Source organism: Neisseria sp. CCUG17229 (assembly GCF_047839235.1).
GTDB classification, from domain to species: domain Bacteria; phylum Pseudomonadota; class Gammaproteobacteria; order Burkholderiales; family Neisseriaceae; genus Neisseria; species Neisseria brasiliensis.
Genome location: NZ_CP181247.1, coordinates 689,701 through 747,371 on the forward strand (window position 1 = coordinate 689,701; position 57,671 = coordinate 747,371).

Consider the following 57,671-nt stretch of genomic DNA (forward strand, 5'->3'; position numbering starts at 1 on the left):
GTGAAACGGCGTTTGCAGGTTATTTTCGGTGTCTTTTTTAATATTGCCGCTTTGTAAGATGTTGTTCATGTCGATGCCGTGCCATGCGCCGTCTGAAACATCCAGGCTGAGTGTGCCGTCTAAAAGCTGTAATAAACTGCGGCGGTCTTGGCCTTTGGAGGTCAGGTCAATCACCGCATCGCCTATGCCGCTGAAGCTGTGAAAGCCGAATAAATCTTGCAGTAATGGGCGGATTTGCACGCCTTGCGCGTTTTGCTGTAAGTGGTAAGAAATCGGCGTGGTGTTGGCCATGCTGATGCCGCCTTCGGTTTTGCCGCCATATAAACCGGCTTTGAAATTGGTGAAGGCGATGTGCTGGCGATTGGCCGAAATCAATGTTTCAACATTTTCCAACTGCAAACCGGGAAAATTCATGCTGTCGATTTTAACCTGCGCTTCGATGTCGGGCAGGCTGTCGTCATTGAGAAATTCAGGGTAAATATTGCCCGATTGGGCTTCTAAATCTTCCCAGTAGGGTGCAAGAGAGAGTTTTTGCAAGGCGAGACCGGCTTCAAGCAGCGGCACTTCGCCGGCTTCATTGCTGTATTTTAAGCTGAGGGCAGCCGGTTGGCGGTCGAAATAGCCATTGAATTTACCTTGCCAATGCCTGAAATCAGTCAGGCTGAAGCTGCCGTCGAGTAAGCTGATGTAGCGTGGTCGAGGTGCGCGGTTAACCGTATCCTGCATGGTGGTAATGTGGATGGCATCGGATTTTAAACCGTCGGTTTTTTGCCAAACCAAAGGCCCGGAAACGGAAAGATTGGTTTGCCATTGTGCGGTGCGGTGATTGGCATTGAGCTTAAAGCCTTCCAGTGAAGCCTTGCCGTTGATCAGGTTGCCTTTATCCAATTTCAATGAGCCGCTCCATTGGTCAGCTTCGCTGCCAGCGGTGAATGCGCTGTTGAATGTGCTCACAAAGACATGATCAGTATCGAAAACTAGCTGAGGTACTTGCGCAGTCAGGTGGAAGTCACGGTAGGAGCTGTCGGCACGCAGGGAAAGATTACTTGCCTGCAATGAGCTTTGTTTCGGCAGCCAGGTAAGCGCGCTGTCAGCGGTGACTTTGATGATTTCATCATTCAGACGGCCTTCAGCATTTAAATGGAATTTAGGGATATTCCAACCGTTGGTGGCGGTTGCCAGCAAACCAGAACCTTTCCACGAAACCGGTATTTTGCTGTGATTGAAATTGCCGCTGATGCCGAATTCACGCGTGCCTGCATCGGGGGCTTTGGCATTTAAACCGAATTGTTCGATCAGGTATTCACTGTTAATCAGGCGCAAGCGTAAGGTGCTGTTTTCAATAATCAGCCGGTTAAGATTGGCGTTGCGGCTTTGTTGTTGCCAAATGTCTTGTAGGCTCCATTTGCCGTCTTGCGTGCGTTGCAAGGTGGCATCCGCACCGGAAACTATCCATTTTTCAATAACAGGGCTATCTGCCCACAAACTTTGCCAAGCCAAACCAATCTTCATTTCTTTGATGTGAATGGCAGCCTCTGTACTTCCTGGCCGGCTGATGATCAGATTGTTTAAGGTGATGGTTGGGCGGGGTAACAGTTTGCGTGTAATGTTTTTGTCGAAACGGATGCTGCGTTCGGTTTGTCCCAAGCTTTCTTGGGCAAACTGCTGAATACGCTCGGCGTTGAGAAAATGGTAAACCGATGCATACAGGCTGACAAACATCAAAAATGAGATCAGTAAACTGAAAAAGACGGCTTTCAGCCAGAATTTTCCTGAATTCAGCAAACGGTTTAACATAAAAAAAGAAAGGGGCATACAATCAGAAATGTAGTATAACACATGGGCTATGCAGGAAATGTAAAGTGGGAAGGTGAACGATATAAGGCATATTCAAGTAAACCTAGGCTTTGCAAAGTTATGTCCCGTATAGGCAGCCTGTTTATTTAAATGATATGTCTGTATTTTTGTGCGGATATGGGTTGAAGCCATGGTTAAATCTCGCTTTTACAAAGCCTGCGGACGATCTGTAAAATATGTTAATATCAGATTTCGATATCAGGGAGCGCAAAATGATTATTGTGATGCAAAAACAGGCTTCGGCCGAAGCGGTAACGCGTGTGATTGAGTGCATCCGCAGCCGCGGTTTGCAGGAGCATGTTTCCCAAGGTGAAGAGCGCACCATTATCGGTGCGGTTGGCGATGAGCGCGTATTTCATCCGAATGAATTGGAGCGTCTGCCGGAAGTAGAACGGGCGATTCGGGTGTTGAATGATTGGAAAATCATTAGCCGTGAAGCGCAGCCGCAAGATAGCCGGATTACCGTTCGCGGCGTGGTGTTTGGCGGTGAAAAAATGCTCGATATTGCTGTCGGCTTTAAATCAGATGCCGATGCGGTGTTTATCGACCCGTTTTTTATGTCGGCCAGACCATATGCCGATGTGGACAACAGCAGCGAAAAAGCGCAAATCATTGCCATGCAGCAGGAAATTGAGCATATTCACGAAGCGGGCAAGCCGGTGTTGGTGCGCATTCGTGATGTGCGCCAAATCGAATCGGCTTTGGCGGCGCAAGCGGATATTTTGTATTTGGGTGGCGAATTGATGAGCAACCGTGCCTTGCAGGATGAAGTAGGCCGTCTGAATACGCCGGTGGTATTGTGCAAAGACAAGCACCATCGTGTCGATGATTGGCTGGTGGCAGCCGAACACATCGCTTTGCGTGGTAATCATCATATTATCTTGGGTGAAGCCGGTACGTTGAGCTTCGAGCCGGAGCACACTTACCGCTTGGATGTCGACGCGATTGTGCGCGTGCGTAAAGTCACCCATCTTCCTGTGATTGCCAATATTACCGGCTTGTGGCACAGCGATATGCCGCAAGAAGTGTTGTACCGATTATCGGTAGCCTCGGGAGCAAATGGTGTGGTGAGCAGCTTAGACTAATTTTCTATATGATAAATCAAGGCCGTCTGAAATTATGTTTTCAGACGGCCTGAGACCTTTGTAAACTCCTCCCCATCTTTGGCACATTTCTTCGTTATGCGCTGTTCGAAAGCTTGCCTATCTTTTTGATATGTTTACGTTTTCTGTGTTTGTTTGCTTCGAACTGTACTCAAATTGTGATGTTTAAAATAGAATTTTTTGATTGGAATGAATTGAAATGTTGCAATAAAAAAATGCACCGCGTTAACGGTGCATTTTTTCATATTTAAATCGCAGCAGGATTATTTAATCATGTAATCTACAGCAGCTTTGATTTCTTCGTCGGTCAATGAAGGGTTGCCGCCTTTAGCAGGCATCATGCCTTTCTTACCGGTAAAGCCTTCGATTGAGTGTTTGTACAAAGTGTCTTTACCTTGTGCCAAGCGTTCTTTCCAGTCAGCAGCATCGCCGACTTTAGGGGCGCCGGCTACGCCTGAAGCGTGACAGGCCATGCACAAACCGTCGTAAACTGCTTTGCCGTCAACACCGGCTGTGGCTGGTGCAGCAGCTTCGGCAGCAGGGGCTGCTTCTGCAGGTGCTGCAGTGGCTTCGCCTTCGGCCGTAGAGGCATCTGAAGCAGCAGCTTCAGCAGGGGCAGCGGCTTCGTCAGGATTAGGGAAAGAGCCGCCTGATTTGTTGGCCATAAATACGATGACGCGTTTCAATTCTTGGTCGGTCAAGTCAGCCGCGCCACCTTTGGCAGGCATGGCGTTGAAACCGTTAAGCGCGTGGTTGAACAGGGTATCGAAACCTTGAGCAATGCGTGGCGCCCAGTCGGCGTTGTTTTCCAATTTTGGCGAATTTGGTACGTTGCTGTCAGACGCGTGACATTGGATACAGATTTTATTGAAGATAGCTTCGCCTTGGCGTTCGCCTACCGGAATACCGTCGCCCAACACAATTTGGCCGGTCGGCTGAATACGGGTTTGGGTGGCTGATTCGGTGGTTTGGTCGACATCGCTGAATGATGCACTGCCGGCCAGTTTGATCAGGAAGAATACGGTCGCGAGCAAAATAACGATACCGCTCACAAGGGTGAACAATGCTGAGCCTTGGGCTTTGCTGTTACTGAGTTGTTTCATTTGGTAGGCCTCGCCGTTAGGTTAGGTTGTGCTATAAGGTTATATTTGGTTTGTTAAACGGAATTAACAATATTTTGCTGGATTATACTGAATTAACAGGTGCTTTCCAATCTATCTGCTCGAAATTCTGCAAAAAACTTTAAAAATAAAAATTTTATATGAGTTAAGAGTTTGTAATATATAAATATTCTGCAGATTGATTTTTGTTGCTGTGTGTAGCCTTTCATTCACTTGGTACATTAATTTTGCCAAATACCCGAATTTAAGCTAATCTTACGTTTTTCTGTACCCGTAGCTCAGTTGGAAGAGCATCAGTTTCCGAAGCTGAAGGTCGCTGGTTCGATCCCAGTCGGGTGCGCCAAAAAGCTTATTATGTAAGAGGCCGTCTGAAAAGAGAAGTATTTTCAGACGGCCTTTTGATTTACTTCAAATTATCGCCTTATTTTAAGACTTCGGCAAAGGCATCGGCCACATATTCGACGTTGCTCGGATTCAATCCCGCCACGCACATGCGACCAGAAACCAAGAGATACACGCCGAATTCTTCGCGCAAACGGATAACTTGCGCTTCGGTCAAACCGGTGTAGCTGAACATGCCGCGCTGCTTGATGAAGTAGCTGAAATCTTTATCCGGAATTTTTGCGCTCAACACCTCATACAAACGCTGACGCATAGCACGGATGCGGTCGCGCATGCCATACACTTCGCTTTGCCACAGCGCAAACCATTCCGGCGTGTTCATCACATCGGCGGCGATATAGGCACCGTGGGCGGCAGGGCTGGAATAAATGCGGCGCACGGTGAATTTCAATTGGCCAAATACCAGTTCTGCTTCTTCCTGCGTCGGGCAAACCACGCTCAGGCCGCCGACGCGTTCGCCGTAAAGCGATAAGTTTTTCGAAAACGAGTTGCTCACAAACAGTGGCAAGCCCATGTCGGCGGCTTTGCGGATGGCGTAGGCATCGCTGTCCAAATCTTCCCCGAAGCCTTGATAGGCAATGTCCATAAACGCAATCAAACCACGCGCCTGAATCACGTCCAACACTTTATCCCATTGCGCTTCGGTCATGTCCACGCCAGTCGGGTTTTGGCAGCACGGATGCAGAATCAGCACGCTGTTTGGCGGCAGTGTTTCAAAAAACGCTACCATTTCATCGAATTTCACGCCGATGGTGGCCGGGTCGTAATACGGGTAAGTGCCAACTTCAAAGCCTGCGCCTTCAAAAATGCTTTTGTGGTTTTCCCAAGTCGGGTCGCTGACATAGGCTTTTGCCTCGGGAAACCAACGGTGGATAAAATCGGCACCAATTTTCAATGCGCCCGAGCCGCCTAAAGTTTGAATGGTGGCGATGCGTTTTTCTTTCACGGCAGCATGGTCTTTGCCGAACAACAAATGCTGCACCGCCTCACGATACGCGGCCAAGCCTTCCATCGGCAGGTAAGGGCTGGTGCGCGGTTCAGCCGCACGTTTCACTTCCGCCTGACGCACCGATTGCAACACCGGCATTTTGCCTTCATCGTCAAAATAAATGCCGATGCCTAAATTGACTTTTCCCGGACGGGCATCGTTGTTATACACTTCGACCAAACTTAGAATCGGGTCGCCGGGGTAGAATTCGACATGCTGGTACATGATGTTTCCTTTGAATTGCTCAAGAAAATAAGGGGGATGGTTTTGATGAATCGGATTTTGGCATAAACCAAGATTGTTGACAATTCTATTATCAGGCCATCTGAATATTTAACGCTTTCAAACGGCCTGTTATAATGTCGCGTTTATGTGTAGCCGTTTGAGAGAAGGAAAGATTTATGACGCAAACCATCTGGCAGGCAGGGCGTTTTAAGATTGATTTGGTCGCGCCGAAAATCATGGGGATTGTGAATCTCACGCCGGATTCGTTTTCAGACGGCGGCACTTATTCGCAAAATGTTCAGACGGCCTTACGACACGCCGAGCAGTTGTTGAAAGATGGGGCGGATATTCTTGATATCGGCGGCGAATCCACGCGCCCGGGCTCGGATTTTGTTTCCCCCGAAGAAGAATGGCAACGTGTGCAGCCGGTGTTGGCGGAAATCGGTAAATGGAATGTACCGGTGAGCTTGGATACGCGCCGCGCTGTGGTGATGCAGCAGGCATTAGCGCAAGGTGGTGTGGACATTATCAATGACGTGGCTGCGTTGACGGACGAAGGTGCGGTGGACGTATTGGCGCGTTATCCCGACATCGGGATTTGCCTGATGCACATGCAGGGTTTGCCGGAAAATATGCAGGATAATCCGCAGTATCAAGATGTGGTCGGCGAAGTGGCGCGTTATTTAAATGAACGCGTGGCGGTGTGTGCCCAAGCCGGTATTGCTGCCGAACGCATCACGCTTGATCCGGGTTTTGGCTTCGGCAAAACGCTGCAACACAATATCGCTTTGATGCGCCATTTGCCCGAATTGATGCAGGCCACCGGTTTGCCGATGTTGATTGGCGTGTCGCGAAAACGCATGATTGGCGAATTAACCGGTGAAAACACGCCGTCTGAACGCGTTCACGGCAGCGTGGCGGCGGCATTGGCATCCGTGGCGCGTGGTGCGCAGATTATCCGTGTGCATGATGTAAAGGCCACTTCGGATGCGTTGAAAGTGTGGCAGGTGTTGGGCGTTTAAGCGATGGGTAAATAGCTTAAAGCCGTCTGAAATACAAGTGTAATGAAACCATACCTTTCAGACGGCATCTAATCGCGTTAGGCAGATTTCGTCTGTTGGGTTATCTATCTCTTTTATAATTTTTCTTATATATTCTTATATAATTTTTCTTACTTTTGAATAACGGAGCAATCTCCATGGCAAAAAAATATTTTGGTACCGACGGTGTGCGTGGTGAAGTGGGTCAATTTCCGATTACCCCTGAATTTGTGTTGAAACTGGGCTATGCCGCCGGTCAGGTGCTGGTGCAACATGATGCCGAGCAAAAGCCGACCGTGTTAATCGGTAAAGACACACGTATTTCCGGCTATATGCTGGAAGCGGCGCTGATTGCCGGTTTCACCGCAGCCGGTGTCAACGTGATTCAAACCGGCCCGCTGCCGACTCCGGGCGTGGCTTATCTGACCCGCGCGTTGCGTTTGTCGGCCGGTGTGATGATTTCCGCGTCACACAATGTTTATTCCGACAACGGTATCAAATTCTTTGCCGAAGGCGGCGTGAAGCTTTCTGATGAAATTGAGTTGGAAATTGAAGCCAAAATCGATCAGGAAATGCAAACCCTGCCGTCTGACAAACTGGGGCGCGCACGTCGAATCAGCGGGGCTGATGACCGTTATATCGAATTCTGTAAATCGACCTTCCCAGCTAGTTTGGATTTGCGGGGCTTGAAATTGGTGGTCGATACCGCCAACGGTGCGGGTTATGATGTTGCGCCAAAAGTCTTCCACGAATTGGGGGCGCAAGTCATTTCCATCGGGAATCAGCCAAACGGTTACAACATCAATGAAAAATGTGGCGCTACCCATACCAAAACCCTGCAAGCGGCTGTATTACAAAATGAAGCCGACTACGGCATTGCCTTGGATGGCGACGGCGACCGCCTGATGATGGTCGATAAAAACGGCAAAGTGTACGATGGTGACAGTCTGATTTACGTTATCGCCAAAGCCCGTGCGCGCGAAGGCATCGAAATCGGCGGCGTGGTTGGCACCGTGATGACCAACATGGCGATGGAAATTGCTCTGAACGAGCAGGGCGTAAACTTCTGCCGCGCCAAAGTCGGCGACCGTTATGTGTTGGAACAATTACACCAACGTGGCTGGTTGATTGGCGGCGAAGCCAGCGGCCATATTTTGTGCATGGACAAACACAATACCGGCGACGGCCTGATTTCAGCTTTACAGGTGTTGGCGGCATTGCGCATTTTGGGGAAGGATTTGGCCACCGTGTGCGCCGATTGGCAGCCGTTCCCACAAACCATGATTAACGTGCGCATCCAAAAAGGCCAAAACTGGCAGGAAGCGTCAAAAGACGTATTGGCTGAAGTGGAAAAAGAGCTGGAAGGCAAAGGCCGCGTGGTGTTGCGCGCTTCCGGTACCGAGCCTGTGGTGCGCGTGATGGTGGAAGCCAAACAAGCCGACTGGGCGCAAAAAGGTGCTGAGCGCATCGCTGAAGCGATTCAGGGTGCGAAAAAATAATTCCATTGTAATCAATGGCGAAAGGCGGCTGAATCGAGCTGCCTTTTTTGTTGTGTTTGGTTAATTTGATGAATATTTGATGAAATTGGCTTGTTATGCTTTCAGACGGCCTTATCTATTGATAGAATAGCGATACTCAACCGGCGGTTATACCGCATTCAAATATCAGGCCGTCTGAAACGGTCTGCCAGAATAACTACTTCACTGTGAGAACCTCCTGCCGATGTTTGCGTTTTTGGAAGCCTTTTTCGTTGAATACGGTTATGCCGCAGTCTTTTTAGTGCTGCTGGCATGCGGTTTCGGTGTACCGATTCCGGAAGATATTACACTGGTAACCGGCGGTGTAATTTCTGGTTTGGGCTATACCAATGTGCATATTATGGTGTTGGTCGGCATGTTGGGTGTATTGGCTGGTGATGGCTGTATGTTTGCTGCCGGCCGCATTTGGGGACACAAAATTCTTCAATTTAAACCGATCGCCCGCGTAATGACGCCGAAGCGGTATGCTCAGGTGCAGGAAAAATTTGATAAATATGGCAACTGGGTGTTGTTTGTTGCCCGTTTCCTGCCGGGTTTGCGCACGCCGATTTACATCACCGCCGGCATCAGCCGAAAAGTTTCCTACATGCGCTTTTTGATGATGGATGGTTTGGCTGCCTTGATTTCCGTACCGGTGTGGGTGTATTTGGGTGATTATGGTGCCAATAATATCGATTGGCTGATGGCAAAAGTGCACAGTTTCCAATCCGGTTTGTTTGTAGTAATCGGTATCGGCGCTGCCGTATTGCTGTGGTTTTGGTGGCGCAAACGCCAGCGTAGTCGTTTCTACCACGAGAAGTTGGCGGAATTGCGCCGTAAGCGCAGAGCAAATGCTGCAGCAAAAGCAAAGGCCGAGGCTAAAGCCGATATTTAAATTTTTCGGAAACTTTATTTATTAAAAGCATCTGACGTTCAGATGCTTTTTTTATGGCCATATCTCGGTATAGTTTGCCATTTAAGGACATTGGCTCATCGGAAAAGGTGGCTGTATTCATGATGATAGAGCACGAATAAAGAGAACAATGGGAATGGGACAATTAAATGGAGATTAACGGCTTTGCTGTTGAGTGCCGCACTCCCTGCGCAAGCATACGAACCTGATTGGGTGACGACATGTTGAGGCTAACGAATGGATAAATGTCGATACGACCGGTCTAATCTTGGATTTTGAAGCAGGTGATGCCGGCGCATTCAAACAACTCGAGCGTAACCGCAACGGTAAAATCGAAGAAAATCGAAGTCGGCGAATTGATTCGCGCCATATGCTTGAAAACCAGTTCGTGTGAAGGCCGGTCTTAGCAAAATAGGCCGGATTTGAACCACAATCACAAATATCGTTACAATAGGCCGTCTGAAGGCAGAGTAACTGCTTTCAGACGGCCTCATTTCAAAGGTAAACCCCCATGATGCAAAAAATTTTTGTTCTCTACACCGGCGGCACCATCGGTATGCGCAGCAGCAGCGACGGTTTGCGCCCCGATACCGATTTGGTCGGCAAAGCCCTGCAACCGTTTTCAGACGGCCTTCAGTTTGACTGGCATGTGTGCAATCCATTGATTGACTCATCGGCGGTGAATCTAACCCATTGGTGCGACTGGCTGGCATTGCTGGCTGAAAAAATTCCGCAATACGACGGCATACTGATTTTGCACGGCACCGACACCATGGCCTACACCGCCAACCTGCTCGCGCTTGCCTTGCAAGGCTTGGATAAACCGGTGATATTGACAGGCTCGCAATGGCCGTATGACGCACCCGACAGCGATGCGCCGCTGAACTTGGCCACCGCCGTTGCCGCATTTGAACTGGCCTTGCCGCAAGTGCTGATTGCGTTTAACGGCAAAGTGTTTCCTGCTGTCGGCAGCAGCAAAGTTAGCACGGAAACCGCTGCCGGATTCGACAATCCACATTTCGGCGCACTTGCACAATGGCAGCAATCAAGCGGCTGGCAATGGCTGGCAAGACCGTCTGAATGTACTCAATCCGTTTCAGACGGCCTCAATATCCTATTGCTCGATACGCAAGCGAAAGTCGTTTGCCAAACACTGATTCCCGGTTTCAGCGCGCAATATTCTTCAGACGGCCTGTTGCACACCGATGCGCAAGCCGTGGTGTTGCAAAGCTACGGCCACGGCAATGCACCAAGCGATGCCGCGTTTATCCAAGCAGTGCAACGCTTTACCGAACGTGGCGGCTTGTTGCTCAATATCAGCCAAGTGCCGCAAGGTTGCGCCGCTGCGGTGTATGCACAGGGTAGTGCGTTGCGGCAAGCCGGTGTAATAAACGGCGGTAAGTGCAATTTGGAAACCGCCACCGCGCTGTTAACCTTGGCGGTATCGAATCAATGGAACGCCGCAATCCTGCAAAACACCTTACACACACTCGGTTTGCTTGAGGCCGTCTGAAACGGTTTCCCAACGCAGATATTCTTTCAGACGGCCTAACCATGCATTTTACCGACAGCCATTGCCACCTTGCCGATCCCGCCTTGCGTGACCGTTTGCCCGACGTTTTGGTGCAAGCGGCCGAGCAGGGCGTGACGCGCTTTATCGTGCCTGCCACGCAGCGCAGCGATTGGGCAGATGTGGTGCAATTATTGGCGATGAACACGCCGTCTGAACAGCGTGTGCACATTGCCTTGGGCATTCATCCGTGGCTTGCCGAAAATGCCACGCTGCAGGATTTTGCCGAACTCGAGCGCTTATTACGGCAATATCCGCAAGCATGGGTGGGTGAAACCGGCTTGGATTTTCTGGTGAACAGGCCATCTGAAACGCAAAAGCAGCAGCAAATCGACGTATTTAGCCGCCAGCTTGAATTGGCGCAAAGATGGCAAAGGCCGGTGATTGTGCACAATATCAGAGCCACCGCCGCGATTGCCGAGGCGGTGAAGCAGACCGGCTTTACCCAAGGCGGCATTGCGCACGCGTTTTCCGGCAGCGTGGAAGAGGCGCAGATTTTGCTGCGTTGCGGCTTTAAAATCGGCATCGGCTCGCTTTTGCTCAATCGCAACGCGAAAAAAGTGCGCCAAGTGGTGGCGAAACTGGCTTGGCAGGATATGGTATTGGAGACCGACAGCCCGTTTATGTTGCACAACCAAACCAATACGCCTGCCAATTTGCGGCGAATTGCGGAAATTTCAGCGGAATTAAGTGGAGTTGATTTAGCGGAAATCGCGCGGCAGACGGAAAGTAATATCGACAGTTTGTTAAATACTGTTGCTGCCCGACAGTAATCTTTTGAATTTACGCGAAAACACTTTATAATAACGCCCATTCATGCCGTCTGAACCCATGTTTCAGACGGCCTTTGTCTTGGAAAAAATATGAAACCGTCTATTTTAGAAAAATTACAACAACTTAGCGAACGTTTGGAAGAAGTTACCCATCTGCTTGGCCAGCCCGAAGCCACCGACGATATGGACAATTACCGCAAGCTCACGCGCGAACACGCCGAGCTGACGCCGGTGGTAGAAGTGTTCCAAAAATATCAGCAGGCGCAAAGCGATGTGGTGGAGGCGCAGGAAATGTTGGCCGATCCGGATATGAAAGAGTTTGCCGCCGAAGAAATCGAAGCGGCCAATGCGCTGATTGAAGAATTGGATGTCGAGCTGCAAAAACTGCTGCTGCCTAAAGATGCCGATGACGACAAAAACATTTTCATCGAAGTGCGCGCCGGCACCGGTGGCGATGAAGCGGCTTTGTTTGCCGGCGATTTATTGCGTATGTACAGCCGCTATGCCGAACGCAACCGCTGGCAGGTGGAAATCGTGTCGGCCAACGAAAGCGAGTTGGGCGGCTATAAAGAAGTGATTGCCCGTATTGTCGGCTTGGGTGCATATAGCCGTCTGAAATTTGAATCCGGCGGCCACCGCGTGCAGCGTGTTCCTGCTACCGAAAGCCAAGGCCGCATCCACACATCGGCGTGTACCGTGGCCGTGATGCCTGAAGCCGATGAGTTGGAAGACATTGAATTAAACGCCGCTGATTTGCGCATCGATACGTTCCGCGCATCAGGCGCAGGCGGTCAGCACATCAACAAAACCGATTCCGCCGTGCGCATTACCCACTTGCCGACCGGCATGGTGGTTGAATGCCAAGACGGCCGTAGCCAACACGCCAATAAAGCGCAGGCGATGAAAGTGTTGGCGGCGCGTTTGAACGATGCCCAAAAGCGCGAAGCCCAAGCCAAAGAAGCTGCCGAGCGCAAGAGCTTAATCGGCAGCGGCGACCGTAGCGAACGCATCCGCACCTACAACTACCCGCAAGGCCGCGTCACCGACCACCGCATCAACCTGACCTTGCACAAGCTTGATTTCATCATGGATGGCGATTTGGAAGAATTGACCAATGCACTGATTGCCGAGCATCAAGCCGAGTTGCTCGCGGCGATGGGCGATTGATGGTGATGGAAGAAACGAAATAAGCATCAAGGCCGTCTGAAAGTATTATCCTTTCAGACGGCCTTACTTCGTTTATGTAGATATGAATCGTCAATTTTATCTGATTTCAAACAAAGTTAAGTCGATTTAACCTGAAATTCCGTTGTAATCGGTGTAAACCGCTGCGCTGAAGTGCTAAAATGGGCGCGAATTTATCTTTTTTATCCCCACGAAAAGGAACAAACATGTCAAACGTATTGGTTGTACCCGTTTCCGCCCGCATCGACAGCTGGGCGACCACTCAGGCTTTGGCGGATGCATTGCCGAATGCCCAAGCCCTGCGCGCATTAGATGAAAACGGCTTTGGCGAAAAGCTGTTGGCGCAAGGTAAAAGCGACGACTGGTTGGACGCGCTGGTGGGCAAAATCAGCGAAATGAACGCGGAAAACGTGGTCATTAAAGGCATTCGTCCAAATGCGGATAAAGTATTCTTGGCCACCAAAAACTTTGAATTGGCCTTGTCGTTGGATGCAGCGGTGGTGTTTGCCGTGGGCGCGTGCGACGAAGAAAACGAATTGTGCGAAACCGACGTTGACGACATCGTGCAAAAATTGAATCTGGCTAAGCAATCTTACATCACCGCGCCGGGCGTATTGGCCGGTTTCGTGTTGGACAATGCCGCACCGGGCGTGGGTAAAGCCGCTGCCGAGCAAACCGGTTTGACCTTCTTTGGTTCAACCGAGCAATTGGGCGATGTGAACGAATTGGCCAACCGCGGTAGAAACCGCTTATCACCATCGCAATTCCGCGTAAACATGATGGACACCGCCCACAAAGCCAACAAACGCATCGTGTTGCCGGAAGGTGCTGAACCGCGCACCGTGCAAGCGGCGGCGATTTGTCATGAAAAAGGCATTGCCCGCTGCGTATTGCTGGCGCCGCGTGCTGAAGTGGAAGCCGTGGCCAAAGAGCGCCACATCAACTTGCCGGATTCTTTGGAAATCATCGATCCTGCCGATTTGATCGAGCAATACGTTGCGCCGATGTGCGAATTGCGTAAGAGCAAAGGTCTGACCGAAGAGCAGGCGCGTGAGCAGCTGCAAGATACCGTAGTTTTGGGTACCATGATGATGGCGCAAAACGATGTGGACGGCTTGGTTTCCGGCGCAGTACACACCACCGCCAACACCATCCGCCCTGCATTGCAATTGATTAAAACCGCACCGGGCGCAAGCTTGGTATCGAGCATTTTCTTCATGTTGCTGCCAAACCAAGTTTTGGTTTATGGCGACTGCGCGGTGAATCCGAACCCAACGCCTGAACAATTGGCCGACATCGCCATTCAGTCTGCCGATTCAGCCAAAGCCTTCGGTATCGAGCCGAAAGTCGCGATGATTTCTTACTCAACTGGCACTTCAGGCGCCGGCCCTGACGTAGAAGCCGTGGCACAAGCCACCCAAATCGCGCAACAAAAACGCCCTGATTTGGCGATTGACGGCCCATTGCAATACGATGCCGCTACCGTACCAAGCGTGGCCAAATCCAAAGCGCCAAACAGCGCGGTTGCTGGTCAGGCGACTGTGTTGGTGTTCCCGGATTTGAACACCGGCAACTGTACTTACAAAGCCGTTCAACGCAATGCCAACGTATTGAGCGTGGGCCCAATGCTGCAAGGTTTGCGCAAACCGGTAAACGACTTGTCGCGCGGTGCATTGGTTGACGACATCGTGTACACCATCGCGCTGACTGCCATCCAAGCAGCGCAAATGGAAGCCTAATCGCTTGAAATCGCGATAAACTTCATCAAGGCCGTCTGAAAAGTTTCAGACGGCTTTTTGTTTGGCATAATTGGTTTTAAACGACTATATCCACATATATGTGGTGCAATCTATCCCAATTCCCGGCCGAATTTTCTGTGTAATCCTTGTGGATAAATCAGATGATGGTTTGAAAACAAAAGAGAAAATTAAGCTGCTTAAATAATAAGCAATAAATTATCCCAAAAGCTGAAGCCATGTTTTCAGACGGCCTATTGGGTTATAATCCGAGCCTAATCCCTACACAGAGCCAAAAAAGAATGAGCGCTTACCAACAGCAGTTAAACGACAAAATCCGCTATTTGACAGAATTATTCCAAGGATTCGATTTTCCCGAAATCCAAGTATTTGAATCGCCGGAACAGCATTACCGTATGCGCGCCGAATTCCGCGTATGGCACGAAGGTGACGAGATTTTTTACGCCATGTTCGAGCGCGGGCAAAAGGCCAGCGGCGCGAGCTTGGTGCGTTGCGACCAATTTGATGCCGCCGATACCGCCATCAACGCTTTGATGCCGCACCTGATTGCCGCAGTCAACGAACAGCCGATTTTGAAAAACCGTTGGTACGCAGTTGAATTTTTGGCCACGCTTAGCGGCGAAATGTTGGTTACCATGATTTACCACAAAAAGCTCGATGCCGAATGGGAAGCTGCTGCACGTACCTTGCAAGAGCAATTGGGCGTGTGGATTATCGGCCGCAGCCGTGGGCAAAAGCTGGTGTTGACCCAAGATTTCGTCACAGAAACCTTGCGTGTCGGCAATCAGGATTTTCATTACCGCCAAATCGAAGGCAGCTTCACCCAGCCCAATGCGCGCGTGTGCGAAAAAATGCTGGCATGGGCGTGTGAATCCGCAGAAGGTTTGGGCGGCGATATGCTTGAGCTTTATTGCGGCAACGGTAATTTTACCCTGCCTTTATCCAAGCAGTTCCAACGCGTATTGGCGACCGAAGTCTCGAAAACATCGGTCAACGCCGCGCTGTGGAACATTGAAGCCAACCAAAGCCACAACGTCAAAATTGCCCGATTGTCGGCCGAAGAATTTACCGAAGCCTACACCCAAAACCGCGAGTTCCGCCGCCTGCAAGAGCAGGGCGTGGTGTTGGCGGATTATCAGTTTTCCACCATTTTCGTCGATCCGCCCCGCGCCGGTATTGATGACGAAACGTTGAAACTCGTGGCGCAATTCGACAACGTGATTTACATTTCCTGCAATCCCGAAACCTTGCGCAGCAATCTCGAGAAGCTTACGCAAACCCATAGCATCGAACGCGCGGCATTGTTCGATCAATTTCCGTTTACGCACCATATTGAAAGTGGTGTGTTGTTGAAACGGAAAACACAACGCATGGCTTAAGGTAAGTTGCTAAAACCACAGGATATACATCAAAAGGCCGTCTGAAATCTTTCAGACGGCCTTTAAACTTAAATAAATTAATTGCTTAACACATCAACACCCTTAGGCGGAGTGAATTTGAATGCGTTGCGCGACAGATTAGGTTTGGTGTTCAAGCCACTGAAGTTAATCGTGGTTTGGTTGCCGAAGCTGTCTTTCAATTGCATGGCGGCCAAGGTGTCGCCTTTGAAGCCGATGCGGATGTATTGATAGCCGGCGTTGTTTTTCTTCGGTGTGGCCAAAACGTAATCAATGCCATTGGCTGAGCCGTCTTCTTTCAGCGTGTAGCTGCTGTCGAGTGCGGTTTTGTTGGACAAAATCGCGGCAGGGCTGTCGCCGATGGCTTGGTTTTGTGATGATTTGGTTACTTGGGCTAAATCGACATCGTAAAGCCAGATGGTTTTGCCGTCGCCCACGATGGTTTGTTTGTAAGGCTTGGTGTATTCCCATTTAAACAGACCCGGGCGCAGAATTTGGAAAGTGCCGTGGGTGGTTTGGGTTTTCTTTTTGCTTTTGACGGTTTGGCTGAAGTTGCCGCTGATGCCGTCTGAATCGCTGTTGAATTTTTTCAGGGCATCCACTGCACCTGCTTGAGCCAAGCCGATGGCTGCGCTCATGCCGACAGCTGCAATCCATTTCAAAAGGGTTTGTTGTTTCATACTGCGTTTCCTTCGTTTAGGGGAAGATGGCTTAAGTATAGGCGTAATTTCGTGGCTTACAAGGGGCGGTATGTGCATTTAATTTTTGTAAAGGTGTGAATTTGGGTTTAGGGAGTTGAATCTTGGTTGTTTTTATGTGGGTAAGCGGATATTTTTTCACATTTTTTTAACTGCAAAAATGGCGTATTTTGTCGATTTATCAGCATCTTTACTGAATCTTAAGATTGAGAATTTGTTGCAAACGCGCCAATTTAGGCTGTGGTTTGTCATGTTTTGGCGGTAGAAATTAGCCAAATAAAAAACGCCGTATTAAGATGATTGCATGAGTTGCTGCTATCCATTAGGCATGGCGGTGGCTTATTTTTCCAATTATATGGAGCGTTGAATATGAAAAATACGAAACTTTTGGCCGCTTTGGCTGCAATTGGTGTTTCTTTTGTTTCTCTGGAAGCACAAGCAGGCATGGTGACTGATGCCCATGGCAACCAAGGCTACGATACCGCAGCCGAATGTGATGCCGCTGTGTTGAACGGCACCGCTAAATTTTATGAATCTTTCACGCACAAACCGGCTTTGAAACGCGCCGGTGAAGCGTCTGTGCAAACAGCCACTTTGAAAGATTTAGGCCCGCAATACCGCTTGGGCGCATGTGACTTGGGTGTTGGCCACAAATTGGGTCGCGATGGCGTATCAAAAGCGTTGCAAGGCAAATATGTGCCTTACAGCCCGGATATGGCCGTAAACGTGTATTTGGATGCTGCAGGCAAGCCGGTTCGCGCTTCGATGAAACAATGTGACAACTGGTTCTCTGGCAATGCACCGCGTCCGGTAGCAATTCCTGCGCCTAAACCGGCTCCGGTTGCTGCTGCCCCTGTGGTAGCTGCCCCTGTGGTTGCTGCAACCCAATCAAGTGGTGTACGCCCTTATGTATTCGGTAGCGTTGGTGCTTTGCGTGATGGTATTTCAACCAGCGAAGCCGACCACAACTTTAACGATCGCGATACTGTTGCCGCCGGCCAAATCGGTGTGGGTGCGCAATTCAATGATTTGTTGGGCGCGGAAGTTTACTACCAAGGTGGCGATAAACTCAAATATCAATCTGTTGATGGTGAAGACAGCGTAGAAGTGCGTAACCACACTGCCGCTGCACGTCTGACTGCCGGTGCCAATGTCACCGATAAAGCACGCTTGTTTGCCAAAGCCGGTGTGGCCGCTGTGCAGCAACGTGGTGATGGTGATAAAGAAACCAAAGCCCGTGCTACTGCAGGTGTAGGCGCAACTTACGACCTGACTGATAACTGGGCAGTTCGTGCCGACTACGATCACTACTTCAAACGCAACGGCGATGATGGCGTGAAATGGAAAGGTGCCGACTACTTGGGTATCGGTGCGCAATACAAATTCTAATCGCTTGCGATGAAAACCAACCGGCTCTGAAAAGAGCCGGTTTTTTATGAGTTTTCAGACGGCATTTGTGAAGGCCGTCTGAAAACATATCGCGTTATAATAAGGCTTCCATCGTTTTGAGAAACATCATGCCTTACAGCCCTTATGCTTTGCTTGAGCGTGCTTTGCTATTCAATGATCCCGATGAGAAAAGCGCGTTGACCAATCAATTGTTTGCCGAAATCCAACATGCCGAGTTAATCGATGACGGCACACATCCGCCTTTGGACTTTCGTTTTGCCGGTCGGCCGCAAAAGCCGGATTTGGTGCCTGCTTCGGCGGTAAAGCCGCGCAAGATGACCACGCCGGAAGGGTATGGTGCGCTGTTGCACGCGATTGCGCATATTGAATTTAATGCCATCAATCTGGCTTTAGATGCGGCTTACCGTTTCCGCCTGATGCCGGCGCAGTTTACCCGCGATTGGATACAGGTGGCGAAAGAAGAAGTTTACCATTTCAACCTGATGCGCGATCGTTTGCGCCATTATGGTTTTGATTATGGCGATTTTGAGGCACACAACCATTTGTGGGACATGGCCTATAAAACCGCTTATGATCCTTTGCTGCGTATGGCCTTGGTGCCGCGCGTGTTGGAAGCGCGTGGTTTGGACGTGACACCGGGGATTCGTGCGAAAGTGGAGCAGCGCGGCGATGCGGAAACGTGTGCCGTGTTGGACATCATTTACCGCGATGAAGTCGGCCATGTGCAATTTGGTAATCATTGGTATCAGTATTTATGCCGTGAGCGCGGTTTGGAACCGATTGCTTTATTCCGCCAATTGATTGCGCGTTACGATATGTTTATTTTCCGTGGCTATGTGAATATCGAAGCGCGGGAAAAGGCAGGTTTTAGTGCGTTTGAACTGGCTATGCTGGAAGATTTTGAGCAGAGCTTGAAGGCAGGAAAGGCCGTCTGAAAAGCAAGTGTGCCATTTGTAAAACGGTTGCCGATATGCGCAGGGCGAACATCATTAAAATCTGTTAAAATATGCCGTCTGAAGTTTACATCTGTTCAGACGGCCTTTTTTTATAAGGAAGATTCATGACCCAAGCCGTATTATTCGACTTAGACGGCACACTTGCCGACACCGCGCTGGATTTGGGCGGTGCATTGAATTTTGTACTGCGCGCCAATGGTTTGGCCGAGAAAACGATGGATGAAATCCGCCCGTTTGCCAGTCATGGTGCCAATGGTTTGCTGAAAATGGGCGCGGGTATCACGCCCGAGCATCCCGAGCATCCGCAATGGCGGCAGGCTTTTCTTGACCGCTATGATGAATGCTACGCCGATGAAACCGTGTTGTTTGAAGGGGTAAACGATTTACTGCGCGAACTCGATAAACGCGGCTTGGCATGGGGCATCATCACCAATAAGCCGGCGCAGTTTACTGATAAGTTGGTGCCTAAGCTTGGTTTTGCCGTGCCGCCTGCGGTGGTGGTGAGCGGCGATACTTGTGGCGTGGCCAAGCCGAATGTGAAACCGATGTTGCACGCCTGCGAGCAAATCGGTGTGAAGCCGGAAGATTGCGTATATTTGGGCGATGCCGAACGCGATATGCAGGCAGCCAAAAATGCCGGTATGAAAGCAGTGTTGGTTAATTGGGGCTATATCGCCGAAACCGACGACACAGAAGCGTGGTTGCAAGACGCGCGTATTGATACGCCGATGGATTTATTGGCGATTTTGTAAAACAAACCAATGCCGTCTGAAAGATTCAGACGGCCTTTAGCATAAATTAAACCATACAAAACAAAGTATCTAAAATGGATGTTATTTTAATCATAGGGTTGATTGTATTACTGATTGTGGCCTTGGCCGTGATATTGAGCTGGGCGGAACGACGTAAAAAAGCCAAGCTTGAGGCCGAAAAGCAGCTCGAGCAGGAAAATGCGTTGTCGCGTCAGGCGGCGAAAGAAAAAATGCAGGTGGCGGTGGGTGCCAATCATACAGATGTGTCATTAGAACAAAATCGAGCGGATATTTCTGAGGATGCTTTACATAATATTAAAGCGGTTTATACTGAATTTGAACGTGAAGTATCAGAATGGGAGGCCAAACTGCAAATCAAATCGGAATTTTCTACCGATGAAGAAGCCCTAATTTGTAAAGAGCAGACCAAATACCGCATGTATTTTGAAGAAGCATTCTATAAAAAATACGGTGATTCAGTTGCCTCGCCAGAATGGCGCCAATGGACGGACGCGTTCAGCGAATTGCTCGAACGCCACGCTCGTTTGATTGTGGAAGAAGAATTGCCAAGCGAAGATGATGAAGAGGATGATGAAGCAGTAGAATCTGTTGAAACCGAAATATTTAATCAAACGCCGTCTGAAACACCATCACAAGAGATGCCGTCTGAAAATCATCAAGCGGCTGAAGTAAAAGAAGTGGCATCCAATCAAGCAGCATTGGCCGAAGCCGAAACTTTGTCTGTTGCTGACCAAGATGCGGTTGAAGTTGAAACCGTTGCATCAACAACGCCACAAGCAGCCGTTGCTGCCGTAGAGCGTAATACACTAACCGCACCACTGCGTGCCGTCGTATTTCCGGCTGATTTTACTGCTGCCGATGCGCCCCGCATGGCAGTTGATGTAGATGCACTTAAGGGGCGCGAGCATAAATTATGGGAATATGCCAACCGCCGCAATTTGTCTAAGCGCGAAGCAGGTGACCGTTATGAGCGCTATATCGGCTATCTTTACGAACGTGCAGGCTGGCGCGTGGAATATTACGGCTTAACCGAAGGCGTGGCCAATTCTAATCGCGGCATTGATTTGATTTGCGAAAAAGACGGTATCACTCATTTCGTGCAAACCAAATATTGGAGCGATGGTGTGGTGGCGAAAACCAATGTCAATAATGTCATCGACCGCATCGTGAAAAACATGCAGAGCATCATTGATAAACGCACTATTCGCGGTGATGTGCAGGCAGTGTTGGCCGCCAAACCGAAATTATCCGAGCAGGTAGCGGCTTATGCGCAAGAGCAGGGCGTGTTGCTGCTGGATGATTTAACGGTGCAGCCGTATCCGCTGGTGAAATGTCATACCGGCAAACGCGGCAGCAAAAAATATTTCCTGCCTTATTTAGCGGATAAAAATCCGGCCAAATACGAAGAAATCCGCCAAGGTGCATGGGAGCCGTATGATTTGGTACGCATGGATATGGCTAATGGTGATGTGTATGTCCACACCATCGAAGAAGCCGAAACCTTGGGCTATAAATACAGCAACCGCGCTTGAATTTCAAAAAAGCACACTGATTTGAAGTGTGCTTTTTTTGTGGTAAAAAGATTGCAGCAAAAAGGTTGCAGTTTGTCGGCATAAAGTGAAATCCGGTTTTCAGACGGCCTGAAAAGGCGTAAAATTTTAAGGGTTACTGTTTCACATTATCATTTTTTATGGCGGGTTAAACTTGAATTAAAGTCGGGCAGAAATGTGCCGTGACTTTATCCAAACGATCCGCGATACTCTTCAAATCAAAGCGAGCAAACACATGTTTTTTGATACCATTCAAGCCGCGCCTGCCGACCCGATTTTGGGCTTGGGCGAAGCGTTTAAAGCCGAAACCCGCCCTGAAAAAGTCAATCTCGGCATCGGCGTCTATAAAAACGCCCAAGGCGAAACCCCGATTGTCAAAGCCGTAAAAGAAGCGGAAAAACGCTTGCTGGACACCGAAACCAGCAAAAACTACCTGACCATCGACGGTGTGGCCGAATACAATGCGCAAACGCAGATTCTGTTGTTTGGCGCCGACCACGAAATCATCGCCAGCCGCCGTGCTAAAACCGCACAAAGCTTGGGCGGCACCGGTGCATTGCGCGTGGCTGCCGAATTGGCCAAACGCCAGTTGGACGTCAAAAAGGTTTGGATTTCCAATCCGACTTGGCCGAACCACAATGCCATTTTCAAAGCTGTCGGCATTGAAGTGTGCGATTACCGCTATTACAACGCGGCCGAACACAAGCTGGATTGGGACGGCTTGATTGAAGACTTGAACCAAGCCGAAAAAGGCGATGTGGTGCTGCTGCACGGCTGCTGCCATAACCCGACCGGTATCGACCCAACGCCTGAGCAATGGGATAAACTGGCGAAAATGTCGGCGGAAAAAGGCTGGTTGCCACTGTTTGACTTTGCCTACCAAGGCTTCGGCAACGGTTTGGAAGAAGATGCTTATGGTTTACGCAGCTTCTTGAAATGCAATAAAGAATTGCTGATTGCCAGCTCGTATTCGAAAAACTTCGGCATGTACAACGAGCGCGTGGGTGCGTTCACCGTGGTGGCGGAAAATGAAGACATCGCCAACCGCGTTCACAGCCAAGTTAAAACCATCATCCGCACACTGTATTCGAATCCGGCTTCACACGGCGCCAATACCATCGCGCTGGTGTTGAAAGATGCGGATTTGAAAGCGCAATGGATTGCCGAGCTCGACGAAATGCGCGGCCGCATCAAAGCCATGCGTGAGGAATTTGTTGAATTGTTGAAAGCCAAAGGCGCGACACAAGATTTTGATTTTATTATCGAACAAAACGGCATGTTCTCATTTAGTGGTTTAACCCCAGAGCAAGTTGACCGTTTAAAAGATGAATTTGCCATCTATATCGTGCGCTCAGGCCGCATCAACGTGGCCGGCATGACCGATGACAATATCGACTATTTGTGTGAAAGCATTGTGAACGTGCTGTAAGCATTTCCGATATGATCAAGGCCGTCTGAAACGAAATGAACTGCACCCCAAAAGTTGGACACTTCCCCCCAACTTAAAAAGGTGCAGTTTTCTTATGTCCAAATATACACTAGACTTCAAATACCGAGCCGTACTCCATTACCATCAAGTGCACAGCCAACAGCGTACCGCAGACCATTTCAACGTCTCACGCACCCACCTGCGCCGTTGGATTGCCGCCTACCGTCAAGGCGGTATAGCCGCACTTCAGCACCCACAGGCTACGCTTATGAAGACTACGCAGACCAAACGCAACAATCCCTTTATCGTCGACAAACCCGACCATGAAAAAACTCAGGCAGAGCTGATTGAAGAGTTACGCTACATGAGGGCGGAGATCGACTACCTAAAGCACATGAAAGCCCTCAACGAAAAGAACGCCACCAAAGTTGCGAAACCGTTCAAACGCTGAGGGCGAAGCACCTGCTGAAATACTTGTTGCACAGTGCCGGCATACCCAAAAGCAGTTTCTACTACCACATCGGTAAATCCGATCCCGATATGGAAGCCAAAGCGGCGGTGAGTGAAGTTTATCACCAACACAAAGGTCGCTACGGCCAACGGCGGATTGGAGCTGTATTATCGTGGAATAAAAAGAAAGTGCAGCGTATTATGGGATTATTGGGTTTGAAAGCCAAAGTGCGCAACAAAAAATCCTATCGTCCGCAAGTTATAGGAGAGACGTCGAAAAACATCCTTAAGCGTGCATTCACTGCTGATAAAGCGGGAGATAAATGGTTGACCGATGTGACCGAGTTTAAATGCACCGACGGCAAACTGTACTTATCGCCGATATTGGATGTATTCAATCGTGAGATTGTGGCTTATGAGCTCAGTAGAAAGCCGGACAGCAAGATGGTCATGCAGATGCTGGATAAGGCATTCGGCCGTCTGAAAGGGCAGACCCCGCTGCTGCATTCTGACCAAGGTGTGCTTTACCGAACTCAGGCTTATCGGGAAAAGCTGGCGGAGAAAGGCATTGTGCAGAGCATGTCGCGCAAAGGGAATTGCTGGGACAATGCACCGATGGAGAGTTTCTTCGGGACATTAAAAGTGGAAAGCTTCTATCAGGAAGGTGTGTTATCGGTGGCAGAGTTGACCAAAGTGATAGATGATTACATACGTTACTACAATTATGAACGTATTAGTTTGAATTTAAAAAAGCTGAGTCCTGTGGCTTACAGGACCCAGCTTGAACAGGCTGTTTGAGAAAGATTTTTAATTTGTCCAAGAATTGGGGGACAGTTCAAAAAGTTTCAGACGGCCTTTTAGTATTTTAAATTTACGCCGCAATCAGCCCTTGTATGCCCCACAAAATCACTGCATAGCGTAATAATTTGCCAATCAATAAAATCACAGCACATTTAAGCCAATTTAATCTTAACCAACCTGCGGCAATCGGCAGGGCATCACCGATAATCGGTACCCAAGCCAGCAACAGCGTCCATGTACCATAGCGTTCAAACCAACGCATCACTTTTTCAGACGGCCTTTTTTTATCGGGCAGCAATCGCCCCATGCCGTATGAAACCATGCTGCCCAAGCCATTAAATAAGCCTGCACAAAGCCATCCACCCCAAGCATGAACAGGAAATTGGTGCGCAAATACGGCAAACGCAGCTTCGGATGTGCCGGGCAAAATGGTGGCGGAAGTGAAAGCGGAAAAAGCCAAGGCAATGTAAGCGTAAAGTAAAGACATGTTGAAATTATTCTGTAGGAATATAACGATGAAAGTGGGCTGTAAGCAGTTCAAACAACAATATTATTTGATTTACCACAATTTTATGGCAATTCTGACAAAATTGCAGAAATAATGGTTTGCAAAATAACAAAATATAAGTATGATTTCATCTTAAATTAACGTAAGTTAACTGTATTAATTTAATTTGATTACAATAAGACGAAAGGCACCTCATGTCTGCGCAAACTCATAAAGGCAATACCCCAGCCTTAACGGTATTGGGTTCTCTGTTCTTCATGCTCGGTTTCATCACCTGCATGAATGATATTTTGATTCCTCATTTGAAAGAAATTTTCAACCTGACCTATGTGCAGGCGATGTTGATTCAATTTTGCTTCTTCAGCGCGTATGCGATTATGTCGATTCCGATGGGTCATTTTGTTGAAAAATTCGGCTACAAAACCGGTGTGATTGGTGGTTTTGTGGTGGCGGCGGTAGGTTGTTTGCTGTTTTATCCGGCTGCCGGCAGCCACTCTTATGCGGTATTTTTGGGTGCTTTGTTTATTTTGGCCAGCGGTATCGTGTTGCTGCAAGTGGCGGGTAACCCTTATGTAACCTTGCTTGCGCCAAAAGGTAAAGAGTCAACCACTCTGACCCTGATTCAGGCGTTTAACTCATTGGCGACCATGATTGCGCCGCCGCTGGGTGCGATGTTGATTTTTGTGGATGCGACTGCTTCTGAAGCCGAGCGCATTTCTTCTGTACAAATCCCTTACTTGGGCTTGGCCGGCTTTATGTTGTTGCTGGCGGTGGCTGTTGCCATGATTAAGTTGCCGGATGCGCGCAAAATTGCTCAAGAAGAAACCGAAGCCAATCACGACGGTAAAACCAGCGTGTGGCAATACAAACACATGGTGTTTGGTGCGGCCGGTATTTTCTGCTACGTGGGTGCGGAAGTAGCCATCGGCTCAATGATGATTAACGCTTTGGAAGCCTTGGCCGGCTTGAACCACAGTACTGGCGCAGCATACTTGTCGATTTACTGGGGCGGCGCGATGGTGGGTCGTTTCGTCGGCTCTGCTTTGATGAACAAAATTGCGCCAAACAAATATCTGGCCTTTAATGCAACTGTAGCCATTTCGTTGATTATTATTGCGATTTTGGCAGGCGGTGGTGCTGTAACCATGTGGGCATTGTTGCTGATTGGTTTCTTTAACTCAATTATGTTCCCGACCATCTTCTCTTTGGCAACCAAAGGTTTGGGCAAATTCACCGGTACCGCTTCCGGTGTGATTTGTACCGCGATTGTGGGTGGTGCGATTGTACCGGTGGTACAAGGTTGGGCGGCCGATACTTATGGCCTGTTGCCTTCTTACATCGTATCGGCAATCTGCTATGTGTACATCGTCTTCTTTGCAGTAAAAGGCTACAAAGCCGATGAAGCATAAAACCGGTTTGTTTTCAAAAGGCCGTCTGAAATTCAGACGGCCTTTTTGTTTGCGGGGTAATCATCTCATGATGATATTTTGGTGAAAACATACGACTAAAGTAAAATTTTGTTTGTAAAATGACGTAAACCCGATAAAATGCCAAATGTCTTAAAGATAGGAAACAGAATATGTTCAGCTTTAAATCACTGCTCGACATGCCGCGCTTAGAAGCGGTGGTGGTGGCGGTTTTACTGGTGGCCATGATGGGCTATACCATTATTTCACTCGGCTGGCTGCCGCATATGTCAATTATCAGCGCGATTATTGCCCTGATTTTGTATGGTTTGTGCCGCGGTTTGAAGTACAACGACATGCAAAACGGCATGATTCAGGCCATCAGCCAAGGCATGGGCGCGGTGTATCTGTTTTTCTTTATTGGTTTGATGGTGAGTGCGCTGATGATGAGTGGCGCGATTCCAACGCTGATGTATCACGGCTTCGGCTTGATTTCTCCGACTTATTTTTACTTTTCGGCGTTTGCCTTGTGTTCCGTAGTTGGTGTGGCGGTGGGCAGCAGTTTCACCACCTGCGCCACAGTCGGTGTGGCCTTTATGGGCATCGCCACCGCGTTTGAAGCCAATCTGGCGATGACCGCCGGTGCCATTGTGTCAGGCGCATTTTTCGGCGATAAAATGTCGCCTTTGTCGGATACCACCGGTATTGCCGCATCGATTGTCGGCATTGATTTGTTTGAACACATCAAAAACATGATGTACACCACCATTCCGGCGTGGCTGATTAGCGCGGCCTTGATGTTGTGGGTGTTACCGACGGTAGCGATTGATGATTTGAACAATATTGAAAATTTCCGCAATGCCTTGGAAGCCACAGGCTTGGTGCATTTGGATTCGTTGATTCCGTTTGCCTTACTGGCGGTATTGGCGATGATGCGCGTGAATGCGGTGGTATCGATGATTTTCTGTACCATCGCCGCTTTGGTGGTCACCTATTTCCACAGCAGCCCTGATTTGCAGCAATTGGGCGCATGGTTCTTCGGCGGCTACAAGCTGGAAGGCGAGCAATTCAAAGACATCACCCGCCTGATTTCACGTGGTGGCTTGGAAAGCATGTTCTTCACACAAACCATTGTGATTTTGGGCATGAGCTTGGGCGGTTTGCTGTTTGCCTTGGGTGTGATTCCGGCCTTGCTCGACATTATTCGCAATTTCCTGACCAACATCAGCCGTGCGACTTTCAGCGTGGCCGCTACGTCTTTGGGCGTGAACATTTTGATTGGCGAACAATACTTGAGTATTCTGCTTGCCGGTGAAACCTTCAAACCAGTGTATGACAAACTCGGCTTGCATCAGCGCAATCTGTCGCGCACGCTAGAAGACGCAGGCACGGTCATCAATCCTTTGGTGCCTTGGAGTGTGTGCGGCGTGTTCATCAGCCAGACCTTGAACGTACCTGTGTGGGAATACCTGCCGTTTGCTTTCTTCTGCTATTTGAGCCTGATTTTGACGCTGATTTTTGGTTGGACAGGTTTGACGCTGACTAAAAAATAATGTTGACAACAAAGGCCGTCTGAAAATAAAACAAGTATTTTCAGACGGCCTTTTGATTGAAAAGAACCCACAATGCAACCCCGTTTAGATATCATTATTCCTTGTTACAACGCCGCTGCTACCTTAGAAACCGCGGTCAAAAGTGCATTAAGGCAAGCCGAAGTGCAAAATGTTTGGCTGGTCGATGATGCTTCTACCGACAATACGCGTGATGTGATGGTGACTTTGGCGGCGCGATATCCGCAAGTGCGTACCGAATATTTAGCGCAAAACGGTGGCGCAGCCAAGGCGCGTAACTGGGGTGCGCTGCAAAGCCAAGCCGATTTGATTGCATTTTTAGATGCCGATGACGAATACGAGCCGCAGGTGTTGACCGCTGCCTACATGGCCTTGGCGCAATTTTCCTATCTCGGTATGGTGCGTTTGAAATGCCGCCCGATTGGCTTTCCGGCGCATTATCTGCAACATGCCGATTTTGCCCAAGCATGGCCGCGGCTTGAAATGACCGTAGGCGGCAATATGGTGTGTCGCCGTAGCATTTTTCTGGCGGCAGGCGGTTTTCCGCAAGATGCCTTGTTTCGTCAGTTCGGTGGCGAAGATGCTGCGCTTGGCATTGCTTTTACCCGCAGCAGCGTGGTGGGCACTTTGTTCGGCGAGCATGATGCTGCGGTGCGCCATATTTACCGCCTAGGCATTCATGCGGAAAAATTGCTGGATTCGGCGCTTTACGGTAAAAGCATTGATGGCTTAACCGAAGCACACCGTCAACAGGCGGAAGCGGTGACCGACAGTATTTGCCGCCGTCTGGCTGAAGTTAAGGCGCACGGTGCATTCAAACAAAGCGGCATCATGGCGCTCACCACAACGTATCAAAATCAATAATAAAAGGCCGTCTGAAAAATATTTTTTCAAACGGCCTTGTACTATTCTACCCAACCTTGTAAATTCTTTTTCGCCAATTCAGCCAGCGCATTTACCCATGCCGGACTATCGTTCAAACACGGAATAAACTGATATTGTTTGCCACCGGCTTCGTGAAATTGTTCGCGTCCCATTAGGGCGATTTCTTCCATGGTTTCCAAACAATCGGCCAAGAAGCCCGGGCAGAACACATCTAATTTGGTCACGCCTTGTTTGGGCAATTCATCAAATAAATCCTGCGTGCTCGGCCCGACCCATTTAGCCTTGCCGAACTGGCTTTGGAACGAAACAATGTATTCGTTTTCGCTCAAACCCAAGGCTTCGGCCAATAGTTTGGCGGTGTGGTGGCATTCTTTCGGGTAAGGGTCGCCATCATCATGATTTTTTTGCGGAATACCGTGGAAACTCAGCATCAGTTTCTCGCCACGACTATGTTCTGCCCAATAAGCTTGGATATGCTGTTTCATCGCTTCAATGTAGCCGGCATCATCATAAAAACGCGATACGGTGCGCACGCTCATTTGGTTGCGTTGTTGCAGTAATTCGGCAAACACCTTATCCAAGGCCGCGCCGGTGCTCGAAGCGGCATATTGTGGATACAGCGGAATCACCAACACATTGCCCACACCTTGATTTTTTAAGTCTCGCAACACTTCCGGTACGCCCGGATTGCCGTAAGTCATGGCATGGCGCACAATGACATTGGGCAGCGCCGCCGCCAATGCCTTGGCTTGACGTTCGGTATAAACCGCCAAAGGCGAGCCTTCTTTAAACCAGATTTTTTCATAACCATGCGCGCTTTTTTTCGGGCGCAAAGTCAACACCAAACCGCGCAAAATCGGTTGCCAAACCAGTTTCGGCAATTCCACCACACGTTGGTCAGACAAAAAATCCTTCAAATACGGGCGCACAGCTTGCGCAGTCGGCGCATCGGGCGTACCCAAATTCATCAAGACCACGGCGGTTTTGTTTTGCTGTTCGTAAGAAAGGGTAGGTTCGGCTAAGAAATGCGACATGGCGGGCTTTCACGAAAAAAGGAAATGAGAAATTATAGCAATAAAAAGGCCGTCTGAAAGCGGAATTGGGTTTTCAGACGGCCTTTTTGGGTTTAGCTATGACACGGAGACCTTTGCAAGACTTAATTTAAACCAAGAAAGCTATGCTCGTCATTCCCGCCTGCGTGGGAATGACGATTTAAAGATTTCTAAAGATTTACGAGTTTTGCAAAAGTCTCACGCTGTTTGTTGATGAGGGTATGATGAATCAGATGGAAAATTATGCGTTAAGGCCGTCTGAAACAGAAATTTTCAGACGGCCTTGCTGTTTTATTTGATGCTTAAATTCATCAATCCACACCGCGCGCACGGTTTTCGTGGAATTGCGCTTGCCAGTCGCTGAACTTGCCTTGCTCGATGGCTTCACGCATTTCGGCCATGATCACTTGGTAGAAGTGCAGGTTGTGAATGGTGTTCAGTTGCGCGCCTAAGATTTCGCCGACTTTATGCAAATGGTGCAGATACGAGCGGCTGAAGTTTTGACAGGCGTAGCAGGTGCAGGATTCGTCGATGGGGCGGTTGTCGAGGCGGTGTTTGGCGTTTTTGATTTTCAAATCGCCAAAGCGGGTAAACAGCCAGCCGTTGCGGGCGTTGCGGGTCGGCATCACGCAGTCGAACATGTCCACGCCGTGCGCCACGCCGTACACTAGGTCTTCCGGTGTGCCGACGCCCATCAGGTAATGCGGTTTGTGCTCCGGCAGAATCGGGCCGACGGCGCGCAGCATGCGGTACATTTCGGGCTTGGGTTCGCCCACAGATAAACCGCCAATGGCCAAGCCAGGGAAGTCGAATTGTTCCAAGCCGCGCAGCGATTCTTCGCGCAAGTCTTCATACATCGCGCCTTGCACAATGCCGAATAGGGCGTTGGGGTTGTTTAAATCTTCAAACGCTTTTTTGCTGCGTTCTGCCCAGCGCAGGCTCATTTGCAGTGATTTGCGCGCTTGCTCGTGGCTGGCTTCGCCCGGTGTGCATTCATCAAGCTGCATGACGATGTCGGAATTCAATACTGTTTGAATTTTCATCGAAATTTCAGGCGACAGGAATAATTTGTCGCCGTTAATCGGGCTTTTGAAGGTGCAGCCTTCTTCGGTAAGCTTGCGCATGTCGGACAGGGAAAACACTTGGAAGCCGCCCGAATCGGTGAGAATCGGTTTGTCCCAGCCGATAAATTGGTGCAGGCCGCCGAATTGTTCGATGACTTCCAAGCCGGGGCGCAGCCATAAGTGGTAAGTGTTGCCCAAAATGATTTGGGCGTTGATGTCGTGCAGGTTTTGCGGCGTCATGGCCTTAACCGAGCCGTAGGTGCCAACCGGCATGAATACGGGGGTTTCGATTTTGCCGTGGTTCAGCTCAAGGGTACCGCGGCGGGCAAGGCCGTCTTTTTTGTGCAGGGTAAATTTCAACATGGGTGAAGCGTGTTCGGATAAATAAATAATTATAACTGATAAGCGTTTATTAGGGTGTGCTTAAGTCAATGTCGGGATGAAAGGTGCGGAAGGTCAGGTTAATGCGCGGCGCGATGATTTTGGTGCTTTTCATCACGGCGTGACGCCAATGCTGTTGAGTTTGATCGCGCATGACGATTAATTGGCCGTGCTGTAGCATCAATTCGCGTTTTTCTGCGGTGTGTTTGTGTTTGAAAGCAAATTTTCGGGTGGCGCCGAGGCTGAGCGAAGCAATAATGGATTCATTACCTAATTCTTTTTCGTCGTCGCTGTGCCAGCCCATGCCTTCGAGGCCGTCTGAATATAAGTTGAGCAAACAGGAATTGAATACGGTCGGGCTGATGGCTTGAAGATGCTCTTCGATGGTGTATTTGAGGGAAAGTAAAGTCGGATGCCAAGGCAGGGCGGTGCGGCGGATACCGGAATAGGTGTAGCCAAAAGTATGGTCGCCATACCAAGCCACTTGGCGGGCGGTGGTGATGTGTTTGCCGTAAATAATGGCTTCATCGTGTTGCCAAGGAATATTGTGCAGCAAATCTTCAAATAAATTATCGGCTTCTTGAGGTTTTAAAATCACGCCGAAATCGTTGACGATACCATCATAGGGCAGCAGATTGTCTGCGGGGGATGAAGTTTGGAATAGGTCGAATTGGTTCATAAAGAAATTTGAATGGTTAATAAATGATTACGCGTGTTTTTCAGACGGCATTGAGATGATTTGTACCCTTGCTGCAACAGGCGTAGGCGATATGCCCCGCATTTGGTCGGCAGCTTGCTAATTAATTGGCAGGCATTATATAATTTACAAGATTAGCTTTTTGATTGTGTATCGAATAAAAACGCCAACCACAATCATGATATTAAACCAGCTTTCAGGCAGTTTGCGTTGTTGAATAAATATAATGAATCATGCCGTCTGAAAAATTACTTATCACTCGGAGTTTTGAATGTTGAACATTACCTTGCCTGACGGTTCCGTCCGCCAATATGAATCACCTGTAACCGTTGCCCAAATTGCGGCATCGATTGGTGCAGGTTTGGCGAAGGCGACAGTGGCCGGTAAAGTCAACGGCAAATTGGTGGACGCTTGCGACCCGATTACCGAAGATTCAAGCGTGCAAATCATCACCCCTAAAGACAAAGAGGGTGTGGAAATTATTCGTCACTCATGCGCCCACTTGATTGGCCACGCCGTGAAACAGCTTTATCCAAATGCCAAAATGGTGATTGGTCCGGTGATTGAAGACGGTTTCTATTACGACATTGCGACTGAAAAACCGTTCACGCCGGAAGACGTGGCCGCCATCGAAAACCGCATGAAAGAATTGATTGCGCAAGATTACGATGTGGTCAAAATCATGACCCCGCGCGAAGAAACGGTCAAAATCTTTGCTGATCGCGGCGAAGAATACAAACTGCGTCTGATTGAAGACATGCCTGAAGTCGAAGCGATGGGTATGTATCACCATCAAGAATATGTGGATATGTGTCGCGGCCCACACGTGCCAAATACGCGTTTCCTGAAAAACTTCAAGCTGACTAAATTGGCCGGTGCCTACTGGCGCGGTGACAGCAACAACGAAATGCTGCAACGTATCTACGGCACAGCATGGGCAAGCAAAGACGAATTAAAAGCCTATATCCAGCGCATCGAAGAAGCGGAAAAACGCGACCATCGCAAGCTGGGTAAGCAATTGGATTTGTTCCATCTGCAAGACGAAGCACCGGGCATGGTGTTCTGGCATCCGAAAGGCTGGGCATTGTGGCAGGCGATTGAGCAGCATATGCGCAAAGAGCTGGATGCGGCCGGTTATAAAGAAGTGAAAACCCCGCAGATTATGGATAAAACCTTCTGGGAGCAATCCGGCCACTGGGACAATTACAAAGACAATATGTTCCTGACCAACTCGGAAAAACGCGAATACGCCGTGAAACCGATGAATTGCCCGGGACATGTGCAGATTTTCAATAACGGTTTGCGCTCTTACCGCGATTTGCCAATGCGTTTGGCCGAATTTGGTTCGTGCCACCGCAATGAACCAAGTGGCGCCTTACATGGTCTGATGCGTGTGCGTGGTTTTGTGCAAGACGATGCGCATATTTTCTGTACTGAAGATCAAATCGTAGAAGAAGCGCGCGCATTTAATGAATTGTTGGTGCGTATTTACAAGCAATTCGGCTTCCATGATGTGGCGGTAAAATTGTCGTTGCGCCCTGAAAAACGTGCCGGTTCTGATGAAATTTGGGATAAGGCCGAGCAAGGTTTGCGCGATGCCCTGACGGCTTGTAATGTGGAATGGGAAGAGTTGCCGGGCGAGGGTGCATTCTATGGTCCGAAAATCGAATACCATGTGAAAGATGCCTTGGGTCGCTCATGGCAGTGCGGTACTTTGCAGCTTGACTTCGTCTTACCGGAGCGCTTGGATGCCGAATACGTCACCGAAAACAACGACCGCGCCCGTCCGGTAATGTTGCACCGCGCGATTTTGGGTTCATTGGAGCGCTTTATCGGTATTCTGATTGAAAATCATGCCGGTTCGTTCCCATTGTGGTTGGCGCCGGTGCAAATGGTGATTATGAACATCACCGAAAAACAAGCCGATTATTGCCGTGAAGTTGCCGCTAAATTGCAAGCAGCCGGTTTGCGCGTTGAGTTGGATTTGCGCAACGAAAAAATCGGCTACAAAATCCGCGACAACAGCCAATACCGTTTCCCATACCAAATCGTGGTGGGCGACAAAGAAATGCAAGATGGCAAAGTGGCCGTGCGCCGTAAGGCAGAAGATTTAGGTTCGCTGAATTTGGATGATTTCATTGCACAATTGCAGCAAGAAATCGCCGAATCAGTGGCATAATTGATTTTTAAACAAGAGCCCGCTTGCAAAGCAGGTGGGCAACAATACTAATTTTTAGAAGGAGTATTATCATCGCTCAAGAACGCGAAGCACGAATTAACGGCGAAATCACCGCCAAAGAAGTGCGATTAATTAGTGATTCAGGCGAACAGCTTGGTGTTGTGTCTGTCCGTGAGGCTTTGGCTATGGCTGAAGAGCAGGATGTGGATTTGGTAGAGATTTCTCCTACCGCTAAGCCGCCTGTGTGCAAACTCATGGATTTTGGTAAATACAAATACCAACAAGCCAAAAAGCGCGACGAAGCTAAGAAAAACCAGAAGCAGGTGCAGATTAAAGAAATCAAATTCCGTCCGGGTACCGACGAAGGCGATTATCAAATCAAAATGCGCAACATCAACCGCTTCTTGGAAGATGGTGACAAGGTAAAAGTGACCTTGCGTTTCCGCGGTCGCGAAATGGCGCACCAACAATTAGGCGCACAACTTCTCGAGCGCGTGAAAGAAGATTTGGCTGAAGTGGCGCAAATCGAATCTTTCCCGAAAATGGAAGGTCGCCAAATGGTCATGATGATTGCGCCAAAGAAAAAATAAAGTTATAATGCTTGGCTTACTTCGGTTGCTGCACGAAGTAAGCTGATATTTGGCAGCAAAAACCGTGGTGTTTGGGATACAAGTGTTTGAAATCCATGATTTCAAAGCCCCTCATGCCTTATCTAAAAACAAATGGAGTTTTCCCCATGCCTAAAATGAAAACCAAGTCTAGCGCGAAAAAACGCTTTAAAGTACTGGGTAACGGTGGTGTAAAACGCGGTCATGCGTTTAAAAGTCACATCCTGACCAAAAAAACCACTAAAACGAAACGTCAATTGCGCGGCACCTCTATGGTGAATGAGCGTGATTTGGCAGCTGTTGCTAAAATGTTACCTTACGCTTAAGGAGTTTAAAGTATGCCACGCGTAAAACGCGGTGTTACCGCTCGTGCTCGTCACCAAAAAATCTTCGCTTTAGCCAAAGGCTATCGCGGTCGTCGTAAAAATGTATACCGTGTTGCCAAGCAAGCGGTAATGAAAGCCGGTCAATACGCTTACCGTGACCGTCGCCAACGCAAACGTCAATTCCGTCAATTGTGGATCGTGCGTATTAACGCCGGTGCCCGTGAAAACGGTTTGTCTTACAGCAAATTCATGAATGGCCTGAAACGCGCGTCTATCGAAATCGACCGCAAAGTATTGGCTGACTTGGCTGTATTCGACAAAGCTGCATTCGCACAATTGGTTGAAAAAGCAAAAGGTGCTTTGGCCGCTTAATGCGACAAGCTTGAAAAAGGAAACTTCGGTTTCCTTTTTTTATGGTTTAAAGAAATCCTATGTAATTGATTTTTCTTCTTTAAAGCCTGTTTTTTTGGTGTAAATTGCGTTAAAATGGTAGCCGTTTCAGTCGGTTTGGGCATAAGCCTTTTGAGCCGACTATATTAAACGGATTGGCCGTTGCAAGATTTATCAGGCCGTCTGAAAAAGGTAGCAGGAATCACGATTCTTCATCCTTTCAGACGGCCTCATCATTTCAAAACTTCAATCATCAACTTCTAGACGATAGACAAAAGATTATTATGGAAAATGTAAACCGCATTGTTGCCGAAGGCATTGCCGCCGTAGAAGCCGCGGCAGATTTCAACGCCTTGGAACAAGTGAAAGCCCGCTACATGGGTAAAACCGGTGAATTGACCGGCTTGCTGAAAACCTTGGGTCAAATGTCGCCGGAAGAGCGCAAAACCATCGGTGCCCACATCAACGAATGCAAGAACCAGTTTCAGACGGCCTATAATGTAAAACGCGATGCCTTGAACGAAGCCAAATTGCAGGCGCAGTTGGCAGCGGAATCGTTGGACGTAACCTTACCCGGTCGTGGTCAAGCGCTTGGTGGTTTGCACCCTGTGACCCTGACCTTGCAACGTATTGTTGAATTGTTTGAAGGTATTGGCTTTGAAGTGGCCGATGGCCCTGAAATTGAAGACGATTTCCATAATTTCCAAGCCCTGAACATTCCGCAAAACCATCCGGCGCGCGCCATGCAGGATACGTTTTATGTGGAAAACGGCGATGTGTTGCGTACCCACACCTCACCGATTCAAATCCGCTACATGCTGGATAAGAAAAATCCGCCTATCCGCATTATCGCCCCAGGTCGTGTTTACCGCGTTGACAGCGATGCCACACATTCGCCGATGTTCCATCAGGCTGAAGGTTTGTGGGTAGAAGAAGGCGTGACCTTTGCCGATTTGAAAGCTGTGTTTACCGATTTTATCCGCCGCTTCTTCGAGCGCGATGATATGCAGGTGCGTTTCCGTCCGTCGTTTTTCCCGTTTACCGAGCCTTCTGCCGAAATCGACATCATGGCGGAAAACGGCAAATGGTTGGAAGTTGGCGGCTGCGGTATGGTGCATCCGAATGTGTTGAAAAACGTCAACATTGATCCGGAAAAATACACCGGTTTCGCTTTCGGTATCGGCTTAGACCGTTTCGCCATGTTGCGTTACAACGTCAACGATTTGCGTTTGTTCTTCGACAACGATTTGAACTTCTTGAAACAGTTTAAATAAGATTCAGATGGCCTGAAAAGATAAATAGGCCGTCTGAAAAAACGTTCCCTTCATTGATTGCCGTCTGAAACCTTTATTTTCAGACGGCCTGAAAAAAGCTAGAGAAAACATCATGCAATTTTCTTATTCTTGGCTCAAAACACAAGCCAATCCTAATTTGTCGGCCGATGAGCTGGCGCATTTATTGACCATGGCCGGTTTGGAAGTGGAAGAAACCGAAACGGCTGCACCGGCATTTAGTGGCGTAGTTGTAGCTGAAGTGAAATCGGTGGAAAAACACCCTGATGCCGACCGTTTGAACGTAACCAAAGTCGATGCCGCTACCGGTGAATGGATTCAAATTGTGTGCGGTGCGCCGAATGTGAAGCCGGGCATTAAAGTGCCGTGTTCTTTGCCGGGTGCGGTATTGCCGGGTAATTTCAAAATCAAGCCGACCAAAATGCGTGGTGTGGAGTCTAACGGCATGCTGTGTTCGACTGATGAATTGGGCTTGCCGGACGACGGCGTGGACGGTTTGCATATTTTGCCGGCCGATGCCCCTGTCGGCACAGATATCCGCGAATATTTCGATTTGGACGACACAGTTTTCACCTTGAAAATCACGCCTAACCGTACCGACTGCTTGAGCATAAAAGGCATCGCGCGTGAAGTCTCTGCGTTGACGCAATGCACATTTAATCCGGTAGCGATTCAGACGGCCTCTGTGCAACACGATAAAAAACAAGCCGTGCGCATTGATGCGCCTGAAGATTGTGGTCGCTTTATCAGCCGTGTGATTGAAAACGTAAATGCCAAAGCAGAAACGCCTGCTTGGATGAAACACCGCTTGGAACGCAGCGGCGTACGCTCGGTATCGGCTTTGGTCGATATCGGCAACTATGTGATGCTGGAAATCGGCCAACCTATGCATGTGTTTGATGCCGATAAAATCAACGGCAGCATCATTGTGCGCCGTGCCCAAAATGGTGAAACGCTGGAATGTTTGAACGAAAAAACCGTGACCTTGGCCGACAATACTTTGGTGATTGCCGATGAAAAAGGCGTATTGAGCATGGCCGGTTTGATGGGTGGCGAGGGCAGTGCAGTTTCGGATGAGACCACTCGCATTGTGCTGGAAGCGGCCTATTTTAATCCGGTAACCATTTCCGGTAAATCACGCCAATACGGCTTTGGCTCGGATTCTTCATTCCGCTTTGAGCGCGGTGTGGACTGGCAATTGCAAACCGATGCGATTGAGCGTGCGACTGAATTGGTGCAGCAAATTTGTGGTGGTGAAGCCGGTGAAATGGTGGAAGCGCAAGGCCAATTGCCGCAAGCTAAGCAAGTGGAAATCCGTTTGGCGCGCTTAGAAAAAATGCTCGGCGTGAGTGTGCCTGCCCAACAGGTTGAAACCATTTTGCAACACTTGGGCTTGAATCCGGTGAAATCGGCCGAAGGCTTTACAGTTACCGCACCAAGCTTCCGTTTTGATATTGAAATCGAAGCGGATTTGGTTGAAGAAATCGGCCGCGTGTATGGTTATGAAAATATTCCTGACGATCATACTTCAGGCCGTCTGAAAATGTTGGCGTTGCTGGAAACCAAGCGTCCACGTTTTGCCGTTTACAACGAAATGGCGGCGCGCGGTTATCAAGAAGCAGTCAGCTATGCGTTTGTCGATGAGCAATGGGAGCAGGATTTTGCCGCCAACACCAATCCGATTCGCCTGCAAAACCCATTGGCGGCGCAATATGCGGTGATGCGATCGACCTTAATCGGCGGTTTGGTGGAAATTCTGCAAAACAATTTAAACCGCAAGCAAAACCGCGTGCGTGTATTTGAAATTGCCCGTGTGTTTAGTAAAGATTCAGACGGCCAATTCCAGCAAAAAGAACGCATCGGCGGCTTATGGTATGGCTCGGTTGCGCCGGAACAATGGGGCGAAAAAGCACGCACTGTTGATTTTTACGACATCAAGGCCGATGTGGAAAACCTGCTTAAAGATAAAGCCGTGACCTTTGTCAAAGCCGAACATCCTGCCTTGCATCCGGGACGCACTGCTAATATTGTTTCAGACGGCGTGGTGATTGGTTTTGTCGGCGAATTGCATCCGAAATGGTTGCAAAAATACGACTTGCCGCAAGCTGCCTTGGTGTTTGAAATCGATATGGATGCGGTATTGGGACGTGAAAAAACACGCTATCAAGCCGTTTCTAAATTCCAAGCCGCGCGCCGAGATTTGGCGTTTGTGGTGCCGGAGGGCATGAGCCACGATGAATTGTTGGCCGCTTTGAATGACAAAGCCAATGCCTTGGTGCAGGAAATCAGCCTGTTTGACGTCTATCGCGGTGCCGGTTTGCCGGAAGGCACGAAGAGTATGGCGGTGAAAGTGATTCTGCAAGACATGGAAACCACCTTAACCGATGAAGTGGTTGAGCCTTTGATGGCGAAGCTGGTGGAATCGGCCACTGCCATCGGCGCACAATTGCGCGGCTAATCTGATGTGCATCATTAAAGTGCCAAATGCTGAAAAATCAAACAGTAAATTCTGTTTGATTTTTCAGTTTGGTACTTGAATTTTAAGAAAAAATTAGTAATAATCTGCTCCTATTAAAAAAGAAGGTAAGAATATGACATTAACTAAAGCCGAGTTGGCCGATATTTTGGTAGACAAAGTCAGCAACGTGACCAAGAACGATGCCAAAGAAATCGTCGAACTTTTTTTTGAAGAAATCCGCAGCACTTTGGCGCGCGGCGAAGAAATCAAAATTTCCGGTTTCGGTAATTTCCAATTGCGCGACAAACCGCAACGCCCGGGTCGTAACCCGAAAACCGGCGAAGAAGTGCCGATTACTGCGCGCCGAGTGGTGACGTTCCATGCCAGCCAAAAACTCAAAGGCATGGTGGAGCATTACTATGACAAACAACGCTAATCTGTCGATTCCTGCAAAACGTTATTTTACGTTGGACGAAGTGTGCCAATTGGTGCAAATCAGTCCAGAAGAATTTGCCCAATGGCAATATGAAAACGGTGTGGTTGTCGGCTATGGCGGCGATCGCTATACCCGTTCTGATGTGGTGAAGTTGTTGAAATTAAAAGACACGTTTTCACCTTATGTAGAAGAGCAGCCGCAAGAAGCACTGGATGCCAATGGTCAGCCTGCTGCCGATACCGATGAAATCCGACAAGGATTGAAAAACGTATTGGCCGGTTTGGAAACCATTTTGGCAAAATAATAAAAAACCGAGAAATAAGATTTCTCGGTTTTTTATTGAAAAGGCCGTCTGAAAATGTTTCAGACGGCTTTCTTATATCAGCAAATCAGAATAATGCTTCAAAGCGAACCAGCGCGCCAACGGTATGGTCGCGATCATCTTTACGATTATTGAAATAGTTAACTTCGGTTTGTACGAACAACCATTTACGCCAAATCGGTTGGCGATAACCGGCAAAAGGACCATAGCTATTGAGATTAAACTTTTTATCTTCAATATAACCATGCGTATGCAAACCGTAATTAACATAGCGGTTTTCACCTAAGTCGTGTTGGCGGTAAAGGTTATTGCCCCAAGTCCAGTCTTCACGGTCGTCTTCATGTTCGTATTGCAGGTGAAGCTGGTTGGAAATGAAAGTTTTACCGTCTTCTTGATAACGCGTATCCCAGTTGGTACGGACATGGTGTTCACTCTTAGAGCCGTAGCGGTAAATCTGCTCCAAACCGGTAACCAATTTATCGTTAACCTGCCAATCTTTTTCTGCTTTTACGCGCGCATATAAATCGCTGCCAGAGCGGATACCGATGTCAAAATCAGTATCAATACTGCTGCTGTCAAGGAATTCGTTCCAGCGCAAGGCAATAGATGAGTTTTGATCACGGTTGGTGCGGTAATCGTATTTCTTACCGTCGCGGTAGGTACGGTTTTGATAATTGCTGGCTTCGTTGCGGAACTCATCGTCTAAGGAATCGTCACCGAACACGACATTCAGTTTTTGCTCTAACACAGGTAATTTGACGCGACCACGAATACGTGGCGTTACAGAAAATTCATCGTATTTATTCCATTCGGTATCAATCATCACACGCAAATTGGCGCTGGCCGGATTATTGGGATCGGTTTCACCAAACCAGCCGTCCATGCCGTGTGACCATTTTTTTAAAGTGCCTTGTACTTTGCCGTGTTGGGTATCGACCCAAGTATCGCCGCTGGCCGGTACGGTGTCGTCTGCCATCGCTAACGAAGACACACAAGCCGCTAAAATAAATAAAACACGTTGATTTCTCTTTTGCATGATGATTCCCTCAAAATAGGACTGCTTATTAATATCCACATTTTTGAGCATACATTATTTTATGGGGCATCACAAATTTTGCAGAAATTAGGAAAAGTGGGTGACAATATTATAAAAATTATCATTTAAAATGAATATTTAGCAGAAGAAACAATCATTTTTCTTTTATCATTTTGAAAAATAAAACAAAAAAACATTAATATTAAATTAAAAATTTTATTTAGGTGGGGGGGCGGATTTTGGCAGGGTAATTAATCAATAAAGTCATTACGCTTGGAACAGGCGTAATGCCTTATTTCATAAAGGGTTCAGGCCGTCTGAAAAGCTATGTTAAAATCGCATTATTTTTCAGACGGCCTCTATTGTTATGCTTAATCCGAAACACAAACTTGCCGAACTGGTGCGCATTTTGGAAGAGCGGGATTATATTTTTTCTGCTGATCCGGCTCAGATTACGGAATCACTGCGCCATGTCGACGGCCAGCCGGAAGGGAAACTATTGCGCCGTGCGGAGATGATCGACCGCAACCATCAATTGCAAGATGCGTTGGAATACACCAAAAGCGCGGCATTCTGGCTGTGGATTGTCGGCGTGTCGTTGATGTTTGCCAGTGGATTTTCCGGCACTTATATCCTGATGGAAAACCAAGGCTTGAATTTTTTCCTGATTCTGGCGAGCGTGTTGGGCATGAATACCATCATGCTGCTGGTTTGGCTGGTGTCGGTGGCATTTCGTTTTAAATTCGGCAATGTTATCAGCCATCCGATGACGTGGATGCGCGGCAAAGATCCGGTTAATCAGGCCATGTTGCGTTTATATACCGAAGAATGGAAACAACCTTCCACGCGTTGGCTGATCGGTCGCACGTCACACAGCTTATGGCTGGCGACTTTATTGGGCATGTTGATTTCCGTGTTGATGTTGCTACTGGTGCGCCAATATACGTTCAACTGGGAAAGTACGCTGCTCACCAATACCGCTTCAGTCAAAGCCATTGAATGGCTGGGTTGGCTGCCGTCGAAAGTCGGTTTTCCTGTGCCTGATGCCGATGCGGTGTTGCAAGGCCGTCTGAACAGCAATATTGATGATGCGCGTGCATGGTCGGGTTTATTGGTCGGCAGCATTGTGTGCTACGGTATTTTGCCGCGTTTTATCGCGTGGCTGGCGTGCCGAATCATGCTCAAAATCAGCCGCACGCCGTTGCCGCTGGATAAACCTTATTATCAAAAAATTATCCAACAATGGCAGACCAAAATCATCGATGCCGACACGCAAAGCGAAACCGTTGCCGCCGTGTCGCCGAAAATCAACATCAGCGAGGCGCCGAAATGGGCGGTGATGTTGGAAACACAATGGCCGGATGATTCGTGGTTTACCCACACGCTTGGCCAAGATTGGCTCGACAAAGGCGTGGCCGACAGTCGTGATGCGGTACATGCGCTGGCGAACGAATTGCAGCAGCAATCGGCGCAACTACTGATTGGTGTGCGGGCGCATACTGTGCCCGACCGCGGCGTATTGCGCCAAATCACCCAGTTGGCCGAAGCGGCGAAGGGCGGGGCAGTGGTGCAACTCTTAGCCGAACAACATCTTTCAGACGGTCTGCAAGAAAACCTGCAACATTGGCATCAGGCTTTAAATGAGCGCAATTTGGCTTGGTTGAATCCGCCCAAGCTGAATCAGGAATTGCGTTTGCAGCAAAATCAACAGGCCGTCTGAAACACGAAAAAGACAAAACCATGAAAACAAAACCTTTATCTCTGGCTGTGGTCGGCCACACCAACACCGGCAAAACCTCGCTGCTGCGCACTTTATTGCGTGACAGTACTTTCGGTGAAGTGAAAAACGCGCCGTCCACCACGCGCCATGTCGAGCAGGCTGCCATTTCAGACGGCACCGATACGCTGGTGTATTTATACGACACGCCCGGTTTGGAAGATGCGGGCGGTGTGTTGGATTGGTTGGAAGCCAATACTTCATCGCGTTCAGACGGCATCGAGCGTTTGCAGCAGTTTCTCGACAGCCCTGCCGCTGCAGGTGATTTCAATCAGGAAGCCAAAGTATTGCGCCAATTGCTGCAAAGCGATATGGCCTTGTATGTGGTTGACGCGCGCGAGCCGGTGTTGAACAAATATAAAGACGAGCTGACCGTGTTGTCGTGGTGCGCCAAGCCGGTGATGCCGGTGTTTAACTTTATCGGCGGGCAGGGTTTAACCGAATGGACCACCATGCTGGCGCGCCGCACTTTGCATGTATACAGCGGTTTTGATACGGTTGCTTTTGATTTTGAAGGAGAAATCCGCCTGTGGGACAATTTGGCCACCATGTTGCCCGAGCGTGACATTCTCGACCGTTTAATCGGCATGCGCCGCCGCGAATGGCAAAAATTGGACGAAGATGCCCGCCGCGAAATTGCTGATTTTCTGCTTGATGTCGCGGCTTATAAACAGGAAATCGACGAAGACGACAATCCCGAGCCGACCTTGCAAACCATGCAGGCCGAAGTGCGCCAATTAGAGCGCAAAATGCAGCAGCAATTGTTTCAGCTTTACCGCTTCTACCAAAACGACATCGAAAGCGGCGATTGGGCATTGAAAGCCTTCCGCCAAGACCCGTTTGACAGCGATTTGCTGGTGCAATACGGCATCCGCACCGGTACGGGCGCGGCCACCGGTGCACTAATCGGCTTTGGTATTGATATCGCCACGCTGGGCGGTTCCCTCGGTTTGGGCACGGCTATCGGCGGTATTTTGGGCGGTGTATTGCCGAATGTGCAGGATATTTCCGATAAGATTTCCGGCAAACAAACCTTGCATATCGATCCGGAAACTTTAACACTGTTGGCCGCGCGCGCATTGGATTTACTCAATGCCTTGCAAAAACGCGGTCATGCGGCGCAATCACAAGTGGCGTTGCAAAGCGGCCAAACACCTTGGCAGCCGCATAAATTGCCGTCTGAATTAAATAAAGCGCGTTCGCAATGGAAATGGTCGTCGCTGAATACGCATTTACCAGACCTCAGCCACCGCGAGCGGGCAGAAGCTGCGCACAATTTACAACAAAAATTAAAGCGTGAATAGGCCGTCTGAAACCTTAGGCGCGGATAAAAACATTTTTGTTCGTTTATTTTTCTTTTTTAATTCGATTAGAAAATAAAATGAGCATAAATAGCCGATAATGTCGGTTTTTTGATATAAACCGCAATTTTTTTAGTAATAGGTGTTGACGGGCGAAAAAGAAAAGAGCAAAATATATCTCGTTGAGTTGCTTGATGCAGCTTGATTTTTCTCCTCTATTTCTCCTTTGTAGACTTGGCGCATATCCGAAAAGATATGCGCGTTTTTTTTCGTTTTTGAGCGTCATCAAACTGTCACGATTCGCGTGGATGATGTTTATATAAAGGCATATCTGAAATCAAACTACATTTAAAGTGTGTAAACGCAACAATTAAGAAACTTTACAAGAAAATTGCTTGCATAAGCTCGCTGAGTTTGGCATAATGGATTCCGTTAGCTGGTTCGAGTAGTCAGTTAATAGTTTCTCCTCTATTTCTCCTTTGTAGACTTGGCACACATTTGATTGAATGTGTGCATTTTTTTGTCTGTCGTTTGTGTATGTTAATCTTGTGGCGGGATCGCCTTGTTTTAATTTATTATCTTAAATGACTATACCCATAAAAAGTTATTTTCTGTAATAAAATTGCATAGATACTGGTTTACAAACGAACATAGATTTACATGATCGGATATTGAGGCCGTCTAAACAAGCCGCAGATTCTTCGAGAATCTGCGGCTTGTTTAGACGGCCTTTTTGCGGTGTCGTTTTTTGAATTCTTATTGTAATATACTGAAAAAACTGTTGATTTAATCAATGATAAAACAGTTGTTCAATTTTGAGGCAACGGCAAAAACAGGAAAAACAGGAGAAACAAGCATGGAGCGCTTTGATTTTAATTATCCGCCTTATCATGTTTTGAGCGGCAGTGAACGCTTGACGCTGCAAAATGTGGTGGATATTGCGTTTTACCGCGATGAAGAATTGATTATCGAGCCCAATACGCCGATTGAGTTTTTGTATGTGGTGATGAAGGGCGTAGTGAAGGAAGTCGGTTGCGACGGCGAAGTGGTGGCGGTTTATCGGGCGCATGATACTTTTGAAGCACGCGCTTTGGTGGAAGGGACGAGCCAAAACAGTTTTGTCGTGGCTGAAGAAGCTTTGGTTTACAAGCTGCCGAAAGCCTGTGTGTTGCATTTGATGGAAGGCAACAGCCGCTTTGGTTCGTATTTCTATGCTTCTGTCGCGGAAAAACTGGCCAACCGTTCCGAGTCACCCGATGAAGATGAATTTGAAAGTCTGTTTACCGCCAAAGTGCGCGATGCTTATCGCGATAATGCAGTGTGGTTGGATGGCAATGCCACGGTGTTGGAGGCGGCGCATCTGATGAAGGAGCGTAAGACCAAAACGCTTTTATTGCATCATGACGGGCAGACCGGTTTGTTCACCGAATCGGCTTTCCGCGATATTGTGATTGAAGGCGCATCGTTTGATGATCCGGTATATAAGTGGTCGCCGCCGCAATTGATTACCGCTGATATTGATGATTTTGTGTTCAATGCCTTGTTGCGCATGATGGAATCGCGCATTCAGCGTGTGATTGTGACTGAAAACGGCAAAGCCATCGGCGCTTTAGAGCAGCTCGATATTTTGGCTTATTTTTCCAACCACACGCATGTAGTGGTGCAGCGCATTGAAAAGGCGGAAACCATCGATGATTTGGCCGAATTGGCGACACACATGAATGGCTCGATTCAAGCCTTGCATAAGAATGGCGTGCGGGCGAAGCAGTTGTCGCAGTTGATGCAGGTATCGAACAGCGCGTTGTTTGAAAAAACATGGCGGCTGTTGGCTTCGGAACATTTGTATGAACACTCGTGCCTGTTGGTGATGGGTTCGGAAGGGCGTGGCGAGCAGATTTTAAAAACCGACCAAGACAATGCGCTGATTTTGGCCGAAGGTGTGGACTTGTCAGAAGCGCAAGCGACGGCGGAAAAATTCTCCGCTGCTTTAGAGCATTTCGGTTATCCGCCGTGCAAAGGTGGGATTATGGTGTGTAATCCGATGTGGCGCAAACCGATTGGTGAATTTAAAAAGATGATTGGCGGCTGGCTGAGTTCGGCCACACCGACCAATATGATGAATTTGGCGATTTTCATCGATGCCAAAGCGGTGGCAGGTGATGTGTCGCTATTAGATGAATTAAATCGTTACCTTTACCGCCGTATGGATAAAGATGTCGGCATTTTGATGAATTTTGCCCGTGCGGTAGATTTGTTTGAAGACCACAGCCGCCGCTTTATGCCGCGTCTGCTGCAACGCAACAATAAGAAAATGGACGTGAAAAAAATCGGTATTTTTCCGATTGTGCATGGTGTGCGTGCATTGGCTTTGGAAGCGCATTTGGAGGCAAATAATTCGTTTGAGCGCATCAATATCTTGGTGGCGCGCAATATTTTGGAGCCGCAAGCAGGCCGTGATCTTGCCGAAGCCTTGGGCTATCTGATGGATTTGCGTTTGAAAGGCGGTTTGATGGCGTTGAACGATCCTATGCAGAAGCTGAATAATCAGGTCGATACCGATAAGCTTTCCACGCTTGAACGCGATTTGTTGAAAGATTCGCTGAATGTGGTGAAACGCTTTAAGCAAACGGTGCGTCATCATTTCCATTTGGGAGGGTAGGCTATGTTTGACAAACTGAAACGCAGCTATTACCGACGCCATCTGAAAGATCCGAAATACACGTTTCTTTATGACGAACACCCCGATGAGATGGTGAGCATCGATTGTGAAACCACCAGCTTGAATGTAAAAGAGGCGGAAATCATTTCCATCGGCGCGGTGAAAATCCGCGGCAATACTATTTTGACCAGCGAGCCGTTTTATGTGTTGGTGAAGCCGGAAGGCATGATGGAAGCGACTAATGTGACGGTGCACGGTTTGCGCCCGAAAGACCTTTCAGACGGCATTTCAGTTGAAGAGGCATTGTATCAGCTGCTGGATTTTATCGGCGGCAGGGCGCTGGTGGGCTATTATCTGGAATACGATGTGGCGATGATTGATAAGTTTCTGAAGCCTTTAATCGGCATTCCGTTGCCAAACCGGCAGATTGAAGTGTCGGCTGTGTATTTTAAACAAGAAGTGAAGAAAAATTTTTATTACAACGATTACGTTGATTTACGAATGGCCAGCATGATTAAAACTTTACGCATTCCGGATTTGCCCCGCCACAATGCGCTCAACGATGCTATTAATGTGGCGATGATGTGGCAGGCGATTCTGGCCAGAAAATAAAATAGGGGATAACAATCGGTTTTGATTAGAAAAACCGATGTCTATCATCAGTTAAACTGATAACAAAAGGCCGTCTGAAAGCGTTTCAGACGGCCTTTTTGCGGTTTTTTTTGAGCAGTATTTCTAGGTGAGTTTATAGAAAAATCCTCAAAAATTTGAATTTTGCAAACAAAAAAGCAAGAATTTTATGTAAAAAAAAGTTAATTATGAGGGGATTTTAATTTATATAACATCTAAACATTAATATTTTCACTGCGTGAAATTAGCTTGGGTTAAATTTGATTAATATTTTTTAACTGATTGTTGCATAAAAAATTTTACTCAAAAACTTATCAATTTTATTGATAAATTATTAATTCGGATTCATACGACGCATTTTCATTTATTGCTGCCCAAGCCTACTTCAAAGGGTGATATTGAAAGCATAATGAATTGTGCTATTCTGACTTCAAGGCAGCTTTGCCTGCTGCGGTAACACCAATCAAGAAACAAAAAATTCCGGCGTAGGGCGTAGTAGTTTGCTCTGATGACCGGGGTATTCTCTACAATAATAAGGAGAGCATCATGTCCGATAATAAACAAAACATGACGGCTTATTGGAAAGCCAATGTACGTCTGATTTTGGGTTGCATGATTGTGTGGGCACTCTGTTCGCATGTAATCGCCATCTTCCTACGCCCGGCTTTAATGGGCATTGAGATTTTTAATATCGATATCGGTTTTTGGTTTGGCCAACAAGGTTCGATGTTGACCTTTATTGCCATCATTTTCTTCTATTCATGGAGAATGAACAAAATCGATGAAGCATTCGGCGTACACGAGGAGTAAATCATGAGTCAATTTTGGATTAACGTCTTATTCGTGAGTGCGTCGTTTGCACTCTATTTCGGTATCGCCATTTGGGCACGTGCCGGTTCGACTAAAGAATTCTATGTAGCAGGCGGCGGCGTACATCCTGTGTTGAATGGTATGGCTACAGGTGCCGACTGGATGAGTGCCGCATCGTTTATTTCCATGGCTGGTATGTTAGCGATGGGTGGTTATGCAGCTTCGGCTTATTTGATGGGCTGGACCGGCGGCTATGTATTGCTGGCTCTGCTGTTGGCACCATACTTGCGCAAATTCGGTAAGTTTACCGTACCGGATTTTATCGGTGACCGTTTCTACAGCCGCAATGCCCGTTTGATTGCTGTGGCCTGTTTGATTTTGGCTTCAACCACTTATGTAATTGGCCAAATGACCGGTGCCGGTGTCGCGTTCTCTCGCTTCTTGGAGGTGAGCAATACCACCGGTTTGATTATCGCAGCGTTTGTGGTGCTGTTTTACGCGGTATTGGGGGGCATGAAGGGCATTACTTATACCCAAGTCGCACAATATGTGGTGCTGATTATTGCCTACACCATTCCTGCGGTGTTTATCTCGCTGGAAATGACCGGTAATCCGATTCCACCGTTGGGCTTGTTCGGTAACGATACTGCTACCGGTGTGCCTTTGCTGCAAAAATTGGATGGTTTGGTGACCGATTTGGGCTTTGCGTCTTATACCGCCGATGTGTCTGACAAGCTGAATATGTTCTTGCTGACCATGTCGTTGATGATCGGTACCGCAGGTTTGCCACACGTGATTATCCGCTTCTTCACTGTGCCGAAAGTATCGGATGCCCGTTCTTCAGCCGGTTGGGCGCTGGTATTCATTGCCTTGCTCTATACCACTGCACCTGCTGTCGGCTCAATGGCGCGTATTAACCTGATTGAAACCGTGTATCCGCAAGGTGTTCAGTCTGAGTCGTTGGCATATGAAGCACGCCCGGAATGGATGAAAACTTGGGAAAACACTGGTTTACTGAAGTTTGAAGACAAAAACGGCGATGGCCGCATCCAATACTACAACGATAAAGCCAAAGATTTCCCTGTAGCGCAAGAGCGTGGCTGGGAAGGCAATGAGTTGACCGTCAACAACGACATCATGGTATTGGCGAATCCTGAAATTGCGAATCTGCCTAGCTGGGTAATCGGTCTGATTGCTGCCGGTGGTTTGGCTGCCGCACTCTCAACCGCTGCTGGTTTGCTGCTTGCCATCTCGTCTGCCATCTCGCATGACTTGATTAAGAAAACGCTCAAACCTGATATCACTGATAAAGGCGAATTGATGGCCGCGCGCGTGTCGATGACGGTGGCGATTGTGATTGCCACATGGCTGGGTATTAACCCACCGGGCTTTGCAGCACAAGTAGTGGCACTGGCATTCGGTATTGCAGCCGCTTCGATTTTCCCGACTTTGATGATGGGCATTTTCTCGAAACGTGTGAATGACAAAGGCGCGATTGCCGGTATGTTGGTAGGTTTGATTTCGACTTGTGTGTACATTTTCCTGTACATGGGCTGGTTCTTCATTCCAGGTACCAACACTTTTGAAAATACCCCTGAAAACTGGATTTTCGGTATTTCCCCACTGGGCTTCGGTCCGATTGGTGCGGTGTTGAACTTTGCGGTTGCCTTCATTGTGTCGGCAATGGGTAAAGAGCCACCACAAGATGTACAAGACTTGGTAGAAAGCGTGCGTTACCCACGCGGCGCAGGCGAAGCCATCGACCACTAATCATGTAGTAAGTAAAACGCGGGTTGAAACAAACCCGCGTTTTTTATATTAGATTAAAAATACTTTTCAGACGGCCTATAAACACCTATCATGCCGTCTGAAAACAACAACACATCAAAGGAACGCTTATGCTGTGGGAACTGATTGCCACCATTACTGCCGGTTTCGGTGCTGCAGGTATCGCGCTGATTTTGCGCACGATGTTTAAAAAATTACCCAAATGGCTGATTCCTGCTGCGGCCGGTTTGGGCATGATCGGGTTTCAGGTATTCAGCGAATACACTTGGTTTGAGCATACCCGTTCGCGATTGCCGTCTGAAACCAAAGTGGTTGCCGAAATTCCTGAAACCGCTTTTTACAAGCCGTGGTCGTATGTTAAGCCGCAGGTGTTGAAATTTGTTGCCGTCGATACCGCCAACGTGGAAACCGTCGATCAAGCGCGCAACATCCGCCGCGCCAATTTGTATTTCTTTGAGCGTCGCATGAGCGCGCAAACCTTGCCGGTGTGGATAGACTGCCAGAACCAATTGCAATCGGATATTGCCGACCCCGCCAAACAGGTATGGGGTAAAACGGGTTATACCGAGAATATTGTGGCTGCAGTTTGTCGTTGATGAATTTATTAATACAAAAGGCCGTCTGAAATTGATTTTTTCAGACGGCCTTTCATTTATTCAATCCAAATTCAACATCGGCATTTCTTTCACTTCTTCCATCACCACATAGCTGCGGCTCTCGGCAGCGGCGGGCAGTTGCAGCAGAATATTACCCAGCATATCGCGATAAGCCGACATATCCGGCAGACGCACTTTAATCAGATAATCGTATTCGCCCGATACCAAATGGCATTCCAAAATCTGCGGAATATGCGCGACTTCACGGCGGAAGTCTTCAAAAATATTGCCCGATTTCGAGCGCAATTTGATTTCCACAAATACCAACAAACTTTGCCCGAGCGCATGCGGATTCAGATGGGCATGATAGCCGGTGATAAAATGATCGCGTTCCAAACGGCGCACGCGCTCGGTTACCGGCGTGGTGGATAAACCGACTTTTTCGGCCAATTCGGTCATCGGAATGCGCGCGTTTTGCTGCAATAATTTTAAGATTTTCAAATCAGTTTTATCCAATTCCTTCATGGTTAAAATCACTTTTTAAAAATTAATTTTCAGGATAATAATTTATAAAACTGAAAAAATAAAGTGAAATATCCTGATAAAAATCAACTACACTACACTACATTTATTTCGTATAAAAATAATGGAGAAATATGAACGTAGTGGTTTTGGGTGCTGGTGTGACCGGCATCGCAACGGCTTGGTATTTATTGGAAAAAGGCCATCAGGTAACGGTAATTGACCGGGCAGAAGCAGCGGCAATGGAAACCAGTTTTGCCAATGCCGGCCAGCTTTCCTATGGCTACACCACGCCTTGGGCAGCGCCCGGCATTCCTGCCAAAGCGGCCAAATGGCTGTTTCGGCCGCATTCGCCTTTGATTTTGAAGCCAGATGGCAGCCGCTTTCAATGGCAATGGCTGATGAGCATGCTGCAAAACTGCACCACCGAGCGTTACCAAACCAATAAAGAACGCATGGTGCGCATTTCCGAATACAGCCGCGAAATGTTCCGCCGTTTTGAAGCAGAAACCGGTTTGGATTTTGAAGGCCGCCATAAAGGCACATTGCAGATTTTCCGCACGCAAAAAGAAGTGGCCGCTGCGGCAAAAGATATTGAAGTGTTGGCGGAATATGGTGTGCCGTATCAACGTTTGCAGCCGGAAGAATGCCTGCAATTCGAGCCTGCTTTGCGCCATGCTTTAGATAAAATCGCCGGTGCCTTGCATCTGCCCAACGACAGCACGGGCGATTGCCATCTTTTTACCCAACGTTTGCAAGCCTTATGTGAAGCCAAGGGCGCGGTGTTCAAATTTGAACACAACATTGAGTGCATCGAACATCAAGGCCGCAATATTACCGCCGTTATCGCCAACGGCCAGCGCTTTGAAGCCGACCGTTTCGTGTGCTGCTTGGGCAGCTTCAGCCGCACGGTGATGGCGCAATTGGGCTTGGATTTGCCGATTTATCCGGTAAAAGGCTATTCGCTCACCGTGCCGGTTATCAACGGCGACGAAGCGCCGGTATCGACGATTTTGGACGAAACCTACAAAGTCGCCATCACCCGCTTCAACGACCGCATCCGTGTCGGCGGCATGGCCGAATTGTCGGGCTACGAAATCAAGTTGCCGCAAGAGCGGCGTGAAACCTTGGCTTTGGTGGTGCAGGATTTGTATCCGCAAGGCGGCGATGTGGCCAAAGCCATGTTCTGGAGCGGTTTGCGCCCGATGACGCCCGACAGCACGCCCATCATCGGTGCAACGCGATACGAAAATTTATTCTTAAACACCGGTCACGGTACTTTGGGCTGGACGATGTCGCTCGGCTCCGGCCGCATCACCGCCGATTTGGTGAGCGAAATTGCGCCTGAAATCCGCACCGACGATTTAGGCATGGCACGCTACGTCTGAATTGAGGCCGTCTGAAACGATAGGCCGTCTGAAATATTCAATTGATGTTCAGACGGCCTTCAGTGCTTTTCCATATTTGAAAAACAATACAATCGGCCTATAATAAATAATGTTCAGGCCGTCTGAAAAAGGCCGTCGGCTGGGGAATACAGATTTATTTCTTCTGGCTGAACCGACTAAAACAAAGGACAAAACATGCGCCCCTTACAAGCTGAAATCCGTTTGGATCATCTGCGCCACAATTACCAAACCTTAAAAAATATCCACGGCAACAAACTCTTAGCGGTGATTAAAGCCAATGCCTACGGCCACGGTGCGGTGCGTTGCGCCCATGCTTTATCCGATTTGGCCGACGGTTTCGCCGTGGCGACGTTGGAAGAAGCCATCGAATTGCGCGAAAGTGGAATCGATAACCCGATTGTGTTGCTGGAAGGGGTATTTGACGTGGCCGAATATGCCCGCATCGACGAATACAAACTTTGGCCGGCGGTGGGCAACCAATGGCAGTTGGAAGGCTTGGTGCATCACGAGTGGCAACATCCGGTAACCGTGTGGCTGAAAATGGATTCCGGCATGCACCGCACCGGCTTTTTCCCGCACAATTACGCCGCCGCCTACACCGCGTTGAAACAATGCACACATGTTGCCGATATTGTGAAATTTAGCCATTTTGCTTGCGCCGACGAGCCGGAAAACGGTATGACTGAAATGCAGATTGAAGCCTTTGATTTGGGCTGTGAAGGCTTGGCGGGCGAAGAAAGTTTGGCCAATTCACCGGCGATTTTGAATGTGCCTGAAGCGCGCCGCGATTGGGGCAGAGCGGGGCTGGCTTTGTATGGCGTGTCGCCGTTTGGCGGTGTCGATGAGCGTTTGAAACCGGTGATGCGCCTGACTTCGCGCGTATTCGGCGAACGCGTATTGCAGCCGCATTCGCCGATTGGCTATGGTGCCACGTTTTACACGTCTAAATCCACCCGTGTCGGCCTGATTGCCTGCGGTTACGCCGACGGTTATCCGCGCCGCGCATCAACCGGTTCGCCAATTGCTGTCGAAGGTCAACGCAGCCGCATCATCGGGCGCGTGTCGATGGACATGATTACCGTCGAGCTGGAAGCGTCCAAAGAAGGCTTGGGTTGCGAAGTCGAATTGTGGGGCGATGTGGTCAACATCAACGAAGTAGCCGAAGCCGCCGGCACGATTCCGTATGAATTGCTGTGCAACATCAAGCGCGCGAAATTTACTTATTCCGAGTGAAGGATTGAGCAAGGCCGTCTGAAACATCAGACGGCTTTTTGTTGGTCGGAAGAAATATGGTGCTTCAACCATATCATTATTAACAACTGAATCTCAGGCCGTCTGAAGAATGCTATAATGCGCACATTCGCAAAGATTCAGACGGCCTGCTGTCTAACCGCTTAAGCCACTGAATTAACGTTGACATTTTTTACCATCATCAAAGGAATCCCCATGAGCAATTCTGTTGTGACCGTCATCGGCAAAGACCGCGTCGGTATCGTTTACGATGTTTCTAAAATTCTGGCTGAAAACCAACTCAATATTCTCAACATCAGCCAGCAGCTGATGGACGATTTCTTTACCATGATTATTCTGGTCGATACCGCCAAATGCCCGAAATCGCGCCAAGAAATGTTGGATTTGTTTGCCAAAGAAAGCAAAAAGCTCGCGCTCGACATCCGCATGCAAAACGAAGAAATCTTCCAAGCCATGCACCGCATTTAATCAGGAGGCGTTAACGTGAGCATTCAGTCTAACGAGATTTTAGAAACCGTCAAAATGGTCGCCGACCAGAATTTTGACGTGCGCACCATCACCATCGGCATCGATTTGCACGACTGTATCAGTAGCGATATCGATGAGTTAAACCAAAATATCTACAACAAAATCACCACCATCGGCAAAGATTTGGTGTCTACCGCCAAACATTTGTCGACCAAATACGGCGTGCCGATTGTGAACCAGCGCATTTCGGTGACCCCAATCGCCCAAATCGCAGCCGCCACCAAAGCCGATTCGTATGTCAGCGTGGCGCAAACCTTGGATAAAGCCGCCAAAGCCATCGGCGTGTCGTTTATCGGCGGTTTTTCTGCCTTGGTGCAAAAAGGCATGTCGCCTTCTGATGAAGTGTTGATTCGCTCGATTCCGGAAGCGATGAAGACGACCGACATCGTATGCGCTTCGATTAATATCGGCTCGACCCGCGCCGGCATCAATATGGATGCGGTGAAATTGGCGGGCGAAACCATCAAACACACCGCCGAGATTACGCCGGAAGGTTTCGGCTGCGCCAAAATCGTGGTGTTCTGTAATGCGGTAGAAGACAATCCGTTTATGGCGGGCGCGTTCCACGGCTCGGGCGAAGCGGATGCGATTATCAACGTCGGCGTGTCCGGTCCGGGCGTGGTGAAAGCCGCTTTGGAAAATTCCAACGCGACGACTTTGACCGAAGTGGCCGAAGTGGTGAAAAAAACCGCCTTTAAAATCACCCGTGTGGGCGAATTGATTGGCCACGAAGCGTCTAAAATGCTGAATATTCCGTTCGGTATTTTGGATTTGTCTTTGGCGCCTACTCCGGCCGTTGGCGATTCCGTTGCCCGCATTTTGGAAGAAATGGGCTTGAGCGTGTGTGGCACGCACGGCACCACCGCCGCTTTGGCTTTATTAAATGACGCTGTGAAAAAAGGCGGCATGATGGCATCAAGCGCTGTCGGCGGCTTGAGCGGCGCATTTATTCCGGTTTCCGAAGACGAAGGCATGATTGCCGCCGCCGAAGCGGGCGTGTTGACCTTGGATAAACTCGAAGCCATGACCGCAGTGTGTTCGGTTGGTCTGGACATGATTGCCGTACCGGGCGATACCCCTGCGCATACTATTTGTGGCATCATCGCCGACGAAGCCGCCATCGGCATGATCAACAGCAAAACCACCGCTGTGCGCATCATTCCGGTAACCGGCAAAGGCGTGGGCGAGAGTGTTGAGTTTGGTGGCTTATTGGGCTACGCACCGATTATGCCGGTGAAAGACGGATCATGCGAAGTCTTCGTCAACCGTGGCGGACGCATTCCTGCACCGGTGCAATCGATGAAAAACTAATCCTTCAACCTGCTGTAAATAAAGCGAAAAGGCCGACTGAAGATTCAGACGGCCTTTTATTTATGATTCACCCAGTTTATTTCGGCTTGCGGTACACATCATGACACGATTTGCAGCTTGCGCCCACTTCGCCGTAAGCGACTTTGATGGTGTCTAAATTACCACCTTGTGCCGCTTCATTGAGCTTGGCCACGGCTACGTGGAATTTTTCTTCTTCGGCTTTGAATTTGGCTTCATCTTCCCAGATAGCCGGCAGGGCATCGCCGTTGCCTTGCGGGTCGGATTGGAAATGCTCAAATGGCTTTTTGCTGCTTTCGGCAAATTTGGCAGCGTTGGCTTTGAAGGTTTCGACCACGTATGTTTCTTCGCCTTTCACCATTTTGCCCATGCTCATGAATTCAGGCATCATCGATTTGAACGCGGCGGTACGGTCTTCGGAAATCGCGCCTTTAGGCTCGGCTGGTGCGCCGCCGCAGGCGGAAAGGGTAAAAGCAGCGGCTAAAATCAGGGAAGTTTTGATTTTCATGGTGTGTCCTTGTGGTATGATTGTTTTGATGAAAGACGGTAAGGCCGTCTGAAAAAATAAGATGATGCAATCATACCTGAAACCGTGTGAAAAACGAAAGGAAACAGTATGGCGATTTTGATTACCGGTGCTTCGGCCGGATTTGGCGAGGCGATGTGCCGCAGTTTTGTGGCGGCGGGCTACCATGTCATCGGTGCGGCGCGCCGTTTGGATAAATTACAGGCCTTGGCTGATGAATTGGGCGGCCAGTTCTACGCGCTGGAAATGAACGTATCCAAAACCGAATCCATCCGCAACGCGCTCGACAGCTTGCCGGAAAACTTCAGCGAAATCGACTGCCTGATCAACAATGCCGGTTTGGCTTTAGGCTTAGACAATGCCGATAAAGCCGATTTTGGTGATTGGGAAACCATGATTCAAACCAACATCATCGGCCTGACCTTTCTCACACGCCAAGTGTTGCCGCAGATGGTGGAACGCAATCAGGGCTACATCATGAATCTGGGTTCGATTGCCGGTACTTACCCTTATCCGGGCGGCAATGTGTATGGTGCGACCAAAGCATTTGTGCGCCAGTTCAGCCTGAATTTGCGCGCCGATTTGGCGGGCAAAAACATCCGCGTCACCAACATTGAGCCGGGCTTGTGCGGCGATACCGAGTTTTCCAATGTGCGCTTTAAAGGCGACGACGAACGCGCGGCCGATTTGTATAAAAACGTGCAGTTTATCCGCCCGCAAGACATTGCCGACACCGCTTTGTGGCTGTATCAGCGTCCGGCGCACATGAATGTCAATGCTATTGAAATCATGCCGGTGGCGCAAACGTTTAACCCGCTCAAAGTCACCAAAGACGAAACCACTGCCGTGGCGGTGACCGAAGAGAGCTTCGAGAAACAAAGCACATCATTATTCGGCAAAATCAAATCGTGGTTTAAATAAGTTTTCCTCACAGGCCGTCTGAAAGCAGCATAAGGTTTTCAGACGGCCTTGATGTATCTGAATATAAACAAACACGCTATAATAAGGCCATCTGAAAAGGCCGTCTGAAAGCCCGTTATGAATCCTTTGAAACAGAAAATTTTAGAACAAGCCCGCATTGATGGCGCGCAGGTGACTGCTTTGCGCGAGCAGGTGCTGGATATCGTGTTGCAGCAAACCGGTGTGATTAAAGCCTACAATGTGTTGTCGCTGATGCAGCAGCAAAGCGAAGGCGTGGTCGCACCGCCTACCGCCTACCGCGCCTTAGATTTTTGGGCGGAGCAGGGCGTGTTGCACAAAGTGGCGGCGGTGAATGGTTATGTATTGTGCAGCCACGCGCAGCATGAGTGCGGCGACCATTGCCATGACGACGAAGAAATCGCCACCCACCACAGCGCGTTTATTTTGGTGTGCACCGAATGCGGCGCGGTCGATGAGCAAACCTTAAGCCAAGAATGGACGGCCTTGCGCGCCGGTGTGGCCGAAAGTGGCTTTGCCTTGAAAGAAGAACACGTTGTTTTAACAGGAATCTGCAAGAAATGTCAGTAAAGAAAACCAAAGTCCACCTGATTTCCGGCTTCTTGGGTACCGGCAAAACCACCGCGCTCAAAAGCCTGATGGCGCAAAAAGACCCGAATGAAAAATGGGTGATTATCGTCAATGAATTTGGCGAAATCGGCATCGACGGCGCAGTATTGAGCGACGACGGTATTCCCGTGGCCGAAATCGCCGGCGGTTGCCTGTGTTGTACCGCCGGTGCACAAATGGGCAGCACCGTGCAAAAAATGTTGCGCGATGCTGAGCCCGACCGCCTGATGATTGAAGCCAGCGGTTTGGCACACGCCGCCAGCGTGATTGATGAACTCAAAGCGCCGCCGTTGAAAGATTTGGTGGAAATTGCCGCTGTGTTTACCGTGGTCGATCCGCGCCAATTCATTGACCCGAATTACGCCAACCAAGCCCTGTATAAAGACCAAATCGGCGTGTGTGATGTACTGGTGGCCAGCAAAACCGATTTGTGCACGCCTGAGCAAATGGCCGAATTCCACGACAAAGCGG

Annotated in this window: 52 protein-coding genes and 1 tRNA gene (2 of these 53 only partly in view); 42 read left to right on the top strand and 11 right to left on the bottom strand. The window is 48.7% G+C overall.

The window, feature by feature from the left end:
- Window positions 1-1,722: the 5' portion of an AsmA family protein gene (locus ACM67B_RS03220; RefSeq protein WP_416190508.1), read on the bottom strand. 324 nt of this gene lie to the left of the window's left edge; only the first 1,722 of its 2,046 coding nucleotides appear in the window; it begins with the start codon at window positions 1,720-1,722; the stop codon falls past the left edge of the window.
- 347 nt (window positions 1,723-2,069) lie between these two features.
- On the opposite strand from ACM67B_RS03220, the gene ACM67B_RS03225 reads away from it, so the two are divergent.
- A complete protein-coding gene (locus ACM67B_RS03225; RefSeq protein ID WP_416190128.1) occupies window positions 2,070-2,942 on the top strand; it encodes a chorismate mutase in 873 nt (290 codons plus the stop codon).
- Window positions 2,943-3,223: 281 nt separating this feature from the next.
- Here ACM67B_RS03225 and ACM67B_RS03230 read toward each other — a convergent pair whose 3' ends face one another.
- A complete protein-coding gene (locus ACM67B_RS03230) occupies window positions 3,224-4,063 on the bottom strand; it encodes a c-type cytochrome (protein ID WP_416190129.1) in 840 nt (279 codons plus the stop codon).
- 285 nt (window positions 4,064-4,348) lie between these two features.
- On the opposite strand from ACM67B_RS03230, the gene ACM67B_RS03235 reads away from it, so the two are divergent.
- Window positions 4,349-4,424, top strand: a tRNA-Arg gene (locus ACM67B_RS03235).
- A 78-nt stretch (window positions 4,425-4,502) separates the two neighbouring features.
- Here the strand turns inward: ACM67B_RS03235 and ACM67B_RS03240 are convergent.
- Entirely contained in the window at window positions 4,503-5,696 is a 1,194-nt protein-coding gene (locus ACM67B_RS03240) for an aromatic amino acid transaminase (RefSeq protein ID WP_416190130.1), read from the bottom strand.
- Window positions 5,697-5,872: 176 nt separating this feature from the next.
- Between ACM67B_RS03240 and folP the strand changes: the two genes are divergently transcribed.
- From folP to trmA, 8 genes are all read left to right on the top strand, one after another.
- The gene (gene folP / locus ACM67B_RS03245) at window positions 5,873-6,718 is read left to right on the top strand and encodes a dihydropteroate synthase (RefSeq protein ID WP_416190131.1); all 846 of its coding nucleotides are present in this window, start codon (window positions 5,873-5,875) and stop codon (window positions 6,716-6,718) included.
- Between the two features lie 176 nt (window positions 6,719-6,894).
- Window positions 6,895-8,235 carry a phosphoglucosamine mutase gene (glmM, locus tag ACM67B_RS03250; protein ID WP_416190132.1) on the top strand — a complete coding sequence of 447 codons (1,341 nt, stop codon included), beginning with the start codon at window positions 6,895-6,897 and terminating at the stop codon, window positions 8,233-8,235.
- Window positions 8,236-8,458: 223 nt separating this feature from the next.
- The gene (locus tag ACM67B_RS03255) at window positions 8,459-9,148 is read left to right on the top strand and encodes a DedA family protein (RefSeq protein ID WP_416190133.1); all 690 of its coding nucleotides are present in this window, start codon (window positions 8,459-8,461) and stop codon (window positions 9,146-9,148) included.
- A gap of 529 nt (window positions 9,149-9,677) precedes the next feature.
- On the top strand, window positions 9,678-10,679 hold the full coding sequence (locus ACM67B_RS03260; RefSeq protein WP_416190134.1) for an asparaginase: 1,002 nt from the start codon (window positions 9,678-9,680) through the stop codon (window positions 10,677-10,679).
- 41 nt (window positions 10,680-10,720) lie between these two features.
- Complete coding sequence (locus ACM67B_RS03265; protein WP_416190135.1) at window positions 10,721-11,509, top strand: TatD family hydrolase; 789 nt, start codon at window positions 10,721-10,723, stop codon at window positions 11,507-11,509.
- Between the two features lie 90 nt (window positions 11,510-11,599).
- Complete coding sequence (gene prfA / locus ACM67B_RS03270; protein WP_095503538.1) at window positions 11,600-12,676, top strand: peptide chain release factor 1; 1,077 nt, start codon at window positions 11,600-11,602, stop codon at window positions 12,674-12,676.
- A gap of 224 nt (window positions 12,677-12,900) precedes the next feature.
- Window positions 12,901-14,433, top strand: a complete 1,533-nt coding sequence (gene pta, locus ACM67B_RS03275; protein WP_416190136.1) for a phosphate acetyltransferase — start codon at window positions 12,901-12,903, stop codon at window positions 14,431-14,433.
- 299 nt (window positions 14,434-14,732) lie between these two features.
- Window positions 14,733-15,830: a tRNA (uridine(54)-C5)-methyltransferase TrmA gene (gene trmA / locus ACM67B_RS03280; RefSeq protein ID WP_416190137.1), complete on the top strand. Its 1,098-nt coding sequence runs from the start codon at window positions 14,733-14,735 to the stop codon at window positions 15,828-15,830.
- A gap of 77 nt (window positions 15,831-15,907) precedes the next feature.
- Here trmA and lolA read toward each other — a convergent pair whose 3' ends face one another.
- Window positions 15,908-16,528: an outer membrane lipoprotein chaperone LolA gene (lolA, locus tag ACM67B_RS03285; protein WP_373752951.1), complete on the bottom strand. Its 621-nt coding sequence runs from the start codon at window positions 16,526-16,528 to the stop codon at window positions 15,908-15,910.
- A 387-nt stretch (window positions 16,529-16,915) separates the two neighbouring features.
- On the opposite strand from lolA, the gene ACM67B_RS03290 reads away from it, so the two are divergent.
- The 7 genes from ACM67B_RS03290 (at window position 16,916) to ACM67B_RS03320 (ending at window position 23,912) form a co-directional block, all read left to right on the top strand.
- Window positions 16,916-17,935, top strand: coding sequence for a porin family protein (locus ACM67B_RS03290; protein ID WP_416190138.1), 1,020 nt, complete (start codon window positions 16,916-16,918; stop codon window positions 17,933-17,935).
- A gap of 128 nt (window positions 17,936-18,063) precedes the next feature.
- A complete protein-coding gene (locus ACM67B_RS03295) occupies window positions 18,064-18,891 on the top strand; it encodes a ferritin-like domain-containing protein (RefSeq protein WP_416190139.1) in 828 nt (275 codons plus the stop codon).
- 125 nt (window positions 18,892-19,016) lie between these two features.
- Entirely contained in the window at window positions 19,017-19,664 is a 648-nt protein-coding gene (locus ACM67B_RS03300; protein ID WP_416190140.1) for an HAD family hydrolase, read from the top strand.
- Between the two features lie 74 nt (window positions 19,665-19,738).
- Window positions 19,739-21,217, top strand: coding sequence for a hypothetical protein (locus ACM67B_RS03305; protein ID WP_416190141.1), 1,479 nt, complete (start codon window positions 19,739-19,741; stop codon window positions 21,215-21,217).
- A gap of 253 nt (window positions 21,218-21,470) precedes the next feature.
- Entirely contained in the window at window positions 21,471-22,664 is a 1,194-nt protein-coding gene (locus ACM67B_RS03310) for an amino acid aminotransferase (RefSeq protein WP_416190142.1), read from the top strand.
- A 94-nt stretch (window positions 22,665-22,758) separates the two neighbouring features.
- The gene (locus ACM67B_RS03315) at window positions 22,759-23,115 is read left to right on the top strand and encodes a helix-turn-helix domain-containing protein (protein WP_416188879.1); all 357 of its coding nucleotides are present in this window, start codon (window positions 22,759-22,761) and stop codon (window positions 23,113-23,115) included.
- Between the two features lie 23 nt (window positions 23,116-23,138).
- Window positions 23,139-23,912 carry an IS3 family transposase gene (locus tag ACM67B_RS03320; RefSeq protein ID WP_416188878.1) on the top strand — a complete coding sequence of 258 codons (774 nt, stop codon included), beginning with the start codon at window positions 23,139-23,141 and terminating at the stop codon, window positions 23,910-23,912.
- Window positions 23,913-23,985: 73 nt separating this feature from the next.
- On the opposite strand, the gene ACM67B_RS03325 is transcribed toward ACM67B_RS03320, so the two are convergent.
- Entirely contained in the window at window positions 23,986-24,402 is a 417-nt protein-coding gene (locus ACM67B_RS03325) for a YqaA family protein (RefSeq protein ID WP_416190143.1), read from the bottom strand.
- Window positions 24,403-24,617: 215 nt separating this feature from the next.
- Here ACM67B_RS03325 and ACM67B_RS03330 point away from each other — a divergent pair, with 215 nt between their 5' ends.
- The 3 genes from ACM67B_RS03330 to ACM67B_RS03340 all read left to right on the top strand — a co-directional run bounded on the left by ACM67B_RS03330 (window position 24,618) and on the right by ACM67B_RS03340 (window position 28,264).
- Complete coding sequence (locus ACM67B_RS03330; protein ID WP_100564161.1) at window positions 24,618-25,832, top strand: sugar MFS transporter; 1,215 nt, start codon at window positions 24,618-24,620, stop codon at window positions 25,830-25,832.
- Window positions 25,833-26,002: 170 nt separating this feature from the next.
- Complete coding sequence (nhaC, locus tag ACM67B_RS03335; protein ID WP_416190144.1) at window positions 26,003-27,382, top strand: Na+/H+ antiporter NhaC; 1,380 nt, start codon at window positions 26,003-26,005, stop codon at window positions 27,380-27,382.
- 72 nt (window positions 27,383-27,454) lie between these two features.
- Window positions 27,455-28,264, top strand: a complete 810-nt coding sequence (locus ACM67B_RS03340; RefSeq protein WP_416190145.1) for a glycosyltransferase family 2 protein — start codon at window positions 27,455-27,457, stop codon at window positions 28,262-28,264.
- A gap of 41 nt (window positions 28,265-28,305) precedes the next feature.
- Here the strand turns inward: ACM67B_RS03340 and hemH are convergent, their stop codons facing one another.
- The 3 genes from hemH to ACM67B_RS03355 all read right to left on the bottom strand — a co-directional run bounded on the left by hemH (window position 28,306) and on the right by ACM67B_RS03355 (window position 31,461).
- Window positions 28,306-29,319 carry a ferrochelatase gene (gene hemH / locus ACM67B_RS03345; protein WP_416190146.1) on the bottom strand — a complete coding sequence of 338 codons (1,014 nt, stop codon included), beginning with the start codon at window positions 29,317-29,319 and terminating at the stop codon, window positions 28,306-28,308.
- Window positions 29,320-29,648: 329 nt separating this feature from the next.
- Window positions 29,649-30,764: a tRNA guanosine(34) transglycosylase Tgt gene (gene tgt / locus ACM67B_RS03350; RefSeq protein WP_100564156.1), complete on the bottom strand. Its 1,116-nt coding sequence runs from the start codon at window positions 30,762-30,764 to the stop codon at window positions 29,649-29,651.
- 49 nt (window positions 30,765-30,813) lie between these two features.
- Window positions 30,814-31,461, bottom strand: a complete 648-nt coding sequence (locus ACM67B_RS03355; RefSeq protein ID WP_416190147.1) for an alpha-ketoglutarate-dependent dioxygenase AlkB family protein — start codon at window positions 31,459-31,461, stop codon at window positions 30,814-30,816.
- 289 nt (window positions 31,462-31,750) lie between these two features.
- Here ACM67B_RS03355 and thrS point away from each other — a divergent pair, with 289 nt between their 5' ends.
- The 8 genes from thrS to ACM67B_RS03395 all read left to right on the top strand — a co-directional run bounded on the left by thrS (window position 31,751) and on the right by ACM67B_RS03395 (window position 39,472).
- Window positions 31,751-33,658: a threonine--tRNA ligase gene (gene thrS / locus ACM67B_RS03360; protein ID WP_416190148.1), complete on the top strand. Its 1,908-nt coding sequence runs from the start codon at window positions 31,751-31,753 to the stop codon at window positions 33,656-33,658.
- A gap of 68 nt (window positions 33,659-33,726) precedes the next feature.
- Window positions 33,727-34,248, top strand: a complete 522-nt coding sequence (infC, locus tag ACM67B_RS03365) for a translation initiation factor IF-3 (protein WP_096296160.1) — start codon at window positions 33,727-33,729, stop codon at window positions 34,246-34,248.
- 146 nt (window positions 34,249-34,394) lie between these two features.
- Window positions 34,395-34,592, top strand: coding sequence for a 50S ribosomal protein L35 (rpmI, locus tag ACM67B_RS03370; protein ID WP_095502651.1), 198 nt, complete (start codon window positions 34,395-34,397; stop codon window positions 34,590-34,592).
- 12 nt (window positions 34,593-34,604) lie between these two features.
- The gene (rplT, locus tag ACM67B_RS03375; RefSeq protein WP_100564154.1) at window positions 34,605-34,964 is read left to right on the top strand and encodes a 50S ribosomal protein L20; all 360 of its coding nucleotides are present in this window, start codon (window positions 34,605-34,607) and stop codon (window positions 34,962-34,964) included.
- A gap of 302 nt (window positions 34,965-35,266) precedes the next feature.
- Window positions 35,267-36,256, top strand: a complete 990-nt coding sequence (gene pheS / locus ACM67B_RS03380) for a phenylalanine--tRNA ligase subunit alpha (RefSeq protein ID WP_100564151.1) — start codon at window positions 35,267-35,269, stop codon at window positions 36,254-36,256.
- A gap of 112 nt (window positions 36,257-36,368) precedes the next feature.
- Entirely contained in the window at window positions 36,369-38,732 is a 2,364-nt protein-coding gene (pheT, locus tag ACM67B_RS03385; protein ID WP_416190149.1) for a phenylalanine--tRNA ligase subunit beta, read from the top strand.
- 133 nt (window positions 38,733-38,865) lie between these two features.
- Window positions 38,866-39,168 carry an integration host factor subunit alpha gene (locus ACM67B_RS03390; RefSeq protein ID WP_003675494.1) on the top strand — a complete coding sequence of 101 codons (303 nt, stop codon included), beginning with the start codon at window positions 38,866-38,868 and terminating at the stop codon, window positions 39,166-39,168.
- Window positions 39,152-39,472 carry a hypothetical protein gene (locus tag ACM67B_RS03395; protein WP_416190150.1) on the top strand — a complete coding sequence of 107 codons (321 nt, stop codon included), beginning with the start codon at window positions 39,152-39,154 and terminating at the stop codon, window positions 39,470-39,472. The genes ACM67B_RS03390 and ACM67B_RS03395 overlap by 17 nt, the downstream gene beginning before the upstream one ends.
- Before the next feature lie 85 nt (window positions 39,473-39,557).
- On the opposite strand, the gene ACM67B_RS03400 is transcribed toward ACM67B_RS03395, so the two are convergent.
- Window positions 39,558-40,526, bottom strand: coding sequence for a hypothetical protein (locus tag ACM67B_RS03400; protein WP_416190151.1), 969 nt, complete (start codon window positions 40,524-40,526; stop codon window positions 39,558-39,560).
- A gap of 367 nt (window positions 40,527-40,893) precedes the next feature.
- Here ACM67B_RS03400 and ACM67B_RS03405 point away from each other — a divergent pair, with 367 nt between their 5' ends.
- The 7 genes from ACM67B_RS03405 (at window position 40,894) to ACM67B_RS03435 (ending at window position 50,087) form a co-directional block, all read left to right on the top strand.
- Complete coding sequence (locus ACM67B_RS03405) at window positions 40,894-42,246, top strand: DUF2868 domain-containing protein (protein ID WP_416190152.1); 1,353 nt, start codon at window positions 40,894-40,896, stop codon at window positions 42,244-42,246.
- A gap of 20 nt (window positions 42,247-42,266) precedes the next feature.
- Window positions 42,267-43,607 (top strand): DUF3482 domain-containing protein, encoded by a 1,341-nt coding sequence (locus tag ACM67B_RS03410; protein ID WP_416190153.1) that lies wholly within the window; start codon window positions 42,267-42,269, stop codon window positions 43,605-43,607.
- Between the two features lie 853 nt (window positions 43,608-44,460).
- A complete protein-coding gene (locus tag ACM67B_RS03415) occupies window positions 44,461-46,263 on the top strand; it encodes a DUF294 nucleotidyltransferase-like domain-containing protein (RefSeq protein ID WP_416190154.1) in 1,803 nt (600 codons plus the stop codon).
- A gap of 3 nt (window positions 46,264-46,266) precedes the next feature.
- Window positions 46,267-46,875 (top strand): 3'-5' exonuclease, encoded by a 609-nt coding sequence (locus ACM67B_RS03420; protein ID WP_416190155.1) that lies wholly within the window; start codon window positions 46,267-46,269, stop codon window positions 46,873-46,875.
- 564 nt (window positions 46,876-47,439) lie between these two features.
- Window positions 47,440-47,703 carry a DUF4212 domain-containing protein gene (locus ACM67B_RS03425; protein WP_095502661.1) on the top strand — a complete coding sequence of 88 codons (264 nt, stop codon included), beginning with the start codon at window positions 47,440-47,442 and terminating at the stop codon, window positions 47,701-47,703.
- Window positions 47,704-47,706: 3 nt separating this feature from the next.
- Window positions 47,707-49,473: a sodium:solute symporter family protein gene (locus tag ACM67B_RS03430; RefSeq protein ID WP_416190156.1), complete on the top strand. Its 1,767-nt coding sequence runs from the start codon at window positions 47,707-47,709 to the stop codon at window positions 49,471-49,473.
- A gap of 128 nt (window positions 49,474-49,601) precedes the next feature.
- Window positions 49,602-50,087, top strand: a complete 486-nt coding sequence (locus ACM67B_RS03435; RefSeq protein WP_416190157.1) for a hypothetical protein — start codon at window positions 49,602-49,604, stop codon at window positions 50,085-50,087.
- 60 nt (window positions 50,088-50,147) lie between these two features.
- On the opposite strand, the gene ACM67B_RS03440 is transcribed toward ACM67B_RS03435, so the two are convergent.
- Window positions 50,148-50,612, bottom strand: a complete 465-nt coding sequence (locus tag ACM67B_RS03440) for an Lrp/AsnC ligand binding domain-containing protein (RefSeq protein WP_416190158.1) — start codon at window positions 50,610-50,612, stop codon at window positions 50,148-50,150.
- A gap of 131 nt (window positions 50,613-50,743) precedes the next feature.
- Between ACM67B_RS03440 and ACM67B_RS03445 the strand changes: the two genes are divergently transcribed.
- The 4 genes from ACM67B_RS03445 to ACM67B_RS03460 all read left to right on the top strand — a co-directional run bounded on the left by ACM67B_RS03445 (window position 50,744) and on the right by ACM67B_RS03460 (window position 55,108).
- The gene (locus tag ACM67B_RS03445; protein WP_416190159.1) at window positions 50,744-51,997 is read left to right on the top strand and encodes a D-amino acid dehydrogenase; all 1,254 of its coding nucleotides are present in this window, start codon (window positions 50,744-50,746) and stop codon (window positions 51,995-51,997) included.
- A 195-nt stretch (window positions 51,998-52,192) separates the two neighbouring features.
- On the top strand, window positions 52,193-53,251 hold the full coding sequence (gene alr / locus ACM67B_RS03450) for an alanine racemase (protein WP_416190160.1): 1,059 nt from the start codon (window positions 52,193-52,195) through the stop codon (window positions 53,249-53,251).
- Between the two features lie 213 nt (window positions 53,252-53,464).
- Entirely contained in the window at window positions 53,465-53,737 is a 273-nt protein-coding gene (locus ACM67B_RS03455; RefSeq protein WP_416190161.1) for an ACT domain-containing protein, read from the top strand.
- A gap of 15 nt (window positions 53,738-53,752) precedes the next feature.
- Window positions 53,753-55,108, top strand: a complete 1,356-nt coding sequence (locus ACM67B_RS03460) for a PFL family protein (protein ID WP_416190162.1) — start codon at window positions 53,753-53,755, stop codon at window positions 55,106-55,108.
- A gap of 76 nt (window positions 55,109-55,184) precedes the next feature.
- Here the strand turns inward: ACM67B_RS03460 and ACM67B_RS03465 are convergent, their stop codons facing one another.
- Window positions 55,185-55,628 (bottom strand): c-type cytochrome, encoded by a 444-nt coding sequence (locus tag ACM67B_RS03465; RefSeq protein ID WP_416190509.1) that lies wholly within the window; start codon window positions 55,626-55,628, stop codon window positions 55,185-55,187.
- Between the two features lie 114 nt (window positions 55,629-55,742).
- Between ACM67B_RS03465 and ACM67B_RS03470 the strand changes: the two genes are divergently transcribed.
- The 3 genes from ACM67B_RS03470 to ACM67B_RS03480 form a co-directional block, all read left to right on the top strand.
- Window positions 55,743-56,573 (top strand): SDR family oxidoreductase, encoded by an 831-nt coding sequence (locus ACM67B_RS03470; protein WP_416190163.1) that lies wholly within the window; start codon window positions 55,743-55,745, stop codon window positions 56,571-56,573.
- A gap of 117 nt (window positions 56,574-56,690) precedes the next feature.
- Complete coding sequence (locus ACM67B_RS03475; RefSeq protein ID WP_095503659.1) at window positions 56,691-57,161, top strand: Fur family transcriptional regulator; 471 nt, start codon at window positions 56,691-56,693, stop codon at window positions 57,159-57,161.
- Window positions 57,152-57,671, top strand: the 5' portion of a protein-coding gene (locus ACM67B_RS03480; RefSeq protein ID WP_416190164.1) for a CobW family GTP-binding protein. 404 nt of this gene lie beyond the right edge of the window; 520 of the gene's 924 nt are visible here — the first part of the coding sequence; its start codon is at window positions 57,152-57,154; its stop codon lies beyond the right edge, outside the window. The genes ACM67B_RS03475 and ACM67B_RS03480 overlap by 10 nt, the downstream gene beginning before the upstream one ends.

Bases quoted from the DNA above. Each gene is read 5' to 3' on its own strand.
- ACM67B_RS03225 (WP_416190128.1), top strand. From the start codon at position 2,070: ATGATTATTGTGATGCAAAAACAGGCTTCGGCCGAAGCGGTAACGCGT.
- ACM67B_RS03230 (WP_416190129.1), bottom strand. From the start codon at position 4,063: ATGAAACAACTCAGTAACAGCAAAGCCCAAGGCTCAGCATTGTTCACC.
- ACM67B_RS03240 (WP_416190130.1), bottom strand. From the start codon at position 5,696: ATGTACCAGCATGTCGAATTCTACCCCGGCGACCCGATTCTAAGTTTG.
- folP (WP_416190131.1), top strand. From the start codon at position 5,873: ATGACGCAAACCATCTGGCAGGCAGGGCGTTTTAAGATTGATTTGGTC.
- glmM (WP_416190132.1), top strand. From the start codon at position 6,895: ATGGCAAAAAAATATTTTGGTACCGACGGTGTGCGTGGTGAAGTGGGT.
- ACM67B_RS03255 (WP_416190133.1), top strand. From the start codon at position 8,459: ATGTTTGCGTTTTTGGAAGCCTTTTTCGTTGAATACGGTTATGCCGCA.
- ACM67B_RS03260 (WP_416190134.1), top strand. From the start codon at position 9,678: ATGATGCAAAAAATTTTTGTTCTCTACACCGGCGGCACCATCGGTATG.
- ACM67B_RS03265 (WP_416190135.1), top strand. From the start codon at position 10,721: ATGCATTTTACCGACAGCCATTGCCACCTTGCCGATCCCGCCTTGCGT.
- prfA (WP_095503538.1), top strand. From the start codon at position 11,600: ATGAAACCGTCTATTTTAGAAAAATTACAACAACTTAGCGAACGTTTG.
- pta (WP_416190136.1), top strand. From the start codon at position 12,901: ATGTCAAACGTATTGGTTGTACCCGTTTCCGCCCGCATCGACAGCTGG.
- trmA (WP_416190137.1), top strand. From the start codon at position 14,733: ATGAGCGCTTACCAACAGCAGTTAAACGACAAAATCCGCTATTTGACA.
- lolA (WP_373752951.1), bottom strand. From the start codon at position 16,528: ATGAAACAACAAACCCTTTTGAAATGGATTGCAGCTGTCGGCATGAGC.
- ACM67B_RS03290 (WP_416190138.1), top strand. From the start codon at position 16,916: ATGAAAAATACGAAACTTTTGGCCGCTTTGGCTGCAATTGGTGTTTCT.
- ACM67B_RS03295 (WP_416190139.1), top strand. From the start codon at position 18,064: ATGCCTTACAGCCCTTATGCTTTGCTTGAGCGTGCTTTGCTATTCAAT.
- ACM67B_RS03300 (WP_416190140.1), top strand. From the start codon at position 19,017: ATGACCCAAGCCGTATTATTCGACTTAGACGGCACACTTGCCGACACC.
- ACM67B_RS03305 (WP_416190141.1), top strand. From the start codon at position 19,739: ATGGATGTTATTTTAATCATAGGGTTGATTGTATTACTGATTGTGGCC.
- ACM67B_RS03310 (WP_416190142.1), top strand. From the start codon at position 21,471: ATGTTTTTTGATACCATTCAAGCCGCGCCTGCCGACCCGATTTTGGGC.
- ACM67B_RS03315 (WP_416188879.1), top strand. From the start codon at position 22,759: ATGTCCAAATATACACTAGACTTCAAATACCGAGCCGTACTCCATTAC.
- ACM67B_RS03325 (WP_416190143.1), bottom strand. From the start codon at position 24,402: ATGTCTTTACTTTACGCTTACATTGCCTTGGCTTTTTCCGCTTTCACT.
- ACM67B_RS03330 (WP_100564161.1), top strand. From the start codon at position 24,618: ATGTCTGCGCAAACTCATAAAGGCAATACCCCAGCCTTAACGGTATTG.
- nhaC (WP_416190144.1), top strand. From the start codon at position 26,003: ATGTTCAGCTTTAAATCACTGCTCGACATGCCGCGCTTAGAAGCGGTG.
- ACM67B_RS03340 (WP_416190145.1), top strand. From the start codon at position 27,455: ATGCAACCCCGTTTAGATATCATTATTCCTTGTTACAACGCCGCTGCT.
- hemH (WP_416190146.1), bottom strand. From the start codon at position 29,319: ATGTCGCATTTCTTAGCCGAACCTACCCTTTCTTACGAACAGCAAAAC.
- tgt (WP_100564156.1), bottom strand. From the start codon at position 30,764: ATGTTGAAATTTACCCTGCACAAAAAAGACGGCCTTGCCCGCCGCGGT.
- ACM67B_RS03355 (WP_416190147.1), bottom strand. From the start codon at position 31,461: ATGAACCAATTCGACCTATTCCAAACTTCATCCCCCGCAGACAATCTG.
- thrS (WP_416190148.1), top strand. From the start codon at position 31,751: ATGTTGAACATTACCTTGCCTGACGGTTCCGTCCGCCAATATGAATCA.
- rpmI (WP_095502651.1), top strand. From the start codon at position 34,395: ATGCCTAAAATGAAAACCAAGTCTAGCGCGAAAAAACGCTTTAAAGTA.
- rplT (WP_100564154.1), top strand. From the start codon at position 34,605: ATGCCACGCGTAAAACGCGGTGTTACCGCTCGTGCTCGTCACCAAAAA.
- pheS (WP_100564151.1), top strand. From the start codon at position 35,267: ATGGAAAATGTAAACCGCATTGTTGCCGAAGGCATTGCCGCCGTAGAA.
- pheT (WP_416190149.1), top strand. From the start codon at position 36,369: ATGCAATTTTCTTATTCTTGGCTCAAAACACAAGCCAATCCTAATTTG.
- ACM67B_RS03390 (WP_003675494.1), top strand. From the start codon at position 38,866: ATGACATTAACTAAAGCCGAGTTGGCCGATATTTTGGTAGACAAAGTC.
- ACM67B_RS03395 (WP_416190150.1), top strand. From the start codon at position 39,152: ATGACAAACAACGCTAATCTGTCGATTCCTGCAAAACGTTATTTTACG.
- ACM67B_RS03400 (WP_416190151.1), bottom strand. From the start codon at position 40,526: ATGCAAAAGAGAAATCAACGTGTTTTATTTATTTTAGCGGCTTGTGTG.
- ACM67B_RS03405 (WP_416190152.1), top strand. From the start codon at position 40,894: ATGCTTAATCCGAAACACAAACTTGCCGAACTGGTGCGCATTTTGGAA.
- ACM67B_RS03410 (WP_416190153.1), top strand. From the start codon at position 42,267: ATGAAAACAAAACCTTTATCTCTGGCTGTGGTCGGCCACACCAACACC.
- ACM67B_RS03415 (WP_416190154.1), top strand. From the start codon at position 44,461: ATGGAGCGCTTTGATTTTAATTATCCGCCTTATCATGTTTTGAGCGGC.
- ACM67B_RS03420 (WP_416190155.1), top strand. From the start codon at position 46,267: ATGTTTGACAAACTGAAACGCAGCTATTACCGACGCCATCTGAAAGAT.
- ACM67B_RS03425 (WP_095502661.1), top strand. From the start codon at position 47,440: ATGTCCGATAATAAACAAAACATGACGGCTTATTGGAAAGCCAATGTA.
- ACM67B_RS03430 (WP_416190156.1), top strand. From the start codon at position 47,707: ATGAGTCAATTTTGGATTAACGTCTTATTCGTGAGTGCGTCGTTTGCA.
- ACM67B_RS03435 (WP_416190157.1), top strand. From the start codon at position 49,602: ATGCTGTGGGAACTGATTGCCACCATTACTGCCGGTTTCGGTGCTGCA.
- ACM67B_RS03440 (WP_416190158.1), bottom strand. From the start codon at position 50,612: ATGAAGGAATTGGATAAAACTGATTTGAAAATCTTAAAATTATTGCAG.
- ACM67B_RS03445 (WP_416190159.1), top strand. From the start codon at position 50,744: ATGAACGTAGTGGTTTTGGGTGCTGGTGTGACCGGCATCGCAACGGCT.
- alr (WP_416190160.1), top strand. From the start codon at position 52,193: ATGCGCCCCTTACAAGCTGAAATCCGTTTGGATCATCTGCGCCACAAT.
- ACM67B_RS03455 (WP_416190161.1), top strand. From the start codon at position 53,465: ATGAGCAATTCTGTTGTGACCGTCATCGGCAAAGACCGCGTCGGTATC.
- ACM67B_RS03470 (WP_416190163.1), top strand. From the start codon at position 55,743: ATGGCGATTTTGATTACCGGTGCTTCGGCCGGATTTGGCGAGGCGATG.
- ACM67B_RS03475 (WP_095503659.1), top strand. From the start codon at position 56,691: ATGAATCCTTTGAAACAGAAAATTTTAGAACAAGCCCGCATTGATGGC.